Here is a 56,077-nt window from a genome sequence, read left to right as displayed (position 1 = left end):
GCGATCCATCGAGGTCGTTTCGTTCAAGGAGTGTTTCATGCAAGTCGTCAATCTCAAATCCCCCGGTGGCCTGGATCAACTCAAGCTTCACGAGGTCGAAGGCCCCGGCGAGCCGGGGCCGGGAGAGATCCGGGTCCGTCTCCATGCCAGCTCGCTCAACTTTCATGACTATATCGTCGTCAGCGGCAAATCTCCGACCGAAGAAGGGCGAATTCCCATGGCCGATGGCGCGGGTGTCGTCGAGGCCGTGGGCAAGGGTGTCACGGAGTTCGCGGCCGGCGATCGTGTCGTCTCCACCTTTTTCCCGCACTGGCTCGAAGGGCCGGCGCGGGTGGCCGACTTCAAGACGGTGCCGGGCGACGGCGTCGACGGCTACGCCCGCGAGCAAGTGGTGCGGCCCGCCCAGTGGTTCACTCACGCCCCCGAAGGCTACTCCCATGCCGAAGCCGCCACGCTGACCACGGCGGGACTGACGGCCTGGCGTGCGCTGGTCGTCGACGGCGGGCTCAAGGCGGGGGACACCGTGCTAACGCTGGGGACCGGCGGCGTCTCGATCTTTGCGCTGCAGCTTGCCAAGGCGATGGGCGCGACCGTCATCTCCACCTCGTCTTCCGAAGACAAGATCGCCCGCCTGAAGGCACTGGGCGCCGATCATACGATCAACTACCGCGAAGAGCCGGAGTGGGGCAAGAAGGTCCAGCAATTGACTGACGGGCGCGGTGCCGATCACGTCATCGAAGTCGGCGGCCCGGGCACGTTGCCGCAGTCCATCGATGCCGTGGCCATTGCCGGGCATATCTCGCTGATCGGCGTGCTGACTGGTCGCGGCGGGGATATTCCCACCTCCAGGCTGATGGCGAAGCAGGCGCGGCTGCAGGGCCTGATCGTCGGCAGCCACCGCCACCAGATCGAGATGATCCGCGCGCTCGAGGTCACCGGCCTCAAGCCGGTCATCGACTGCTCGTTCTCGCTGGACCGGATTGCCGACGCCTTCCGTCATCAGGAATCCGGCAAGCACTTCGGCAAGATCTGTCTGGAGTTTTAAGCGCTTGGCAGGAAGAGATACGAAGCGCCAGAACGACAGCGCCGCCGGGCTATCCCGGCGGCGCTTTTTATCGTCTCGGTATCAGGTATCCGACTTGCGAGAGGCGGGGCGCAGATCGTAATCGAAGTACTGGTGCATCAGGTCTTCGAACGTGCCGTCGGCATAGACGCTGTCCAGCGCCTGATTGAAGACTTCGGCCAGTTCCTTGTCGCGGGGGCGAACCGCAATCGCGTTGCCTTTGCCGAAGATCGACTCCGGACGGTCGATCCGCGGGCCGACCTGAACGAACTGGCTGTCGGCGTTGCCGATCTCCAGCGAGTCCAGCGCGACCGGATAGTTGAGAAACGCCAGGTCCAGGCGCTGCGATTCCAGATCCAGCGCGACATCCGCCGCCGTGGCGTAGCGCTGGATATCCAGGGTGTCGGCGTACTGCTGCGTGATGTAGCTGTCCTGCGTGGTGCCTCGCTGCACGCCCACCGAAAGCCCCTTCAGCGAGGCCGGATCGTCGAGAGAGATATCGCTGCCGCGCCGCGCCACCCAGACCTTCGGCGACATGGCGTATGGCCTGGTGAACAGCACCTGGCGTTCGCGCGCCGGCGTGATGCGCATCGATGACATGATGGCGTCGTACTTACGCGAGAGTAGCCCGGGGATGATGCCGTCCCAGCCCTGAACGACCCACTCGCAGTCGAGTTTGGCACGCTCGCAGAGGATGTTGCCCAGATCGATCTCGAAGCCCGCCAGCTCGCCATCGGCGTTGCGATACTCGAACGGCGGGTAGGGCACGTCGACAGCGATGCGAACGTGCTGCGGCGTGGCGGCATGCGCACCGCCAGCGAGACCCAGGCCGAGGGCCAGTACCGCGAAGGGACGGGCAAGGCGAAGATTGAATCGTTGTGTCACGCAATGATCCTCATATTGTTGTGGTGATGGGATTCCACCATCCGATCATCGCGCAGGGCAGTGATGAAGACCAGAGGGAGAACACGAGGGCTGGCAGTCGAGGGCGATGAAGAACTTTCACTTCAGACGCTTTATGATCCGACGATCGGTTATCAGTTCGAAGGGAGCAACCTCTATGAGCTGCATCTTTTGCGACATCGTCGCCGGTCGTGCGCCGGCCCACCGTATCTGGGAAGACGAATCACACTTGGCTTTTCTCTCCATCTTCCCCAATACCGAGGGCTTTTCGGTGGTGATCCCCAAGGCGCACCACCCCAGCTACGCCTTCTACTGCGATGACGAGGTTCTGCGCCAGCTGATCGTGGCGACCAAAAAGGTGGCCCGGCGCCTGGATCGGGCGCTTTCGGGCGTGGCCCGTTGCGGCATGTTCTTCGAGGGCTACGGTGTCGACCACCTGCACGCCAAGCTGTTCCCCATGCATGGCACGGGGGAGGACGCCGCGTTCAAACCGATCGAGTCCAGGGTCGACAAGTACTTCGATGTCTACGAAGGCTATCTCTCCTCCCATGACTACCGGCGTGCTGACGATGCCGGGCTGGCAGCGCTTGCCGCCCGGATCCGGGCCACCGGCGACGCGGAGTGAGCACCGGGGAATCACCTTCCCATGGCGCCGGCCAACCTGTAACTTGGCGTCATCGTCGTCTTGCCATCTTCGAACCCGCGTGACGCGTTCGAGCTATCGAGACGACACGCCATGATTTCTCATCAGGAACCCTTCATGCAGACACCCGTGACCGCTCTCTCCTTCGCCGCCCGTCAACCCTGGCGATGGATGTTGCTGCTGGTACTGATGCTGTCGCTGTCAGGCTGCGGCATCAACAACATCCCGACGCTGGACGAGAAGGTGAAATCGTCCTGGTCTCAGGTCGAGAACCAGTATCAACGCCGCGCGGATCTCGTGCCCAATCTGGTGCAGACGGTAAAAGGGTTTGCCAGCCAGGAGCGGGAGACGCTGACGGCCGTTACCGAGGCGCGGTCCAAGGCGACCTCGATCCAGGTCGATGCCGACAGTCTGAACGATCCTCAGAAGCTCAAGCAGTTCCAGCAGGCCCAGAGCCAGCTGACCGGCGCGCTGAGCCGGCTGATGGCGGTTTCCGAGCGCTACCCGGATTTGAAGTCGAACCAGAACTTCCTGGCGCTGCAGTCGCAGCTGGAAGGGACCGAGAATCGCATCGCCGTAGCGCGTCGCGATTTCATTCAGGCGGTCGAGGCGTACAACACCGAGATCCGCACCTTCCCCGGCAAGATCTGGCATAGCGTGCTCTACAGCGACATGCCGATTCGCGAGAACTTCGAAGCCACCACGGAGAATGCCGATCAGGCGCCCAAGGTGGAGTTCTGATGCGCTGGCCGGTTCGACAATCGTACAAGTGCGCTGCATCGCTGATGCTTGGCCTATGGCTACTGGCCTTCGCGCTGGTCGCCCAGGCGGCGCCGGATTTCCCCGAGCTTACCGGCCGGGTCGTCGACAATGCCGAGCTGCTCGACCCCGCTACCCAGTCGCAACTGACCGATATGCTGGCGGCCCACGAAGAGGCGACCTCCGAGCAAGTGGTGGTAGTCACGCTGCCGGATCTGCAGGGTGAAGCCATCGAGGATTACGGCTACCAGCTCGGGCGACACTGGGGTATCGGCCAGGAGAGCGAGGACAACGGCGCGCTGCTGATCGTGGCGGTGGACGAGCGCGCCGTTCGCATCGAGGTCGGCTACGGCCTCGAAGGCCGGCTGACCGACGCCCAGTCTTCGATGATCATCAACCAGATCATCACGCCCGCATTCCGCGAGGGCGACTTCGCCGGCGGCATTACCCGCGGGGCCGAAGCGATGGTCAAGGTGCTGGGTGGCGATCCCATGGCGGAAGCGGCGCCGCAGCAACAGCCCGATCGGCAAGCGTCACGCCATATCGGCGGCGCAGGTTTCTGGTTCTTTGCGCTGTTCATGATCGTCATGCTGATCGTTCGTAGTGGCGGCGGCGGTGGTGGTCGTGGCGGCAAACATCGCCGGCGCCGTGGCGGTTTGGGCGGTTTCCTGCTCGGCGGTGCGTTGGGTAGTGGAATGGGTGGCGGTTTCGGAGGTTCCGGCGGCTTCGGCGGTGGGGGCTTCGGTGGCGGTGGCGGCGGTTTCGGCGGCGGCGGTGCCTCCGGTGGCTGGTAGACGACAGGATAACGACAGCATGTCTTTACTGAGTGAAAGCGAACAACGGCAGGTCGGCGACGCGATCACGCGGATCGAGCGCGACACCGATGCCGAAGTCGTTACTGTCCTGGCACGCCAGGCCGATGATTACACCTACATCCCGCTACTGTGGGCCGGGCTGACGGCGCTCATCGTGCCGGGTGCGCTGAGCGTCATCGCCAACTGGCTGGGTTGGCTGGACGGCGTCAGCGCCTGGTATCTGCTGCTGGTGCAGTGGCTGGTCTTCATCATGCTGGCGGTGGTGTTTCGGTTGCCGTCGATACTCACGCGGCTGATTCCGCGCCATGTGCGCTTCTGGCGCGCTTCCAACCTGGCCAGGCGCCAGTTCCTGGAGCAGAACCTGCACCATACCGACGCCGGTACCGGCATGCTGATCTTCGTCTCGGAAGCCGAGCGCTACGTGGAGATCATCGTCGATCGCGGGATCTCGGCCCAGTTGAGCGACGACAGCTGGCAGTCGATCGTCGAAGCGTTCACTGCCCGTGTCAAAGCCGGCGAGACGCTGCAAGGCTTTCTCGACTGTATCGAGAGCTGTGGCGACCTGCTGAAGACCCATGTGCCGGCGACCCACGAGTGTAACGAGCTGCCCAATCGGCTGGTCGTGCTCGACTAGGCTTCCCGCGCCGGCACGGGGCCGGCACCCGGATACGACAACGCCACCGTCGATGACGGTGGCGTTGATGCCGAGTCGGACGTTGCGGGTCAGACGTTGCCGTTGGGCGTGCCGCCGCCACTGCGGCGTTGGCCACCCTGCGAACGCCGCCGACGACGTGCAGGCGCGTCGCCATTGCGGTTGCCGCTGTCGCCCCGGTTGCCTTCACTGCGATTGCCACTGGCGCCGCTGCGCTGGCCCGAGGATGAGCCACGACCACCGCCGTTGCCGCGTCCGCCCGCGTTGTTGCCGCGACCGCCACCATTACCGCGACGCTGGCCACCGCGTGGCTGACGGCCCTCGTTGTCGTCGACCTTGGGGCCGCCGCCGGGTGTCGGTTCGAACCCTTCCACCGCTTCGCTGTTCAGGCGCTGGCTGATCAGACGCTCGATGCCGGCCAGTTCCTTCTTCTCGTCCAGGCTCACCAGCGAGACAGCCTGACCGCTGGCGCCGGCGCGGCCGGTACGGCCGATACGGTGGACGTAGTCTTCCGCCACGTTGGGCAGCTCGAAGTTGACCACCTGCGGCAGTTGGTCGATGTCCAGTCCGCGGGCCGCAATATCGGTCGCGATCAGGGCGCGGACGCTGCCGCTCTTGAAGTCGGCCAGCGCCTTGGTGCGCGCGTTCTGGCTCTTGTTGCCGTGAATCGCCGCCGCCTCGATACCCTGGCCTTCCAGATACTTGGTCAGACGGTTGGCACCATGCTTGGTGCGGGTGAAGACCAGCACCTGCTGCCACTGATGCGTCTGGATCAGGTGCGACAGCAGCGCCGGCTTGCGGCTCTTGTCCACCGGATGGACCCACTGCTTCACTGTCGCCGCCGCGGCATTGCGTGGCGTGACCGACAGTTCGACCGGATCGTTGACCAGGCCCTTGGCGAGATTGCGGATATCGTTGGAGAAGGTCGCCGAGAACAGCAGATTCTGACGCTGCTTGGGCAGCACGGCCAGAATCTTGCGGATGTCGTGGATGAAGCCCATGTCGAGCATGCGATCCGCTTCATCGAGCACGAGGACTTCGAGCTTATCGAAGCGAACCACTTTCTGCTGATGGAGATCGAGCAGGCGGCCCGGCGTGGCGACGAGGATGTCGACGCCCTGGCGCAGGGTGGCGATCTGCGGGTTGATCTTGACCCCGCCGAAGACTACGGCGCTCTTGAGCGGCAGGTGCTTGCCGTAGGTCGCCACGCTTTCTCCCACCTGAGCGGCGAGTTCACGGGTCGGGGTCAGGATCAGGGCGCGTACCGGGATCTGTGAGCCGCCCTGGGGGCGCTCACCTTGGGACAGGCGGTGAAGAATCGGCAGGGTGAACCCCGCCGTCTTGCCGGTGCCGGTCTGTGCGGCTGCCATGACGTCTCTTCCCTCGAGGACGGCGGGAATCGCCTGTGACTGAATCGGGGAAGGGGTGTCGTAGCCCTGTTCGGCAACGGCTTTCAGCAACGGGGCACTAAGGCCCAGTGAGGCAAAACTCATTCGGTATTCTCTAGGTCGCGGCGAATGGCGAAGCGAAGCGGCTACGCTCTACCGGGGAATGCCAGTGCTGGCTGATGCGCCTGGAGGCGGCAAATAGGAGGGTCGTCAACTCTTTCAGCTTCGCGTGACGACGGTCAGACAGGTAACGGCAATGGGAACGCAGCTTAACGCATGTCTGCCCCCGCCGCCATCCCGGAGCCGCGACTATCGAGAATTGATCCGGCGACTCGTCTGGCCCGGAAGGGGAAATGGCTCGGCACCAATGACAAGGGCTCCAGGCGAAGTAAGGACTGACTGGGGCGATGGCGGGATGTCACTGCGCCCGGCGCTGGCTATGCTGGTGCCACGATCGTGCTGGCGTGGGGTCGGGTTAGCGTCGGCGTCGAATCCGGTTGGAAGGCTCGATAACGAACGAAGGAGATAGCGATGACCACTGCGACACGTCACTGGCTACTGGCCTGTGGTGTCAGCCTGATGCTGCCGATCGGCGTGGTCCAGGCCGCCGATACCGCCGGCGACGGCGAACCGCAAGGCTCGACACTGTGCACCAAGATTCCGATTCCCTGCGATGCGGTGATCGCCCACCGCGGCGCCTCCTACCAGGCACCGGAGTCGACCCGACCGGCCTACCTGCTGGCACGGGATCTGGGCGTCGACTATCTGGAGCTGGATCTGCAGCGCACCCAGGATGGCGTGCTGGTGGCCGTTCACGACAACTCGCTGGGTCGCAACACCAACGTCGCCGAGGTGTTCCCTGACCGGGCCGATGCGCCGGTGTCGAGTTTCACGCTGGACGAACTCAAGCGGCTCGACGCCGGCAGCTGGTTCAATGCCGCCTATCCGGATCGTGCCCGTGACAGTTATTCGGGTCTCGAGATCCTGACGCTGGACGAGGTGATCGACATCGCCGAAGGCGGTCGGAATCATCCCGGGCTCTATATCGAGACCAAGGTGCCCGAGCAGTTCCCGGGGATCGAACAGGACCTGCGTGACAAGCTCGAGGCGCGGGGCTGGCTCGGCAAGGCAGCGAAATCTCGACCTGCCGCCGAACAGGGCGCCGTCAGGGTTGGCGATACGCCGGGCCGCGTGGTGATGCAGACCTTCTCGAAGGCCAGCCTGCAGGCGCTGGGAGAGGCCATGCCGCAGGTGCCGCGCGTGCTGCTGCTGTGGCTGGGCGAGGGCGGCATCGAGGCCGCACCGGGCAGGCCGCAGGGCGACGGCGAGAGCACCGCCGACTATTATGCGCGCCAGCAGGTCGCGTCACCCGAGGCATATCGATCCTGGCTCGATTTCGCCAAGGATCATGGTGCCATCGGTATCGGACCTTCGGCGGTGCAATCCGAGCATGACGGCGCGTTCAGCAGCCAGTTCAGCTACATGGACCTGGCCGAGCCGTGGATGATCGGCATGGCCCATGACGATGGCATGCTGGTGCATCTCTACACGGTGGACGAGCCGGCAGACTTCGAGCGTTATCGGCAGCGCGGCGTCGACGGCTTCTTCACCAACCGGCCGGAGCAGCTGCTGGAATTCTACGGCCAGCCGTCTCAGGATCAGGACGCCATTCTGAAGCGTTACGGCTACTGAGCCAGTTTTTGCAGCGTGTGCCGGTGTAGCGTCGGCGCCGAACACCTCTATTTATCGATTGAAGGATTGGAATCATGAACTCCTCGCGGCCACAGGCCAAGTCTACCGTACAGGTCGACAATGACCGAGTCACCGTCACCGAGTGGCGTTTCCCTCCGGGTGCCGAAACCGGCTGGCATGCGCATGAGCACGACTATGTCGTGGTGCCCCAGAGCACCGGCAAGCTCGAGCTCGAGACGCTGGATGGCCACACGTTTTCGGTGCTGGAAGCAGGAGTTTCCTACTATCGGGACAAGGGCGCCGAACATAACGTGGTCAACGCCAACGATAGCGAATTCGTGTTCGTCGAGATCGAGCTCAAGTAGCGCACGCGGGCTGCAAGACGATGGCGCCACCGCGATCCGTGGAGGATAATCGCGCCCCGGTTATCCTCCCTTCGTTACGGTATCGCCAGATGACTCAATCACACGTTCACGGCCCGGACTGTCAGCACGATCACAGCCACGACCATAGCCACGACCACGGCGCCCCCGGCCACGTTCATGGCCCGCACTGCCAGCATCACCACCACGAACCGCAAGCCCCGGTGCGCAACGCCTTCAAGGACGTGGGCCGCAACGACCCTTGCCCATGCGGCAGCGGCAAGAAGTTCAAGAAGTGCCACGCCGGTTGAAGGTCATCACGGCTTGCCGGTTTCCATCATCTCCTTGAGATGTTCGAGAAATGCCTCGGTCGCTGCCGGCAGGGTACGGTTGGCCAGTGTCTGCAACTCCACGTGGCGGGCATCCATGCCAGCATCGCGAATCGGCACCGCCACCAATCGGTCATGCAGAAGCCGATGCCGAATCGAGATTTCGCCGGCCAGTGCAATGCCGCCACCCAGCATGGCGAAATTCACCAGCGCCTCGGTGTAGTTGCTGGTGAAGGTCGATTCGAAGATCAGGTTCTGCTGGCTACAGCAGATATCGAACAGCTGGCGTAACGTCGTTTCCGGCGGCGGCAGGGCGACTGGATGCGGCTGCAGTTGCGCCAGTGTCACCTGTCGTCGACCGGCCAGCGGATGGTCGTGGGCCATCAGTGCCTGAATGCGCGAACGCTGGCGTGACGCCACTTGGATGTCGCGCTCCGGCGCCAGACTGAAGGTCAAACCGATATCCGCTTCTCCCTCGCGCACCTTGCGCGTCACTTCGGCCGGCGAACTTACGCTGAGTCGAAACTGGATGCCCTGATAGCGGCGTCGAAACTCGATGATTGTCAGCGGGATGAAATCGACTGCGAACCCTTCCGAACAGGCCAGGCGCACTGTGCCGCGTTCGAGCCCCTGCAGGGCCTGAATTTCGCTGGACACACGCTCGGTTTCCAGTTGCATTCGCCTGGCATGTGCGGCCAGCAGCTCCCCGGCGGCGCTCGGCACCATGCCTCTGGCGCGCCGTTCGAACAGCTGGGTACCGAGCTCGTGTTCGAGACGTGCGATCTGCCGGCTGATCGCCGAGGCGGCGACATTGAGTCGAACCGAGGCCTCGCTGATCGAACCGCTTTTGACCACCGTCAGGAAATAGCGCAGTGCGGTTTCCTGCAGCGCGCGGCTATTCATCTCCACGAATACCGGACATGAAATGCTCCCCATTGTTTTTATTAAAGTTTGCCGAAATGGCAATGGTTGTTTCTAAACATTGTACTTGTGGCATGGGTAGGCGTTCGATAGCTTCAAGTGAAAAGGCGTCGACCCGAAGGCGGTTCAACAACACAACGACAGGGCCGCTGGAAAAGACGCTGCCGGTGATACGCCGGGCTCTCGTCCGATAACAGACTCTCGTCCAACAACACAAGAACGAGGTTGATATGCGCTCTAACTTGACGCTTCGCCATATCGTAGCCGGCACGGCGCTGTGCTGCCTGTCGCTGCCTGCGCTGGCCAACAAGGCCAACGACACGCTGGTCTACGCTTCCGACAGCGAACCCGAGAACATCAGTCCGTATCACAACAATCTGCGGGAAGGGGTCATCATCTCGCACCTGGCGTGGGATACGCTGGTCTACCGCAACCCCGAGACCAACGACTACGAGCCGATGCTCGCTACCGATTGGCAGTGGGTCGATGACACCACGCTGGAGATGACGCTGCGCCAAGGGGTCAAGTTCCAGAACGGCGAGCCGTTCAATGCCGATGATGTCGTTTTCACCTTCAACTATGTGGTGTCGCCCGACTCGAAGGTGGTCACGCGGCAGAACACCGACTGGATCAAGAGTGTCGAGAAGATCGACGACACCCATGTTCGCTTCCATCTCAACGGACCCTTCCCGGCGGCGCTGGAGTATCTTTCGGGGCCGCTTCCCGTCTTCCCGGATGAATACTTTCAGAAGGTCGGCCTGGAAGGTTTCAGCAAGAAGCCGATTGGCACCGGCCCCTATCGGATCACTGAAGTGACGCCCGGCGAGGGCGTCAAGCTCACCCGCAACGAGGACTACTTTGCCGACAGCCCTATCGGCAAGCCGCACATCGGCAAGCTCGAGTTCAAGGTGATTCCCGATCAGGACTCCCGCGTGGCGCAGTTGATGACCGGTCAGGTCGACTGGATCTGGCGCGTGCCGGCGGATCAGGCCGAGCAGATGCAGGGCATGCCAAACTTGACCGTGGATAGCGGCGAGACCATGCGTGTCGGATACATCTCCTTTGATGCCGCCAGACGCGAGAACTCGCCGCTGAGTCACCTCGAAGTGCGCCAGGCGATCAATCATGCGATCAATCGCCAGGGCATGGCCGACAATCTCGTGCGGGGTGGCAGCCGCCCGCTCTATGCGCCCTGTTTTCCTGCCCAGTTCGGCTGCGAGACCCAGGATGTGGTCGAGTACGCCTATGACCCCGACAAGGCGCGCCAACTGCTGGCGGACGCCGGCTACGGTGATGGCTTCGAGTTGAACCTATACGCTTATCGCGAGCGGGACTACGCCGAGGCGATGATCGGCGACCTGCGTGACATCGGCATCGACGTCAATCTGCGCTTCATGACCTCGCCGGCTCTGCTCGAGCAGCAGCGCAGCGGAAAGACCGACATGTCGTTCAAGACCTGGGGCTCCTACTCGGTCAACGACGTTTCGGCTTTCGCCAGCGTCTACTTTGGCGGCGGTGCCGACGACCACTGGCAGGACGAGCAGGTCCAGCAGTGGCTGCACACCGGCGATACGTCCGTCGACCCCGAGGTGCGCAAGGAGAATTATCGCAAGGCGCTCCAGCGGATCTCGGAGCAGGCCTACTGGGCGCCGCTATTCTCCTACTCCACCTACTACGCCTATACCGCCGATCTGAATTTCACGCCCTATCCGGATGAGCTGCCGCGCTTTGCCGAGGCCAGTTGGAAGTAACGCTTTCCGATATCCGCAAATCAACCTGTGCGGCCCTGTACTTCATGAGACGAGGCCGTGCGGCGTGAGGAGGTTTCATGGGCACTTTCATCGTCCGCCGGTTTCTGATCGCGATGAGCGTGGCGCTGACCATTTCGATCGTCAGTTTCATGCTGCTGCATCTATCCGGCGACCTGGCGACATCGATCGCCGGACCCGAGGCAACCGCCGAACAGGTCGAACAGATCCGCACGGATTACGGGCTCGATCGGCCCATCGTCAACCAGTACCTGGATTGGTTGGGTGGTGCGTTGACCTTCGACTTCGGCCGCTCCTACTACTACCAGAGCACGGTGGTCGATCTGATTGTGGATCGCATGCCGATCACGTTGACACTGGGTGGGCTGGCGCTGGCGCTGGCGATAAGCATCTCGATTCCGCTGGGTGTGCTGGCGGCGCTCAAACGTGATACCTGGATCGATCGGCTGGCGCTGCTATTCGCGGTGGTCGGGCAGGCGATGCCGAGCTTCTGGTTCGGCCTGACACTGATCGTGGTTTTCGCGGTGACGTTACAGTGGCTACCGGCGGCGGGCAGCGACGGCTGGCAGCATTTCGTTCTTCCGGCGATCGCGCTGGGCTACTACGCCACGCCAGCGATGATGCGACTGACGCGTACCGGCATGCTCGAGGTACTCGAGTCCGACTATATCCGTACGGCAAGAGCCAAGGGGCTGCGCACCGGATCGGTGATCTTCAAGCACGCGCTGCGCAACGCGATCATCCCGGTGGTTGCGCTGGCCGCCGTCGAGCTCGGCTTCATGCTCGGTGGTTCGGTGGTCATCGAATCGGTCTTCTCGCTCAACGGCCTGGGGCAACTGGCCTGGGACGCCATCTCGCGCAACGACTATCCCGTAGTGCAGGCCGTCGTGCTGATCATCGCGCTGTTCTACATCGTGCTGACGCTGCTGGCGGACGTCGCCAATGCGGCGCTCGACCCCCGCATTCGCACCCGCTGAGGAGAACGACATGACGACTTCGAGCGTTTCGCCAACCGCTTCTTCAGCCTCGACGCCTGGCACCGGCCTCGGCGAAATTCCGCTGCAGCCACCGGCCTGGTCCCGAGTGACCCGTCGGCTGTTCGGCCATCGTGGGCTGGCGATCGGCCTGATCGTGGTCGGGCTGGCGATCCTGATCGCCATCTTCGCACCGTTGCTGGCGCCGCATGATCCGTATCACCAGGACATCGCCAATCGCATGGTGCCGCCGGTCTGGCATGACAAGGGATCTTGGGAGCATGTACTGGGCACCGACAAACTGGGCCGCGACACCTTGAGCCGGCTGCTCTTCGGCACCCGCATTTCGCTGACCATCGGGCTGGTGGTCGCGCTGATCTCTGGCGTCATCGGCACCACGCTGGGCGTGCTGGCCGGCTATTTCGGTGGCCGCGTGGATGCGGTCATCAGTTACGTCATTACCACGCGACTGGCAATGCCGGTGGTGCTGGTGGCGCTGGCGCTGGCCTCGCTAACCGGCGGCTCGCTGACCACTGTGATCGTGCTGCTGGGGCTGTTGCTGTGGGATCGCTTTGCGGTCGTCTCGCGCTCGGTCACTCAACAGATGCGCGATGCCGAATATGTCTACGCGGCACGTACGCTGGGCTGTTCGCTGCCCTATATCCTGCTGCGCGAAGTGCTGCCCAACATCGCCGGCTCCCTGATCGTGGTGATGACCCTAGAAATGGCTCACGCGATCCTGCTCGAGGCGACGCTGTCGTTTCTCGGCATGGGCGTCCAGCCGCCGCTGCCGTCCTGGGGGCTTATGGTCGCCGAGGGCAAGGCCTACATGTTCTTCCAACCTTGGGTCATCGCGATTCCCGGTATTGCGCTGTTCGTGCTGGTATTGGCGATCAATTTGCTCGGCGATGGGCTGCGGGATCTCAATGCACCGGGAGGGCGCAACTGATGCCATTACTCGAAGTGAACAACCTGCGCGTCGACCTGCCGGTGGAGGCGGGTACGCTGCACGCCGTGCGCGGGATCGATTTTCATGTCGAGCGTGGCGAGATGCTCTGTCTGGTGGGGGAGTCCGGCTGCGGCAAGTCGATGACTTCGCTGGCCCTGATGGGGTTGCTGCCTTGCAAGGCCAGGCTCAAGGCCGATCGCCTCCAGTTCGACGGCATCGACCTGACCACGCTTTCCGAGCGTCGCCGCAGTGATCTGCGCGGGGCGCGAATGTCGATGATCTTCCAGGAGCCGATGACCGCGCTCAACCCTGCCTACACCCTGGGCAACCAGCTCTGCGAAGGGCTGATTCGTCATCGCGGCGTCAGCCGGCAGGAGGCGCGCGAGCGGGCGATCTATCTGCTGGAGCGCGTCGGCATCAGTGCCGCCAGGGATCGTTTGGACCAGTATCCGCATCAGCTCTCCGGCGGGCTGCGTCAGCGCGTGATGATTGCCATGGCGCTGATGTGCGAGCCCGACCTGATCATCGCCGACGAGCCGACCACCGCGCTCGACGTGACGATACAGGCACAGATCCTGCGGCTTTTGCGAGAGTTACAGCAGGAGTTTGGCACTGCGGTGATCTTCATTACCCACGACCTGGGTGTCGTGGCACGCATTGCCGATCGGGTCGCGGTGATGTATGCCGGCGAGGTGATCGAATCCGCGCCGACGCCGACACTCTATGCCAACCCCGGCCATCCCTACACGCGTGGACTGTTGAGCTGCATTCCCGCGCCGGGCAAGACACCACCTGGGAGCCGGTTACAGGCGATCCCGGGTGTCGTACCCAGTCTGGTGGGGCATGTCGAGGGATGCGCCTTTCGCAATCGTTGCCCGCAGGCGCAGCCGATCTGTGAGCGGACCCCACCGTTGATGTCCTTGTCCGGAGATCATCGCGCCCGCTGTCACTATGCCGACCGGCCGGTATCGGCACCGCCTCAACCGGAGACGATTTCATGAACGCACAACCCATCATCGAGGTCGCCGAACCACGCCAGTCGCCGTCGACGTCGGACTCCGCTTCAGCATCCCGCGCCGCTACCCCCGCGCTGGAAATTTGCGGACTTTCGAAAACCTTCACGCTGGGTGGTGGCCTGTTCAAGCGCGGACGCACGCTCGGTGCGGTCAGCGATGTTTCGCTGCGGATCCCGCGAGGCCAAGTCATGGGGCTCGTAGGCGAGTCGGGTTGCGGCAAGAGCACACTGGCCAAGATGCTGCTGGGGCTGACGACGCCGAGCGACGGCGACGTGCTGGTCGATGGCAGGCCGGTACGGGATGCCGATCAGAAGGCACTGGCCCGTCACATCCAGCCGATCTTCCAGGATCCGTACTCTTCGCTCAATCCGCGTAAGCGAATCGCCCAGATAGTCGGGTTGCCGCTGCGGGTGCACGGCATTGGCACGCCCCGCGAGCAGAGGGCGCGTATCGCCGAAACCTTGGATGTGGTGGGTCTGCCCCGGCGCGCCGCCGAGCAGTTCCCCGGGCAGCTTTCCGGCGGTCAACGCCAGCGTGTGGCCATCGCCCGTGCACTGATCATGCGTCCGGACATCGTGATCTGCGACGAGCCGACCTCCGCGCTGGACGTCTCGGTCCAGGCGCAGATCCTCAATCTGCTGCTCGATCTCAAGGCTGAATTCGGGCTGACCTATCTATTCATCAGCCACGATCTAGCCGTGGTCGAGCATCTGGTCGACCGGGTCGCGGTGATGTATCTGGGCCGCATTGTCGAGGAGGGCACGCGGGAGCAGATCTTCGGCTCGCCACGTCACCCTTATACCCGGGCGCTGCTGGATTCCGCACTGACCCCAGAGCCGGGGCTGGGCGTGCCGGATATCGGGCTAGGCGACGCCACGCCGGACCCGAGCGATCCGCCCGCCGGTTGCGCCTTCCATCCGCGTTGCCCCAAGGCGCAGGCGGCCTGCCGGCAGCAACGGCCACGGCTGGAAGATATCCGGAGCGATAACGCCCGGGTGGCCTGCCATCTGGCTTGAACCGCTCCCACGGCTATCGCCAGTTCAATGATTGTTCCTAGTCAACGAGGAGAAATTCATGGCGCGTTCACAAGCGCTGCAACACGCCTGGCAAGCCTTCGACAGCGGCGACTTCCTGCGCCAGCTCGAGGCCCGCGTCGCGGTACGCAGCGAAAGCCAGGAAGCCGGGCGCGACGACGAGCTGCGGCGCTATCTGACCGATTTCGTGATTCCCGATATCGAGAAGCTGGGCTTTACTTGGGAGATCGTCGACAACCCGGTCGACGGATTCGGGCCGTTCCTGCTGGCCGAGCGCATCGAGGCCGAGGCGGCGCTGACGCTGCTGACCTACGGCCACGGCGATGTGGTGCGGGGTTACGACGGGCAGTGGCGGGAAGGGCTGTCGCCGTGGCGGATCGTGGTCGAAGGCGAGCGCTGGTATGGTCGCGGCACCGCCGACAACAAGGGCCAGCACACCCTCAATTTCGCGGCGCTGGAGAGCGTCATCGCCGCGCGCGGCGGCACGCTGGGCTACAACGTCAAGTTGGTTCTGGAGATGGGGGAGGAGACCGGCTCGCCAGGCTTGAAGGCCGTCTGCGAAGCTCATCGTGATCGCTTGGCGGCGGATCTGTTCATCGCTTCCGACGGCCCGCGCCTGTCGGCGGATTCACCGACGCTCTTCCTCGGCTCCCGCGGCTCGTTCAATTTCGACCTGCGCCTGCGTGCCCGCGACGGTGCTCACCACTCCGGCAACTGGGGCGGGGTGCTCTCCAATCCGGCGACGCGGCTCGCCAACGCCTGGTCGACGCTGGTCGACGCCCACGGCAGAATCCTGATCGACGGTCTGCGGCCGCCGGCCATTCCTGCTGCCGTGAAGGAGGCCGTTGCTTCCCTGGAAGTCGGCGCGACGCCGGGCGACCCCCCGATCGACCCGAACTGGGGCGAGCCGGGCCTGTTGCCGCCGGAACGGCTGTTCGCCTGGAACACCCTGGAGCTGCTGGCGATCAAGGCCGGCAACCCGGAGGCGCCTGTCAACGCCATTCCCGGCGAGGCCTACGCACACTGCCAGCTGCGCTTCGTCGTCGGCAGCGACCGTGAACGCTTCCTCGATCACCTGCGCCAGCACCTCGACGCCCACGGCTTCGAGGATATCGAAGTCAGCAGCGCGCGCATGTCGCAGATGAACGCGACGCGGCTCGATCCGACGGATCCTTGGGTCAATTGGGCACTGGCATCGATGCGTGAATCCAGCGGTAAGACGCCGACGCTGCTGCCCAACCTGGGCGGTTCGCTCCCCAATGATATCTTCGCCGAGACGCTCGGTCTGCCGACGCTGTGGGTGCCGCACTCCTATCCTGCCTGTTCCCAGCACGCCCCCGACGAGCACGCGCTGGCGAGCATCGTGCGGGAAGGCCTGGGTATCATGGCCGGGTTATGGTGGGATCTGGCCGAACAGGGCCGAGACATAGTGAAGGAGCGTGAGCAATGGCATCGCTGACCGACGCGGAGACGATGATGATCACGGCCTGCGACTGGCTCGCCAGCCAGCAGGCGGAGATGATCGAGTGCCTGAAGACACTGGTCGATATCGATTCCAACAGCTATGACAAGGCCGGCACCGATGCGGTGGCGGACGTCATCGTCGAGTGGCTGGAGGCCGATGGTATCGACGTTACGCGCACGCCGCGTCCGGAATCCGGCGATATTCTCGAGGCGCGGCTGGAAGGCGATGGCAGCGACGCCAGCGCCGGCCATGTGCTGATGATGGGGCATCGCGATACGGTGTTCCCGACGGGGACGGTCGCCGAGCGGGGCTTCACCCGCGAGGGCGATACCGCGTTCGGCCCCGGCGTCGCCGACATGAAAGCCGGGCTGGTGATGAATGTCTTCGTGCTGCGGGCACTCAAGCGGCTGGCGCCATTGCCGTTCCCGGTGCGTGCGCTGTTCACCGCGGACGAGGAGATCGGCTCCCGCGACGGCACGGCGTTCATTCGCGAAGCGGCCAGCGGGGCGCGGGCCGTGCTCAATGCCGAACCCGGTAGAATTAGCGGCAACGTGGTCACCGGCCGCAAGGGCGGCGCCGCCTTCCAGATCGAGGTGACCGGTGTGGCTGCGCACTCCGGCGTCAGCCACGCCGACGGCGCCAGTGCCATCGAGACGCTGGCGCGCAAGATCATCAAGCTGCACGCGCTGACCGACTACGACAGCGGCGTGACCACCAATGTCGGCTTGATCGAGGGCGGCGTCTCGCGCAATACCGTGGCTCCCTCGGCGACGGCGCAACTGGATACGCGCTTCGTCACCAACCAGCAGCGTGTCGAGCTGCTGGCGGCGATCGAGGCGATCATCGCCGAGGAAGAAGTCCCCGGAACGCAGGCGACGATTCGTCAGACCTCCGGCTTCCTGCCGATGGAGCCGGCCATGAGCGAGGCACTGTTCGCGCGCTATCGGGCGCAGGCCGAGAAGCTCGGATTCAGCGTCGAGGGCGAGTTCACCGGCGGCTGTTCGGACGCCGGCACCACGGCGAGCCTGGGCATTCCCACGCTCTGCGGCACCGGCCCGGTCGGCGCCAAGATGCATACCGACGACGAGTGTTGCCGTCTGGATACCTTCGTGCCGCGGGCGCAGGCGGTGGCCGCGACGATTCTGGATCTCGCCGCCGACGCATCACGCTGAGACGCGCCGGGACAGCCTACGGAAACCGGCGGATGGCGGCTCAGCGGCGATCGGCGAAGCGGTCGGTCGCCCGTACCAGCGCGGCCAGAGTTTCGGGTTCGCTGAACGCGTGGCCGGCGGCCTCGATGATCTCGAGCGTCGCGTCGGGCCAGACCTTCGACAGATCCCAGGCGTTCTGAAGCGGGCAGACCATGTCGTAGCGGCCGTGAACGATCACCCCGGGAATGCCGGCGAGACGATCGGCTTGGCGTAACAGCTGGTCGTCGAATTCGAAGAAGCCCTTGTTGATGAAGTAGTGGTTTTCGATCCGCGCAAAGGCCAGGGCGAAATGATCGACGGCATGCGAGGCGGTGGCGTCGACGGGAATCAGCTTCGAAGTCTCGCCTTCCCAGACGCTCCAGCGGCGAGCCGCCTCGAGCTGGCGCTCGATATCATCCCCTTTGAGCAGTTCGTGAAAGGCGGGAATGATATCGTCGCGCTGTTCCTCGGGGAGGATTTCCACCAGCCGCTCCCATTTTTCGGGGAACATGTTGCGCGCGCCGTGCTTGTAGAACCAGTCGAGCTCCTGCTGGCGCATGGTGAAGATGCCGCGCAACACGAGTTCGCTGACACGCTCGGGGTGTCGCTCGGCGTAAGCGAGGGCCAGCGTCGAGCCCCAGGACCCGCCGAAGACCTGCCACCGTTCGGCACCGATCATCTCGCGCAGGCGTTCCATATCCTCGATCAGATGCCAGGTGGTGTTGTCGTCGAGACTGGCGTGCGGCGTCGAGCGGCCGCAGCCGCGCTGATCGAACAGCAGGATGTCGTAGCGGGCTGGGTCGAACAGCTGACGATGGATCGGTTTGCAGCCGCCGCCGGGGCCGCCGTGGAGAAAGACCACCGGCTTGCCGTCCGGGTTGCCGCAGCGCTCCCAGTAGACCTGATGGCCGTCGCCGGTATCCAGATGACCGTGGGCGTGAGGTTCGATAGGCGGATAGAGCGGATTGGATTCAGACATGGTTGACCTTGTTGGAAACGGGACGCTGTCATTGCACTGACAAAAAGCGTCGCGCTGACAAAAACGTTGCATTGACGAGAAACCAGCATAAAGGCCGCGTGGGGCAGGGGCCAGGCATGGCGCCGACTCGATGCGAGGCCGGTGATGTCGTCATGCGGCTCTGCTACTATCGTCGCCATTCAATTGGCTTCGGCGCGCCGAGATCGGTGCCGAGCTATCGTTTCGTTGCCGAGGGGGCGATCGCCAGCGCGGTCGAATCAGAGAGTCCATGAAATCACGTTCCGGCGATACCGGTTTTCGCCACCTGTTTCACTCCACGGGCTACTCGTTGAAGGGGCTGGTTGCCGCCTTTCGCAACGAGGCCGCCTTTCGCCAGGAGGTAGCGCTCTGCGTCATTCTGGTGCCGTTGGCTTGGTGGATCGGCGAGAATCCCGTCGAATGGCTGGTACTGGTCGGCAGCTGCGTCTTCGTGTTGATCGTCGAGCTGCTCAACAGTGCGGTGGAGACGGTCGTCGATCGAATCGGCCCGGAGCATCATGAGCTTTCCGGGCGCGCCAAGGATATCGGGTCCGCGGCGGTGATGCTGGCGCTGGGCATGGCGGCGGTGACCTGGGGGTTGTTGGCCTGGGACAAGTTCGTCGGCTGAATTCCCAGGCCCACCGTCCGCCCCGCGAGTTCGATACCAATCGACACCTTCTGGCTCGACTCAAACCGGCGCTTCCAGATCCCGTGGGCTATCGATGTCCCGCCAGATGCCGTCATCGTCGACGTCGATGGCGTGAACGGCTTGGCGATTCGCCTGCATGACGCCCCTGGCGCCTTCCCCTTCCTTCAGTTCGGCCAGCGCTGGCCACAGATCACGCCCGAACAGCACCGGATGGCCACGTTTCCCTTGATGGCGTGGCATGACAATGCGTCCCGGGCCGGCGTGCCGGTTGAGTCGTGCACAGGTGGCGGCGTTCAGCCACGGCATGTCGGCCAGAACCACGGCGGCGGCGACAGCGCTGTCTTGCTGTGAGATCAACTCCCGAAACGCGTCGCCGAGACTGCCTCCCAGCCCGTGGCCGGCATGCGGGGCCGCCATGCGGTGGAGATCCTCGTAGCCCGCCAAGGCTTCGCCCAAGTCATCCTCCGGACGGGTGATCAGCCAGCATCGCGGATAGACCTGCGAGACGGTTGCCAGCGTCGTTTCCAGCAGGGTTCGCCCGTCATCCAGCCTGGCCCGGCGCTTGTCGCTGCCGAACCGGCGGGAGACGCCAGCGGCCATGACCAGCGCGACGATATCGGGCGTCTGCTCCTTGCCCCGAAATTCAGAGCTCATGGCGTGACTTGCCGCGACGCACGCGCAGAATGTCGGCGACCACGGCGAGGGCGATCTCGGCGGGGGTCTTGCTGTCGAGATTGAGCCCGATCGGCATGTGAATCCGCGAGATGGCTTCGTCATCCAGGCCGCCGGAGCGCTTCAGGCGCTCGGCACGCTTCTCGGAGGTGCGCTTCGACCCCATCACGCCGATGTAGAACGCTGGCGTGCGCACGGCTTCGATCATCGCCAGGTCATCGATGCGGGGATCGTGGGTCAGGGCGACGATGGCGGTGGCGGCGTGAGTGGCGCCGGAGCCGATGAACAGCGACGGCAGCACCGCCTGCACCTCGACGCCTTCGACCCCAAAATCGCGGCGGACCTCTTCTCTCGGGTCGCAGACGATCACTTCGAACCCCAGCGCGCGGGCGAATTCGGCACAGAAGTGCGATACCGGCGAGATGCCGGCGATGATCAGGCGCAGGGCCGGGCCGACGCGAAGCTGGACGATCTGGCCGTCGCGCTCGACCCGCGGGCCGTTTTCGCCGGCCTCGACGAAGCGTTTGCGACCGCTTTCCAGGTCGATCCGGCGTACCAGCGAACGTTGGCCCAGCAGCGTGGCGTGCAGCACTTCCAGATGCGTCAGTGTGGCGGCATCCGGCGTCAGGCGCTCCACCAGCACGTCCAGAATGCCGCCGCAGGGTAGCGAAACCTGGGGAGATTCGTCGGCCCCTTCACCGTAGCGAACCACCGACAGCGCATCGCCGAAATGCCCCTCGGCAATCCTGCCGAGAAAGTCCTCCTCGATGCATCCCCCGGAGAGCGAGCCGACATGGCTGCCGTCCGCTTTCGCGACCAGCATCGAGCCCGGCTCGCGCGGCGACGAGCCGAAGGTCGCCAGCACGCTGCAGAGCCAGATCGTCTCGCCGTCGTTGGCCCATTCGAGGGCGGTATCGAGAACCTGTAGATCGAGATGTTGCATGTTGCATCCGTTGTTATGCGGGAATGCCGCGTCGTCTATAACGGGCCGGGGTCGTCGTGGTCTCTAGGGTCTGTTGACGTTTCATGCACGGCCGCGCCGGAGCCAGTTTTTGTGCGGGGCAAGGCGTGAGGAGCGTAGTTTGGTCATTCCAAATGAACGACGAATAACGCAGCACCGTGCAAAAACTGGCCCGGCCCTTCGGGTTGCGCGGCAAATGGCGCCATGCGGCGTTGCGGGATTGGAAAAGGGAACCACCCTTCTCTGCATCCCGCGCCTGGCCTGGCGCCATTTGGCGCAGCAACGCGGTTCGCGCTGAAACGTCAACAGACCCTAGGATAAGCGATCGTCGACCGGGCATGACAGCCGATGGTGTCAGTGCCGGGCCAGCTGCTTGCAGAAGTCCTCGAAGCGCCCGCTGTAGTAGTGCTCGCGCGGCCAGCCGGTGCGCGGAAGGTAGAAGAACATCTCTTCGAGACGTGACTTGATGGTGACGTGGTTCTTGGTGTCGATGACGAACACGTGCTTGCCCTTGGCGTCGTTGGGGCTTTCGGCCAACTGGCGCAGAATGAAGCGCACCAGCGAGTCCTCCTGCGGCATGCTGTAGCCGACGATCACCAGCACGTCGGTTTCCCGCAGCAGGCGAACCGCCTTGGGAAACACCTGATGGAAGTAGGGCTCGTCGTAATCCTGAACCTGAGAGGGCAGGATCAGCAGAGGCGGCTCCTGACGAATCTCCGCATCGCTGCGGCGTCGGTATTCGAAGTCGAACCCCTGTGCCGTGGGCAGGATCTCGAACCCGCCGTTGATCTTGATCACGTTGCGGTCGACGGTTCGCGGCAGGTGCTCCCAGATCGAGCCGCCGCAGATGCGCTGCGGGGTGATGCCGCGATAGAGCCTTCCGAATACCGGTGCCTGCTGGCGATAGACATGCTCGAGAATGGTCTCGATGGTGAAGTCGTAGTTGGTGGTCAGGAAGTGGTAGAGCGGCCAGTTCTCGTCGAGGCCGGCCCGGCCGGCGCGGTCCTCCAGCGAGGCGAAGAACTGCATGATCGCGCGTTGGCCTTCGCTGTCGTAGGGCGAGGTGAAGCGTAGCGTGTCGTCGTCGACGTTGTGGATATCGCAGGCGGCGCTGAAGCGGCGCATGACCAGCGTGCGCAGTTCATGGATGCTCAGCCGCAGGTTCTGATCGTCGAAGTAGCGATTGCGGATATCGGGATAGCGCACCTGCATGTCGAGGACGTAGCGCAGGTTCTTGAAGCGCTCGAAGTCCAGGTGGCGGTAGTCCTCCCAGCCGATGACGTGCATCACGTGCTGGAGGTTGGGGAAGTCACGGATGTCGTCGAGATCGATGGCGAACAGCTCGCCGTCCGTGGGCGAGCGCGGGTCCCACGCCTTGGAGAATCCCGCCCCGCACCAGAAGGTGACCACGGGTGGCTTGCGCAGGTCGAAGTCTTGATCCAGCAGCCCGGTCATCAGTGTTTCGAACGCCTCGACCGTGGCGGCATTGTTGATGTCGGTGGAGGACATCGAGTCAACTCGCCTGCATAGACGGGGCATCCACGTCATCGAGACCGATGTCGACTGCCGGTGCCGACTGGGTGATACGACCGACCGAGATGAAATCGACGCCGGTTTCGGCGATATCGCGAATCGTCTCCAGGCGCACGCCGCCGGAGGCTTCCAGCGGCACGCGGCCGTCCACCAGCTCGACCGCCCGGCGCATCGTCTCGACCGGCATGTTGTCGAGCATGATCACGTCCGCGCCGGCCGCCAGAGCTTCTTCCACCTGATCCAGCCGGTCGCACTCCACCTCGATGCGCGTCAGCACCGGCACCCGGGATCTGGCCCGTGCCACGGCTTCGGCAATGCCACCGCAGACCGCGATGTGGTTGTCTTTCAGCATCACGCCGCTGTCCAGGCCGAGACGGTGGTTGCGGCCGCCGCCGCAGGCCACGGCGTGTTTTTCCAGCGCGCGCAGGCCGGGGGTGGTCTTGCGGGTATCGACCAGTTGCGCGCCGGTCCCGGCAATCCGCTCGACGTACCGGGCGGTGAGCGTGGCGATGCCGGACAGATGCTGGATCAGGTTCAGCGCCGTACGCTCCACGGTCAGCAGGCTGCGGGCCGGGCCCTGCAGTCGCATCAGCACGGCACCCTCAGGCACCGTCTGGCCGTCTGCCGACAGGCGTTCGATATCGATACCGGCGTCGTAGAGCGAGAAGACGCGTGCCGCGACAGCGAGCCCGGCGATGGTCATCGGCTCTCTCGCGCGCATCTCGAACCGGCCTGTCATGGCTTCGTCGACCATCAGGGTGGCGGTCAGGTCCACATGGCCGATGTCCTCCTGCAGGAAGTCGCGCAGGCGCGCGTCGAGCGCCATGGGATCCATCTGCCAGACGATTGAGGTGTTTGATACGTTCGCGGCGTTAGAGACGGTCGAAACGGGCGAGGCGTTCGAAGAAAGATGCGTTGCGGTCATCGAAAATTCCATTGCGGTTTCATCGTCCCCGAGACTATCGCGTTATCATGGGCGCTGCAGCGCGCGCGTGCGCCGCCAAGAGCAAAACGTCCGGGAATTCGCAGAAACGTTCCGGGAAGTCGCTTTCAGGAAGTCGTTTTCCAGAAACATGTCATCTAAAAACATAGCAGGGGAATCGCCAATGAGCGCTCGGCGCTGGATATGGGGCGTCTGGATACTGGTCCTTTCATGTTACGTCGTGCCGTATGGCCTGCTCGGCCAGGTCCAGGCCTGGTACGGCAGCTTTCTGTTCTGGTGTGTCGTCGGTGTGCTGGTCATCGTCGCCAATGTCATGATCACGCGCTCCTTCCGGGATGAGGCGCCTCGCGACACGGCGCCTCGCGACACGGCGTCTCGGGCAGACGAGCTTTCCGCTGGCGGGGAGAAGCGACCATGACGACCGGACTGATCTGGAGTGCGGTCATCGTCTACCTGATCGCGGGCCTGGCCGTTGCCTTTCTCTCGCGCGGCAAAACGACCAACGGGGCCGGCGTCGACATGTCCGGCTACTTCCTCGGCAACCGGCAGATGAACGGCTTCGTTTCCGCGCTGAGCTACAGCGCGACGACCTACAGCGCCTTCATGATGGTGGGGCTGGCGGGGCTGACCTACGCCGGCGGCGTCGGGGCGTTCGGCTTCGAGATCGTCTATTTCGCCGGCGTGTCGCTGGTGGCGATCTTCGGGCCCAAGTTCTGGGCGGTGGGCAAGCGCTTCGGTTACGTCACCCCCAGCGAAATGCTGGGCCACCGCTACGGTGACAAGAAGGTCGCGGTGGCGACCGCGGCGGCGAGTTGCCTGTTCCTGATTCCCTACGCGGCGGTGCAGCTGGCCGGCGTCGGCTATCTGCTGGCGGGGATGAGCGGCGGGTCGATCTCGTTCACTACCGGCGTGGTGGTGGCGACGATCCTGGCGATCCTGTTCTCCTATATTGCCGGGATTCGTTCCGTGATGTGGACGGACTCGCTGCAGGCGCTGTTCATGATCGTGGCCTCGACGCTGGTCGCGCTGCTGGTGGTGCACTCGCTTGGCGGCTTCTCGGTGCTGTTCGACACGCTCGCCACGGAGCATCCAGCCTCTCTCACCGTACCCGGGCCGGGGCTGTTCAGCTTCACGACGTTTCTGGGGCTGACGATTCCGTGGTTCTTCTTCAGCCTTTCCAACCCTCAGGTGAGCCAGCGGCTGTTCATGCCGGCGTCGCTCCGGTCGATGCGTCAGATGCTGATCGGCTTTCTGATCTTCGGCTTCATCTACACCGTGGTATCGGTGCTGTGGGGCTTCTCGGCGCTGGTGGCGTTCCCCGATCTGGCCAAGTCGGATCTGGCGACGCCGACGCTGCTGGCCTCCGAGCACGTGCCGCCGGTGCTGGGCGTGATCGTGATGGTGGGCATTCTCGCCGCGGCGGTCTCGACCATCGATTCGATCATGCTGACGCTCTCCTCGATGCTGTCGCGGGATGTCTACGCCAATATGGCGACCGGCGCCAGCGAGGCGAAGCAGCTCAAGGTGGGCAAATGGGTACTGCCGATCGTTGCCATTCTCGCCTTCCTGTTCGCTGAGCTGCAGCTCAGCCTGATCGCGGTGCTTTCGGTCGCGGCTTCCACCGGCCTGGTCGTCATCGTGCCGGCGATCATCGGTGCCTTCTACTGGAAGCGTGGCACGGCGGCCGGTGCCTTGGCGAGCATCGTCATCGGTGGCCTGGCCGTCATTGCGCTTTACGCGAGTGGCGCCAAACCGCTGGGACTGCCGCCGGGCATCTGGGCGCTGCCGGTGTCGGTGCTGCTGTTCGTCGGGACGAGCCTGTTGACCCGGCCGAAACGCGAGCTGGCCGAAGCGTTCATGCGCGCCGCCGGCACCGCTCCCTCGGTTCGGGCTGCCGATCCTGCGGCACGTCCCGCCGACGTTTCCTGAACCCTCGCCGTTTTCTCACTCGGCATCCAGCCCAGCGGTTCGCTGGGCTTTTTCGTTATCCGCTTTTGACAGCGCCAGCAGGACGACCCACATCGCCGCGACCAGCGGGATCAATGTCATGTTGAGCGTCTGCCAGCCAAGCCAGGCATTCAGTGGGCCGGCCAGCAGCGCGGAGAGCGTCGTCAGCGAAAAGACGGCGCAGTCGTTGATGGCCTGGACGCGGGGCGCCTCGCCGGGCTGGTAGGTGGTGGTCAGCCAGGCGCTGGCGGGCAGGAAGGTGAAGTTCCAGCCCAGCCCAAGCAGGAAGAGGCCGAGGGCGAAAGTCCAGAATGACGCGGGCAACAGCGTGCAAAGCAGGCTGGCGAGCAGACTCAGCGAACCCAGAGCGATCATGCGCTGATGCCCGAAGCGCCGGGTCAGATCACCGGTGACGAACGAGGGCGCGAACATCGCCAGGATATGCCACTGAATGACGTTGGTGACGTCGCCGAAGTCGTGTCCGGCGTGGGACATGGCCAGTGGTGTCGCGGTCATCGCCAGGTTCATGGTGGCGTAGCTCAAGGTGGCGATGGCGATAGCTGCCAGCAGCCGTGGCTGACGTAGCAGAACGCCGGGCCGGCGAGGCGTGGCCGGGTCGGCGGCGGTGTCGGTGGCGTGAGGGGAGGGCAGTTCGAGCCGTGTCAGCAACAGCAGTGCCGATACGTAGAGCACGGCCAGGCCGACGAAGCAGCCCAGAAAAGGTGTCTCGAAGCCGTGCTGTGAAGTCCGCGCCAGCCAGGGGCCGAGGAAGGCCGCGATGACGCCGCCGGCCATTACCAGGCTGAGCGCGCGATCGCGCTGGGCGGGGCCGGCCGCATCGATGGCAGCAAAGCGGTACAGCATGCCGGCGCCGATGCTCATGCCGATGGCGAAGGTGCCGAGATTGAACAGCGGGAACGCGGAAAGCCTCAGCGCCAGCATGCAGATAGCGATACCGACGAGCCCGACGCCGTTGGCAATGACGAAGGTTCGCTTGCGCCCCAGTCTGGCGGTCAGCCAGCCGGACGGCAGGGTCGCTGCCGTCAGACCGAGCAACTGGGCGGCAACGGGCAGCGTACTCCAGTCGGCGCTGCCGGCGAGTCGATCACCGATTAGCGGCGAAACGGCGATGAGCAGGATGTTGCCGCTGACCAGCAGGGCCTGACATAGCGCCAGGCCCCAGACGGCGAGCGGCAGGCGCCGGGAAACGGTCTTCGTCATGAGGCATCTCGCGTTTCGACGTTGGATGGGGCGCGGCCGAACCGGGCGCGATAGGCGCTGGGTGCCAGGCCATAGCGGCGTTGGAACTGGCGGCGTAGCTGCTCGGCCCCGCCGACACGGCAGTGCTCGGCAATTTGCGTCAGCGAGGCGTCGCTCTCTGCCAGCAGGCAACGGGCCGATTCGAGTCGCAGACGGGTCAGGAACTCGATCGGCGTCATCTGCAACTGCTGGCGAAACAGCCGCTGGAAATGTCGCGGAGTGACGGCGATCGCTTCGGCCAGACGTTCGCTGTTCCAGTCCGCCAGCGGGTCGTTCAGCACCCGGTCGATCAGCCTCCTCAGCCTGCCGTGACTGGCGAGCTGGCAACGCAGCCCTTCGCTGAACTGCGCCTGATCGCCGGGCCGATGCAGAAACATCACCAGTTCGCGGGCGACTTCTCCGGCGAGACGGTGGTCATGGTCCTGGGCGACGAGTGCCAGCGCCAGGTCCATGCCCGCGGTGACGCCGGCACTGGTATAGATCCCGCCGCTTTCCCGGTAGAGCGCGTCGGCGGCGACATCGACCTCGGGAAACTCCCGCGCCAGCCGTTCGGCCTGGCGCCAGTGCGTCGTGACGCAGCGGCCATCGAGCAGCCCGGCGCGGGCCAGCGCAAAGGCGCCGGTACAGATCGAGCCGACACGCGGCGTGGCGGCCGCCCGCCGGGCCAGTGTCTGGATGACCTCGTCGTCGAGATCGTGTACGCCGTGGCCGCCGGCCACGAGCAGCGTGTCGCCGGGTGGTGTGTCGGCCGACCGACCGCCGAGCGGGTGAGTGGCCACCAGCGTCATGCCGCCATTGGTGCGGATCTCGCCGGGCGCGATGGCGTTCAGGCGCAGTTCGTAGTGCGGCCGCCCCAGCAACGTGTTGGCGCTGGCGAAGACCTGCCAGGGCCCGCTGGTATCCAGCAGTTGGCAGTTCGGATAGATGAAGAGATCGACGGTATGCGACATGGGATCGTCCTCGGAGTCTGGAGGCTAGTCTGCGAGAGTGGCGTCATGTCGGCAAGGACGCGGACCCCACCGAAACCGTCATCATGCGTCGGCATTCGAAGGATGCGGAGCCGGCGGCGAGCCGGGGCGAGGGAGCCGAAGCGGCAAGCTGGAAGGCAGGGGAAAGGAACGGAGCGGAAGGGTCGCGGCATTGGGGGGGGAAGGGCGCCAACGAAAACGCCGCCGGAGTGGCCTCCGGCGGCGTATGGCTGGCTGGATACGTGGCGATCAGGCGAGATCGAAACGATCCAGGTTCATCACCTTGGTCCAGGCTGCCACGAAGTCCTCGACGAACTTCTGTCTGGCGTCGTCGCTGGCGTAGACCTCGGCCAGGGCGCGCAGGACAGAGTGCGAGCCGAAGATCAGATCGTTGCGCGTTGCGGTGTACTTGACCGCGTCGCTGTCGCGCGAACGTCCCTCGAACCGCTCGGACTCTGCATCCGCCGGCGTCCATACCGTGTTCATGTCCAGCAGGTTGACGAAGAAGTCATTGCTGAGCACGCCGACGTTGTCGGTCAGCACGCCGACATCGGAGCCGTCATAGTTGGCGCCGAGAACGCGAAGGCCGCCGACCAGTACGGTCATCTCCGGGGCGGTCAGGGTCAGCTGCTGCGCCTTGTCGACCAGCAGCGACTCGGTGGGCGCGCCCTGCCGGCCACGCTTGTAGTTGCGGAAGCCGTCTGCCCGCGGCTCCATCACCGCGAAGGAGGCGACATCGGTCTGCTCCTGGGTGGCGTCGACACGGCCCGGCGCGAACGGCACCTCGATCTCCACGCCTGCCGCCCTGGCGGCCTGTTCGATGCCGACGCTGCCCGCCAGCACGATCACGTCCGCCAGTGACGCCTTGCCGGATGTCTCCTGGATGCGCTGGAGCGTCGGCAGTGTCTGGCTGGCGATCCGGTTGACCTCCCAGTCCTTCTGCGGTGCCAGCGCCAGCCGGGCGCCGTTGGCGCCACCGCGCTTGTCGCCGCCGCGGAAGGTCGAAGCCGAAGCCCAGGCGGTCGCCACCAGTTGCGAGACCGAGAGACCCGAGTCGGCGATCTGCGCCTTGATCTCGGCGATGTCATTGGCGCTTGGCTGGTGCGTCGGCGCGGGCAGCGGATCCTGCCAGACCAGGTCTTCCTTCGGCACTTCCGGGCCGAGGTAACGGGCCTTCGGCCCCATGTCGCGATGGGTCAGCTTGAACCAGGCGCGGGCGAAGGCGTCGTCGAAGGCCTGCGGGTCCTCGAGGAAGCGCCGGGAAATCTTCTCGAACTCCGGATCGAAGCGCAGCGTCAGATCCGTGGTGAGCATCGTCGGCTTGCGCATCTTCGACGGATCGAACGGGTCGGGGATCGACGCCTCGGCGTCCTTGGCTTGCCACTGGATGGCGCCGGCCGGGCTGCGCACCTGTTCCCACTCGTATTTGAACAGGTTCTCGAAGAAGTGGATGCTCCAGCGCGTCGGCGTCTGGGTCCAGATGACTTCAAGGCCGGAGACGGTGGCATCGGCACCCACGCCGCTGCCGTGGGCGTTGGCCCAGCCGAGCCCCTGCGACTCGATCGACGCGGCTTCCGGATCGACACCGATCGCTTCGGCGGGGCCGGCACCGTGGGTCTTGCCCAGGGTATGGCCGCCGGCGATCAGCGCGACGATCTCTTCGTCGTCCATGGCCATGTTGCCGAAGGTTGCGCGAATGGCCGGGGCGGCGGAGAGCGGGTCGCCGCTGGCGTTGGGGCCTTCCGGGTTGACGTAGATCAGGCCCATCTCGGTGGCGCCGAGCGGCTGGTCGGCCAGCGTGGTCGGGTCGCGGTGTTCGAGCCAGGTCTTCTCGTCGCCCCAGTTGACGTCCATGTCGGGTTCCCAGACGTCTTCACGCCCACCGGCGAAGCCGAAGGTGCGGAAGCCCGAAGACTCCAGCGCCACGTTGCCGGCGAGGACGATCAGGTCGGCCCAGGAGATGTTCTGGCCATACTTGCGCTTGACCGGCCACAGCAGACGGCGCGCCTTGTCCAGGCTGACGTTGTCCGGCCAGCTGTTGAGCGGGGCGAAACGCTGCTGGCCGCGACCGGCGCCACCGCGACCGTCGGCGAGACGGTAGGTGCCCGCACTGTGCCAGGCCATACGAATGAACAGGCCGATATAGGTACCCCAGTCGGCCGGCCACCAGGCCTGCGACTCGGTCAGCGTCTTCTCCAGATCGGCTTTCAGCGCCGCGTAGTCGAGCTGCTGGAAGGCTTCGCGGTAGTCGAAATCGCTATCCAGCGGGTTGGAGCGCTCGGAATGCTGGTTCAGCAGGTCCACGCGAAGCTGATTGGGCCACCAGTCGGCATTGACGGTGCCACCACCGGCGACCTGCGTCTTGGCGCCCTCGGATACGGTCGTTCCGGAGTGGCCGAAGGGGCATCTGGATTCGGTTTCGTGCGACATTCTCTTATCTCACCTGTTCGTCTCGTCAATCCGGGCGTTCCCTGGCGTCGCGGTCTGCGAGTCTTCGTTCAAGGCCAGTCGGCCGACTCGATGGCGCCAGGGCTGAAACAGAGACTACTGGGCAAGCTTTTATTATAGAAATTAAATGATAAGAAAAAATCGATAGTAAATTGCTATTTCTAGCAGGCCTTCATCGTCGTAAGGCTGGCGGTTTCCTGGCTCATTCTTTAGTCGTTTCTGTCCGTCTTCAGGGCTTATCGGCTATCGATGCGTGAGGATTAGGATTATCATTCTCTGCGCATTAATAACGTGCTAATTATATTTTTTTGGAGGCCAGGCCATGGCAGATGCCACATCACGGGTTATCAGAATCGGCGGCGCGTCGGCGATTCTCTTGGGCAGTCTTGGGGTGATGGGTTCCGCGCAGGCGTATTCGGCTTTTTCTCCGGATTCCCCCTACATGCTGGGAGATTGGGGCGGCGAGCGCACCGCGCTGGAAGAGGCCGGCGTATCCTTCGACTTCGACTACGTGGGCGAAGCGGCGACGATTCTCGATGGCGGCTACCGCGACAGCCACGTCAGCAAATACGCGGACCAGTTCGCGGTCGGTGCCAACTTCGATCTGGATCGCCTGCTGAGCATTCCGGATGCGGAATTTCAGGTCACCGTCACCAACCGTAACGGGCATAGCGTCAACGACCGGATGAGCGATCCGGACGCGACGGTCGGCGGCTCCTCGGTGCAGGAAGTGCAAGGGCGCGGGCCGGTGACGCGGCTGACGCAGTTCTGGTATCGCCAGCGCTTCTTCGACAATGCCCTGGCGGTCAAGCTGGGCCGAATCCCGTTCGGCGATGACTTCGCTACCATCGACAGCAATTTCCAGAACCTGGCCTTCGGTGGCGCGCAACCGGGCAACTGGGGCAACAACATCTACAACTGGCCGATCGCCCAGTGGGCAGCGGTGATCCGCGCCAATATCACGCCTGAGTGGTACGCCCAGGTCGGCGCGTTCAACATCAACGACAGCAACCTGGAAAACGATAACGGCTTCGACCTGCGCACCAGCGGCACCGAGGGGACGCTGTTCCCGGTGGAACTGGGTTATACCCCGACGCTGAACGGCATGGCCGGCGCCTACAAGCTCGGGTTCTATACCCAGAACGTCGACAACCGCGCCTATGGCGATGGCCCGGCGGATCGCACCAGCGATACCAACACCGGGCTCTACTACGTGGTCCAGCAGCAGGTGACGACACGCGATGGCAGCCCGGATCGCGGGCTGACGCTGTTCAGCATGGGCAACACCAACCATGGCGATACGGCGGGTATCGATCGTTACGTCTCGATCGGCGCGACCTACGAAGGGCCGTTCGATGCGCGTCCGCAGGACGATGCCGGCATCGGTCTTGCGTATCTGCACGTCAACGACGATGTCAACGACTTCGTCGATTATCACAACGCCACGCCGAGCGGTTCGCTCTCGCCGCTGCCGCGCCAGGGCCACGAGTACGACGCCGAGGTCTACTACAGCTTCAATCTGACCGGCTACCTGACACTGCGGCCCAACCTGCAGTACGTGGTCAATCCGTCGGCAGTGGATTCGGTGGACAATGCCTGGGTGGCGGGTACGACGATCAAGGCGAGCTTCTGATCAAGGCGAGCTTCCAGCCTGCCGGCGCAACGAAAAACGGCTGCCCGAGGGCAGCCGTTTTCATGGGTGACGCTTCGCTGAGATCAGTTCGAATCGTCGCCTTCGGGCAGCGCATAGGCGACGACATAGTCGCCTTGTTTGGTGCCCAGCGAGCCGTGACCACCGGCCATGACCAGCACGTATTGGCGGCCGTCCTTGCCTTCGTAGGTCATCGGCGTGGTCTGGCCGCCTGCCGGTAGCCGGCCTTTCCACAGCTCCTCGCCGTTGGTGACGTCATAGGCGCGCAGGTACTGGTCCAGCGTGCCGCTGAGGAAGGCCACGCCGCCACCGGTCATGATCGGTCCGCCCAGGGCGGGCACGCCCATCGGCAGCGGCATCGGCACCGGAGCGCTATCGCGGACCGTACCGTTCTTGTGCTGCCAGACGGTCTGATGATTGCTCAGGTCGACACCCGCCACGTAACCCCAGGGCGGTGCCTGGCAAGGCAGCCCGAGCCTGGAAAGAAACGCGCCCATGATCACGCCGTAGGGCGCGCCTGCATTGGGCTGAACGCCTTCGGTTTCGCTGATCCGCTCGCCGCCATCGGCCTGTTCGCGCGGCACCAGCTGGGAGGTGAACGCCATGTAGGCCGGGCTGGCAAAGGCGATCTGGCGCTCGGGGTCGACCGCGATGCCGCCCCAGTCGAACACGCCGAAGTTGCCCGGATAGACCAGCGAACCCTGCAGCGAGGGCGGCGTGAACATGCCTTCATAGCGCAATGACTGGAACTGGATGCGGCACAGCATCTGGTCCAGCGGCGTCACGCCCCACATGTCCTTGCCGTGGAGCGTGTCCGGCGAGAAGCTCAGCTCGGAGTGCGGCTGGGTGGCTGCCGTGTGGTCGCCTTCCACGGCGCCCTGCGGCGCGTCGATCTCGTGGATCGGGACGATAGCCTCGCCGGTGCGGCGGTCGAGCACGTAGATGCTGCCCTGCTTGGTGGAGGCCATCAGCGCGGGCTTGACGCCTTCGTCGGTCTGGATGTCGACCAGCGACGGCTGGCCGCCGACGTCCATGTCCCACAGGTCATGATGGGTGAACTGATAGGTCCAGCGGACCTGGCCGGTATCGATATCCAGCGCGGTGACGCCGGCGCTGTACTTCTCGGCTTCCGGCGTGCGGTTGCCGCCCCACTGGTCCGGCATCTGGTTGCCCATCGGCAGGTAGATCATGCCGAGGTCGCTGTCGACGCTCATCACCGACCACATGTTGGGCGAGTTGCGGGTATAGGTCTCGTCGGGGCCGATCGGCGTGGTGTCGTCCGGGTTGCCGCTATCCCAGTTCCAGACCAGGTGGCCATCCTTGGCATCGTAGGCGCGAATCACGCCGGAAGGCTCGTTGGTGGACTCGTTGTCGGTCACGTGGCCGCCGATGATCACCAGACCATGGGCCACGGAGGGCGGAGAGGTGGAATAGTAGCCGCCAGCGGTGAAGCTGCCGATGTTCCGGGTCAGGTCGATGGAGCCGTTATCGCCGAAGCCGGGGCACATTTCGCCAGTGTCGGCATTCAGCGCGATCAGGCGCGTGTCGGCGGTGGGCAGGAACAGGCGGCGCGGGCAGGCATCGGCCAGGTCGGCGGCGACGCCGGACGCGGGAGCCTGATCGGCGGCTTGCTGCTTGCCTTCCTCGGTGACGGGCGCGGCGTCGCCATTCGCGGCGCCATCGCTGGCGGGCGGGGCGAGGCCGGTGCCGATCTCGGCGCTGGCATAGGCCGGTTCGGCAGCCGCGCCGTCATCTTCGTAGTAGGCGACGCCACGACAGGTCATGTGCGCCCAGCCCTTGAAGCTGTCGGCATTCTGGGTACTCAGCTTGGGATCGAAACGCCACAGCTCCTTGCCGCTGTCCGGATCGAGGGCGATCACCTGGCTGTGCGGCGTACATACGTACAGCTTGCCGTTGACCTTGAGCGGGGTGTTCTCGGCGGTGGTTTCCGACGGATCGTTTGGGCCAGGGATGTCGCCGGTGCGATAGCGCCAGACTTCTTCCAGCTTGCCGACGTTTTCTGGGGTGATCTGGTCGAGGGGCGAGTAGCGCTGACCACGTTCGGTGCCGCCGTAGGAGGGCCAGTCGCCGTTCATGGCATTGGCCACGGCATCGTTCGGGCCGGACGCGTCACGGACGATCGTTCCTTCGATGTCATGCGGGTTGGTGAACTGGCTGGCGATGGCGGTCAGGCCGGCGAGGATGACGGCAATCGAGAGTGCTGCGGCGCTGGCACTTTTCATGCGCGTGACGCCCAGCGGACGGCGAACCCAGGGCAGCAACAGCACGATGCCGACCACGAACCATAGCGCCAGACGGGGGACCAGCTGCCACCAGTCCAGGCCGACTTCCTGGAGCGACCAGATCGTGGAGGCCAGCAGGAAGATGGCGAAAAGCCAGATCGCGGCGCGTCTGGCGGCGATCAGCAGCAACCCGCTGAGACCGACGCCGACACCGGCGATCAGGTAGTACCAGGAGCCGCCAAGCTGGCTCAGTTTGATGCCGCCAATCAGCATCGCAAGACCCAGCAGGACCAGGATCAGGCCGACCAGGCTGGGCAACAGGCGTGTCTTGCTCAACGCCCCGCGCGTTTTCATGAATGTCTCCCTTGAAGGATCGAGTAGGCAAGGCCGAACTCGGAGATCGAATGCGGCTAAAGTCTAATACTGCAATGTAGCGGGATGTAAAAATACACCATGTAATTAACAGGCTAAAGTTATTCCTGCCTGCCCGAGAGCTGCCGGTCGGTGAGAATCAAGGCTGTTGGCGGCAACGAAGCATCCGGAATGAGGGTCGCCGCTAGCCGGCGAAGCTGGAAAAGTGGTTTTTTTACGACTTTTATACGGCCCTGGATGGTCGTGAGCCTCGATGAAAACGAGCGGAGGCGCGCATGCCAAAGCGCCGCCATCGTGATGAGCGATGGCGGCGCTATGCCGGTTGGCGCGAGCCTGTCAGAGGAGCCGGCAAGAGGAGCCGGTTCGATGGGAAGGTCGACGTTACGCCGGTCGCGTCCCCAGTCCGCGGTCCTTGGGCTTGCGGATCACCATGAAGTAGAAGAACACCACCGTCAGGGCGATGAAGAACAGGCTATCCGGGCTGGTGAAGAAGATCGACGGGTTGCCGTCATTGATGGAGAGCGCGCGACGGCAATACTCCTCCAGGCTCGGGCCGAGCACGAAGCCCAGCAGCAGGCAGACGGTGGGATACTTCTGCTTGCGCAGGAAATAGGCCAGCACGCCGAACACCAGCGCCAGCGCCATCTGGAACGTGGAGTAGGTCGCCACGTAGCTGCCCACCAGCGCGACGATGGCGATGCTCGAGTAGAGCACGTCGCGGCGAATCGACACGATCTTGAGGAAGTAGGGGCCGAGCAGGTAGAGCGTCAGCGGAATCAGAATCAGCGCACTGACGAACAGCGAGGCGAACATCGGCGCGATCAGATCGAGCTGCTGGGTCATGAACTGCGGGCCGGGCTGCAGACCGTTGATGACCAGCACGCCGAGCACGATCGCGGTGGTTGGATCGCCGGGAATGCCGAACGTCAGCATCGGCACGAAGGCGCCGCCGCACATCGAGTTGTTGGCGCATTCCGCCGCCGCGATGCCTTCCGGATTGCCCTTGCCGTAACGCTCGGGGTGCTTCGAGGAGCGCATCGACTCCGCATAGGAGACGAAAGCCGCCATGGAGCCGCCGGCGCCGGGCAGGATACCCACCGCGTAGCCGATGACCGCGCTCTTCAGGTAGCGCATCACGCCGATTTCCCGAACTTCCGACAGCGGCGGAATGAAATCGCGACGGCGCACCTTGGCCGCCTGGATCATGCTGGGATCGACGGTTCGGCTGCTGCGGCTATCGGCCTGGATCAGCAGTTCGCTGATGGCGAAGGTGCCGATGATCAACGGCATCATGTCGATGCCCTGGACCAGCACGCTGGTGCCGAAGGTGAAGCGGGCCAGCGGCTGCACCACGTCGATGCCGATGGTGGCGATCATGACGCCGAACAGCGTGGCGATCATGCCCTTGGTGATCGACCCACGCTGGGAAATGATGATCACGATCAGTGCAAAGGCGATCAGCGAGAACTTGCCCGGCGTGCGGATCAGCAGGGCGACGTCGGCCGCCAGCGGCGCCATGACCATCAGCAGCAGCGCGCCCAGCGAACCGCCGATCATCGAGCCCAGTGCGGCGTGACCGAGCGCCTTGGCGCCTTCGCCGCGCTGCTGCATCGGGTAGCCTTCCAGCGCGGTCATCATCGACGACGGCGCACCGGGAATGTTGATGGTCGTGGCGGTGATGCTGCCGCTGCACATGCCTGCCATGAAGATGCTGGCGCAGGCGACCAGCGCCGTGGTCACGTCGAGGCTGTAGGTGAGCGGCAGCAGCAGGGCGATGGCCAGCACCGAGGTCAGGCCCGGCACCGCGCCGAAGAAGGTGCCGATCAGAAAACCGCCGATCATGTAGAGCAGGGTTTCAGGATTGGCGAGGGCGGCGAAACCGCCCAGCAGACCGGAAATCGAATCCATGATCATTGACTCCAGAGCGTGGGCAGGCGGACCTGGAAGACGACCTCGAACAGCAGGTAGCCGGCGACGGTAATGACGATGGCGGCGATCAGCTTGGTCAGCCATTTCTCCCGGAAGCCGCCACTGAACAGGCCGGTCAGCAGCAGCACGTAGACGAAAGTGGCGACGAAATAGCCGATCAGGTCGAACGCCAGCAGGTATCCCGCCGTCAGCACGACGACGCCGATCGCGCCGAGGGAGAGGCCGACGTACTGCCTGCGGCGCGGGGCATCGTCGCTGCTCTCGGCGTTGGCGGCGGCCTCTTCCTCGGGCGCCTTGGCCTTGCCGCGTAGCGCATGAACCATGGCGCAGGCCAGCGCGATCAGCATGAGGATGGCGGTGGCGATGGGAAAGAAGGACGCGGTCATGTTGCCGCCCTTCATTGGCGGGCCGAGCTGGATCGCCGAGATCAGGTAGACGAGGGTGATGAGCGCCAGCGCCGCCGGCACGAAAAACTCACCGCCCAGACTCGAGCGCTGGGTCGACTGTCGAGATGAGGGTTTAGATGTCATGAAGGCACCTGTGTAGACGACAAGGCGCCATGCGAGGGGCATGGCGCAGCGTGAATGAGAATGATCGGAGACTTATTTCTCCAGCACGCCCTTGTCGACCAGTTCATCCATGGTGTCGAAGAGCTGCTGCTGGGTGTCGTTCGCCCATTCGGTCACGTCGTCGGCACCCAGCCAGGCGGGCGTGACGCCGATCTTCTTCAGCCACTGCTGGAACTCGTCGCTCTCGTAAGCCTTGTGGTAGGTGGCTTCCAGCTTCTCGATCACATCGTCCGGGGTACGCGCCGGTGCCACCATGACGATGAAGCTGCCCATCTGCAGGTCCAGGCCGGTATCGGTCTCGGTGACCGGCGGCACGTTGGGGAAGCCTTCGTTCTGGGTGTCGGAGAACTCGACCAGGCCGCGAGCCTGACCGGATTCGATCAGCGGCGCCAGGTCGCCGAGGCTGGTCACCACGGCGTCGACCTCGCCATTGAGCAGCGCTTCCTTCTGCGACGCCGCGCTGTTGTCGTAGGAGACGATCTTGAACTCGGCGCCGGTGAGATCCTGGAGCTGCAGCAGCGTCAGGTGGGTTCTGGCGCCCATGTTCTGAATACCGATGCGAATGCTGCCAGGTTCTTTCTTGGCGGCGGCGATCAGGTCATCCAGCGTCTGGTAGGGGGAGTTTTCCGGCACGGTGATTGCGTCGGCTTCGCTGGTGATGCGGGCGATCATGCGCATCTTGTCCATGTTGAATCCCGGCAGCATGTTCTTCCACGGGATCGTGATGATGCTGTCGTAGGTGATCGCGGCAACGGTCTGCCCATCCGGACGCGCCTTCATCAACTGGAGCAGGCCGGTTGCCGTCATGCCGCCTTCCACGTTCTCGACATACATCGAGACGGGCAGCGACTCTTCGGCGATATTGGAAACCTTGCGGACGATGGCATCGGTACCGCCGCCGGCGGCTGCCGGCACGATCACGCGGATATCCCGGTTCGGGAAATCGGCCTGGGCGGCGCCGGCGGCCAACGATGCGAGGCAGGCGATGCCGAGGAGTGTCTTCTTGAGCTTCATGGCGTATCCCTTGCTTGATGGTGCAGTTCTAGAGTGAGATCCACGGGCCAGCGTTCTCTCGTTCGAGCTAACGCTTCCTGGACCCGACGAATTGGCTTGTGCCTTTGTAGCTGCTTTATTCGTACGATGTAATACAACCTTGGTGTGACATCATCGATAATCTGCGACTCAGGTTTTGTCTGAAAAGTCGTCGAGCGAAGGTCAGGCAAGGCAAAAATCGGCAAAAAGACGGAGTTTACGCGGTGTAAATGAGTACTTTGAGCCGATTTTTAACGCCGTATGGCCGAGCGCAGACAGTTTTCAGACAAAGCCTAGGCTCGGGCACGATCTGCATCGCTTGGGCCTGACGCGGGGCTTTCGCTATGCTGGCGGGGTCATTCATCCAGTGAAGACCCCGCCAACAGCCGTCTGGAGCACCCGATGCCGTTACCCGAATCCTGGTTCGCCGAGATCGATAGTCCCGCCATGCTTGCGGGGGCTTGGGCCGAGGCCAGACAGCGCCTCGACGAAGGGCTGGATGCCGCCAGTGCCGATCCGGTCGTCACCGACGCCTGGCTCTCCCTGAGCGATGCGCGTCGGCGCGAGCTCGCCCGGCTGGTCCTGCTGTCCGACTTCGCGCTGGACGCGCTGGTGACGCGACCGGCGCTGCTGCCCGGTCTGATCGACAGTGGCGAGCTCGAGGCGGCGCCGAATCGGGCACAGATCGAAGACGCGCTGCACCAGGCGCTGGCAGACGCGGACGACGAGGCGTCGCTCCACAGGGCGCTACGCCGTTTTCGTCAGGCGCGGATGGTCGGCATCGTGTGGCGGGATCTCAACGGCGCCGAGATGTGGCAGACCGCCGCCAAGGTCTCGGAACTTGCCGAGGTCTGCCTCGAAGGCGCGCTTGACTGGCTCGAGACGCATCTCGCCCCCCGCTGGGGCAGCCCTGCGCCGCGCCGTGACGGCTCGCCTCAGCGTCTGATCGTGCTGGGAATGGGCAAGCTCGGCGCCGGCGAGCTCAATCTCTCCTCGGATATCGATCTGATTTTCGCGTTTCCGGAGAAAGGCACGACCCGGGGCGGCGAGCGCGAGTACGATCATCAACAGTACTTCACCAAACTGGGGCAGAAGCTGATCGCCGCGCTGGACGCGATCACCGCCGACGGCTTCGTCTTCCGGGTCGACATGCGCCTGCGACCGTTGGGCGATGGCGGGCCGCTGGTCGGCAGTTTCAACACCTTCACCAGCTACTATCAGGATCAGGGACGCGAGTGGGAGCGTTACGCCATGCTCAAGGCGCGCCCGGTCGCGGGCGATCTCGACGCCGGGCATGAACTGCTCGATGAACTCAGGCCCTTCATCTATCGCAAGTATCTGGATTTCGGCGCGATCGAATCGCTGCGCGAGATGAAGGCGATGATCCACCGCGAGGTCAAGCGGCTGGGGCGGGACGACAATATCAAGCTGGGGCGCGGCGGGATCCGCGAAGTCGAATTCGTGGTCCAGGCGTTCCAACTGATCCGCGGCGGCCGGGATACCGAGCTTCAGGTCACCTCGCTGCGGGAGGCCATGGCGCGTCTGGTCACGCTCGAACTGCTGCCGCAGCCGGTGGTCGACGAGCTGCGCGAGGATTACGTCTTCCTGCGGGATCTGGAGCACGCGCTGCAGGCGCAGCAGGATCGTCAGACACAGCAACTGCCCGACGACACCGAGAACCAGGCGAGGTTGGCGATGGCGATGCGACTGCCGGACTGGGCTGCCTTGAAAGATGCGCTTTCGGCCTGCCGCGAGCGGGTTCGACGCCATTTCGATGCCGTGGTCGCCGATCCGGACGACGAGTCGCCGGCATCCGACGACTCGCCCCGGGATGACACTGCCTGGCGACAGCTGTGGCAGGGCGAGATGGACGATGCCGAAGCCGAGCGGGTAATGGCGGCGGCGGGCTACGAGCTGCCCGAGGCGCTGCGACGACTGAAGACCTTTCGCGACTCCCGCGGCGTGCAGTCGATGCAGCGTATCGGCTACGAGCGCCTCGAGGCCGTCATGCCGATGCTGCTGGAGGCCGCGGCCGAGAGCGAGGCGCCCACGACCGCTCTGGAGCGGGTACTGCCGCTGATCGAAGCGGTATTGCGACGCACTGCCTATCTTTCGCTGCTGCGCGAGAACCCGCAGGTTCTGCCGTCGCTGATCCGGCTGTGCGCGGCCAGCCCCTGGATCGCCGAACAGCTGGCGCGTCACCCCATTCTGCTCGACGAACTGCTGACCCCCGCGACGCTCTATTCACCCGCCGACAAGCAGCGCCTCGCGGACGAGCTGCGCCAGACCCTGGCGCGGATTCCCGAGGACGACGAGGAGAACTGGCTGGAAGCGATGCGGGTCTTCAAGCAGACCCAGGTGTTGCGCGTTGCCGCTTCCGACATTGCCGGCGGGCGCGTGCTGATGAAGGTCAGCGACTATCTGACCGCGATAGCCGAGGTGGTGCTGGATAGCGTGCTGCAGATGGCGTGGCGCTCGCTGACGGCCCGATACGGGCACCCCAGCGCCAGAGACTCGGCCGGTCAGGCGGCCTTTCTGATCGTCGGCTACGGCAAGCTGGGCGGCATCGAGCTGGGGTACGGCTCCGATCTCGATCTGGTATTCCTCTATGATGCCGCGCCTCGGGGCGTGACCGACGGCGCCAAGTCGATCGACAATCTGGTGTTCTTCACCCGGTTGGGGCAGCGCGTCATTCATCTGCTCACCGCGACCACACCCAGCGGCACGCTCTACGAAGTCGACATGCGCCTGCGCCCCTCGGGGAACGCCGGGTTGCTGGTGTCGTCGCTGGACGCCTTTGCCGAGTACCAGCGCAACGAGGCCTGGATCTGGGAGCACCAGGCGCTGGTGCGCGCGCGTGCCGTGGCGGGCGACGACGTATTGAAGGAACGATTCGAGGCCGTTCGCCGGGAAGTGCTGGCGCGGGAGCGCGATGACGATGAACTTCGTCGCGAAGTCGTCAAGATGCGGCTGAAGATGCGCGAGCATCTCGGCAGCGGCGGCGAGGCGCGCGAGGCCGGCCAGTTCCATCTCAAGCAGGATGCCGGCGGTCTGGTGGATATCGAGTTCATGAACCAGTATGCGGTGCTGGCGCTGTCGGCCCGGACGCCGGCACTGCTCGAGGTCACCGACAACATGCGGCTGATGGATGCGCTGGCCGAGAGCGGCAAGCTCCCCGAACAGGATGCGCGGAAACTGCAGGCGGCGTATCTCGCCTATCGCGATGCGAGCCACCGCGCGGCGCTGGCCAAGCGGGGCAGTCTGGTATCTGCCGAGGCATTCGCCGATCACCGCGAGCATATCCTGGCGCTGTGGCGACGCTGGATGGAACCGGCCGCCGAACGCGAGGCGAACGATCAATGAGAACAGCGTTTGATTAAGTTATCATTATAGAGGCATGACGTCTCAATGGCGGCTCGGAGTGGCCCGCAATGTATCGACTTGTTTCTGCCAACGAAATTGCCCACGGCAACGATCGGGCCATCTTCCGGCATCCGGAACGCCCCGGATGCTGTATCAAGGTGCCGCGCTTTCCCGAGCGCGGTAGCCAGCAGAACGAGCGCGAGAAGGTCTACTTCGAGAACCTGTTGCGCCGCGGCATGGTCGATTGGCGCCATGTGCCGGCGTACTACGGGACGGTGGCGACGGACCAGGGCGAGGGTCTGGTCTTCGACTTGATCAGCGATGCCGATGGCCAGGTCTCTTCCACCATTCGGCAATACCGTCAGCGAGACGAGACGGCCTGGCTCGAGACCCAGGCCTTCTCCGACGAGCTGCAGCGGCTTTATCTTTACCTGCGCGACAACTGGATCGTGCCGTCCGACATCAACGACCGCAATATCGTCTGTCAGCGTCTGGCAGACGGCACTCAGCGGTTGTGGCTGATCGATGGCGTTTCCAACCCCGATTTCATGCCGCTGGCCAATATCTGGCCGTGGTTTGCGCGTCAGAAGATCGATCGCCGCATGAAGCGGTTCTTCACCAAGCTGACGGCCTCCGGGCTGCTGCCGGAAGCGGAAAGAGAGGAACTGCTGCGTAGCGTGCAATGAGCCCGCGATGCAGCAGACATCGATAGAAGAGTAGACATCGACAGAAGGGCAGGCGTCGATGGAAGAGCAGGCGTCGATGGAAGGCCTGCGACAAAGCTCATCGACAAACGCCCATCGATAAACGCCAGTCGATAAAAGAAGACGGCCTCTCGATCGCTCCGGGAGGCCGTCGTCGTTTGGCGGAGCCGATCAATGCTCCGTGGTGGTCTCGCGCGGGTTGCGGCCGATCGGATGCGGCTCGTTGCGGGCTCGGGCCAGTTCGATCTGTTTCTGGCGCTCGCGGGCGCTGGCGCGGGTCTTCTCCGGTAGCGAATCCCAGCAGTGGGGGCAACTGATGCCCGGCGAATACTGCTCCGACGCCTGGTCTTCGACCGAGATCGGCATGCGGCAGGCGTGGCACTGCTCGTAGGCGCCCTCGCTCAAGTCATGACGAACGGTGACCCGGTTGTCGAACACGAAGCAGTCACCGCGCCAGCGGGTTTCGGCCTCGGGGACCTTTTCCAGATAGCTCAGGATGCCGCCCTTGAGGTGGAAGACCTCCTCGAACCCTTCGTTGAGCATGAAGCTCGAGGCCTTCTCGCAGCGAATTCCGCCGGTACAGAACATCGCCACCTTCTTGTGCCGGGCGGGATCGTAGTGCTGCTTGACGTAATCGGGGAACTCGCGGAACGACTTGGTCCTGGGGTCGATGGCGCCCTCGAAACTGCCGATCGCCACTTCGTAGTCGTTGCGGGTGTCGATCACCAGCACTTCCGGGTCGTCGATCAACGCGTTCCACTGCTCCGGCTCGACGTAGGTGCCGACGCGCCGGTTGGGGTCGATATCCGGCACGCCCATGGTGACGATCTCGCGCTTGAGCTTGACCTTGGTGCGATAGAACGGATGTTCCTCGCAGTAGGACTCCTTGTGCTCGAGTGCGGCGAAGCGGGTATCGCGCTTGAGCCACCCGAGCAGGGCATCGATGCTTGCGCGCGTGCCGGAAACGGTGCCGTTGATGCCTTCATTGGCGAGCAGCAGAGTGCCCTTGACGTCGAGACGCTTCATTTCGTCGAGCAGAGGCTCGCGCAGGGCTTCGAAATCATCGAGCGTGACGAACTGGTACAACGCCGCGACGACGATCGGTTGATCGCTGATTGACATGCGGGACTCCTGGTTGTCGCCCTCGCAAAGGGCGGACCGGGTGAGGTAAGGGGCTGTCGATGCCCCGATGAACGTCGCGCATTTTACGCCGCTGAGCGCGAGCGTCCAGTGACCGACTGCCGCAGCGCGAACGGCGCCGAGCGTCGTCCTGCGTTACTGAACGGTCTCGGCGATATAGCGCGCGATCATCAGGTCGAGATGCGCGCCGCCGCCATTCTTGAATACCGTGATATCGCTGTCGCGGGTTCGACCCGGTTGTTTTCCGTGACAACCGCTATCGCGAGCGTCGTCATCGCGAGAATCGCCAGCCAGCAGATCGTAGAAATCCGCGATCACGTCGCTTTCGGCAATGGCTCCTGCGGCAATGGGAATCTTCAGCTCGCCGATGTGGTGGATCGTGGTCTCCCGGCTATCGACGAACAGCCGGCCGGTTTGCAGCAGTTCGTCGTCCGCCTCGCGCATGTCCGCCTTGAACGCACCGATGAGGTCGACATGCGTGCCGGGCTGTATCCACTTCCCCAGTATCAACGGCGCACGCGCCATGGTGGCGCTGGAGATGATGTCCGCCGAGCGGGCGGTCGCTTCCAGATCGGTTACGGCGGTGACGTTCAGGCCGCGCCTGACACAGCGCTCGGCCAGCGCCACGGCTTTATCTTGGGTGCGGTTCCAGACGCTGATACGCGCCAGATCGGGGAAGAGCGCGGTGTAGGCATCGATCAGGCTCGCCGCGACCGTTCCTGCGCCGCAGACCAGCAGATGACGACTGTCCGGTCGCGCCAGCAGGAGCGCGCCCAGCAACGAATCGCTGGCCGTCTTGATCTCGGTGACCAGCCGGCTCTCGATGATCGCTTTCAACTGACCGTCATCGGGCGAGAAGTAGAGCATCGCGCCCTGCACGGTATCCAGCCCGCGGGCGGCGTTGCCGTCGAACACGGTGACCGCCTTGGCGCCGTAGCCGAGGCCGGGAATGAAGCACGAACGGTTGAGCAGCGTCCTGTCGGCCGGCCCCAGGAAGGTATCGCCGATTTCCGGCCGGGCGGCGCGGTGACCCTGTTTCAGGGCCTCGACTGCATCGGACCAGGAGAGATGATTGCGTGCTTCGTTATAGGTGATGAGTTGGGTCATTTCAGGTATCTCAGGGGTCGACGATCTCGGTCACGACATCGGTCTTGACCGAATTGGCGATGAAGCAGTCGCGATGGGCCTGGTGGTGCATCGTTTCGAGCTGCTCGCGTGTCGGCCGACGCTCGCCAGAAAACGTCACGGCCGGCCGCAGCGTCACTCGCGTAATTGAGAGTCTTCCTTCAGGATTCTTTTCCATTATGCCGACGGCCTGGTCTTCGTAGCGATCCACGGTAAAGCGTCGTTTGGCGGCAATGCCCAGGAACACCAGCATGTGACAGCTGGCCAGCGAGGCGACGAACGCCTCCTCGGGATCGACATGGGACTCGATGGAGTAGGGCAGCGGAACCACGTGGGGCGATGACGATGCCGGTACGTTGACACCCCCATCGAAGCACCACTCATGGCCGCGGCTGTAACGGTTGTCGGTGAAGGTTTCGTCGGGGTGTCGCTGCCAGTGAACGCAGGCGGAATATTCGGACATGGCTGTTCCTCCTCTAGTCGATTCCGCTCAAGCAGAGCGAGTCTGCGTCATCGTAACCGGACTCGTCGCGCAATCCCTGCTGGATCGACTCGCGCTCTTCCATCGGCTTGTGCTGGCTCGCCTTGCGCTTGCCTTCCAGCCGCTCGATGGTCAGTTCGATGCCAACGATGGCACGGCACATCCCGGCAATGTAGTCATCCGGCGCGTCATCGATCGACCAGGGGGCGGGCCGGTCGCGCTCGAACCGCCGGGTCAGGAGTGCCACGGTTTGTCGCAGCCAGTCCGTGTCGTTGATCAGGCGCAGCCGGCCGTGGGCGTGCACCACCTGATAGTTCCAGGTCGGTACGACCTTGCCGTGCTCGCGTTTGGCCGGATACCAGCTCGGCGTGATATACGCCTGCGGGCCGTGGAAAATGGCCAGGGCTTGACAATCCGCGCGGCTCGAAGCCAATGGATTGGCGCGCGCGATATGCCCGCGCAGCGTACCCGGCGATGGCCCGCCGTCGGCAGCCTCGAACAGCAGCGGCAGATGGTCGGCGGTAAACTCACCTTTCTCGCTCTGCGTGACCAGCGTGGCAAACGGTGCCTGATCGATGGCCTGCTTCAAGGCGTCCGGATCATCGAGACGGAACTGATTTGGCTGGTACATGTTCAATGTCCCGGTTTTGTCAGTTCGGCCGTCATCGTCGAAAGCGATTGGCGTTGGCGGCCGCCAGCATCGAAGTTGTCCGGTGCCAGCCAGCGACGATGGCACTCGCGGATCGCCGGCCACTCGCCATCGAGAATCGAAAACCAGGCCGTGTCGCGGTTGCGGCCATTGACCACCCGATGCTGGCGAAAAATCCCCTCGAAGCGAAAGCCCAGGCGCTCGGCGGCGCGCCGCGAGGGTGCGTTCAGCGCATCGCATTTCCACTCCACCCGGCGGTAGCCGAGTTCGAAGACATGACGGATCAGCAGCATCAGCGCCTCGCTGGAGATTGGCGTGCGCGCCATGCGCGGCGAGAAATTCAGATGCCCGATCTCGATGCTGCCGTCGACCGGCACGATGCGTAGATAGGTCGCCATGCCGACGGCCTGGTCGTCTGCCGGATCGATGATGGCGTAACAATGCGGATCGTCGCTTGCGGTCATCGTCTTGAGCCAGCGTCGACAACCCGCTTCGTCGTCGAATCCGCGTCCGCCTAGATAGGTCCAGCGTGCCTTGCCGTCATGATCGTCGGCGATATCGGGATCCGACGGCTGCCAGGCTCGCCAGAGCGTGGGTGCGTGAGCCGAGACGTCCAGCGGCTCGAGGCGGCAGAAACGGCCCTCCAGGATTTCGGCCCGAGGTGTCGGCGGCGGCTGCCAGCCATCGATAACCGGGCCGACGGGCTGGCCATATTCGTTGATGAACGGGCTCATGGCATCACACGCTCAATAGATAGGTATAAAACGCTTCGTCGCGTTGCCAGCCAAGCGCCTGGTAGCAGGACTGGGCGGTCACGTTGTCGGTCTGGGTGCGCAGCATCAGCTGTGGCACGTCGTGGTCGACTGCCCGTGCCCGGGCGGCTTGCAATAGCGCGCTGCCGATACCCTGACGACGGGCTTGGGGGGAGACGAAGAGATCGTTGAGGATCCAGCGTGTCCCGAGCGAGGTGGTGGAGGGCACGGGAAACAGCTGCACGAAGCCGATCGCCGCGTCGCTCTCATCCAGCGCGATCAGCAGATGCGCATCGTCCCGTTCGAAGCGTCGGGCCAGGAAATGCCGAGCGCCTTCCAGGTCGCTGGGTTGTCGATAGAACTGGCGGTAGCCATCGATCAGTACAACGAGGCTGTCGATGTCCTTGGGGGTGGCGGCACGAATGGTAGGCATCGCGGGCTCCCTGGCGAGCGAACGGGGTGACAAGCGTGACGTGAAGCCAGTTTGGCCTCATGCTGGTTCTTCGATAAGGGCCAGTTGAGGCAATAGTGAGGGAACCAGTGCCGCCATCTCAGGACCACCGGCTGTGGATCGTCGAAGCGCTGACCATGCAACTCGCGTTGCCATCAGCGGCGACCTTGACCCAGCGACTCTATCAGTCGCTACGAGACTGGATTCAGGAGGGCAAGCTTGGTGCCGGCACGGCGCTACCTTCCTCACGTCAGCTGGCTCACGAGCTCGGGCTGGGCCGCAATACCGTGCTGGGCGCCATCGACCGGCTCGCGGCCGAAGGATTCGTGGAGACTCGCCGAGGCGCGGGTGTCTTCGTCGCCGAGTGGCGACCGGAAGCCCTGACGGCGGCGGTATCGGCATCCGGTATTGCGGCGCCGTCGCTTTCCGCTCGGGGCCGGCGCATTCTCGATTTCAGCGGTGTGCTGAGCGATCGCTATACGGCCTTCGCGCCGGGCGTGCCCGCACTGGACCGGTTCCCCCGTGAACGCTGGCAGCGGTTGTTGCGCCGCCATCGCCAGCGGGCGCCGCTCGAATGGCACGACTACCAGCATCAGGGCGGTGTCCCGGCATTGCGAGAAGCGCTTTGCGACTATCTGCAGTTATCGCGTTCGGTGCGTTGCCGGCCCGGGCAGATCCTGATCACCCAGGGCGCCCAGCAGGGCTTCGAGCTGATCGCCCGATTGCTGGCCGATGCCGGTGAGGCCGCGTGGGTGGAAGAGCCGGGCTACGGCGGGGCGCAGTCCTGCTTCGTGGCGGCCGGTCTGGATACCGTGCCGCTGGCCGTCGACGAGGAAGGGGCGAACGTGGAGCGCGTGCCGCGGGCGACGCCACCGCCGCGGCTGATCTATGTCACGCCCTCGCACCAATATCCCAGTGGCGTGACGATGACCTTGCCGCGCCGGATGGCGCTGCTGGATGCGGCTCGGCGTCATGGTGCCTGGATCATCGAGGACGATTACGACAGCGAGTTTCGCTACGCCAGCGCGCCGATCGCGTCGCTGCAGGGGCTCGTCGACAATGCCCCGGTCATCTACGTCGGCACCTTCAGCAAGGTGCTCTATCCGGGGCTGCGGCTCGGCTATCTGGTGCTGCCGGAAGCGCTGGTCGATGCCTTCAAGCGAGCCAATGCCCGGCTTCACCGGGAAGGGCAGTACGTGGCGCAGGCCGCGGTGGCAACGTTCATTGCCGAGGGGCATTTCGTGAGGCACGTCGCGAAAATGCGTGGGCTCTATCGCCAGCGTCAGGCGCAGTTGCGACGAGCACTGGCCCCGGCGGTCGCGCGCGGGCTGGTGCTCTCGGCGGGGCAGGCGGGGATGCATCTGGTTGCCGAGCTGGACAGTTTCGAGCTGGAGACCGAGCTGGTCTCGCGGGGGCAGGAGGCCGGGATTCTGCTGTCGCCGCTATCGCGCTATTTCCTGCAGCCGCCCGGCCGGCCAGGTCTGGTGCTGGGCTACGCCGGCGCCACCGAAACCGAGATCGCGTCGGCAGGACGCTGGCTGAGCGATAGCTGGTGCCAGTTGCGCATCCGCCACGGGCCCTGAGCGCGGGCGGCCGATTCAGGCGTCGCCGTCGTCGTCCTGCGGGTCTTCCGTCTGACGGGGGCCCGGATTCGAATGGCGGCGTTGGTCATCGGACGAACGGCGCTCGGTCCGCGACGAGGCAGTGTCGCGGTCGCTGCGTGACGTGGCGTCTCGTTCCTCGTCATCAGGGCGGTCGCGTTCTGGCTCCTGGTGGCGAATGCCCTCGGGGAAATAGACTCGGGATGCCGGAATGGCCAGCTCCGCGCCGTGGGAGTCGATGATGTCACGGATCTTCAACAGGATGTCCTGCTTGATCTCGTGGAAACGCTGCCAATCCGTCTCGTGGGTGAAGGCGTAGACGATGATATCCAGCGAGTACTGGCCGTAGGTGGAGAAGTTGACCGTGATCAGTTCGTCCTGATTGATCTCCTCGTGCTCCAGCAGCAGGTTGCGAATATCCCGGGCGACGTTCTCGACGGCGCCGATGTCCTGGTAGCGGAGGCTGATGGTTTCCCACAGGCGACGGCTGACCATCCGGGTAGGTGTCTCCACGGAAATCTGGCTGAACCAGGCGTTGGGCACGTAGAGCGGCGGCCCGGCGAAGGTTCGGACGGTGGTGAGGCGCCAGCCGATATCCTCGACGATGCCTTCGATCTGGCGTTCGGGCGAGCGGATCCAGTCGCCGACCACGAAGGGCTTGTCCAGATGGACCACCATGCCACCGAAAAAATTGGCAATGACATCCCGCGCGGCGAAGCCGATGACCAGGCCACCGAAGCCGCCCATGGCCAGAATGCTCGACATCGATACGCCCAGGATCTGTAGTCCGATCAATATCAGCGTGACGATCAGGATGGCGCCGACGATCTTGGTCAGGGCTGATGCCGAGGTGGGATCGACCGGCTTGGCATGGCAGTTGCCCGGCGGAAAGACCAGGCGCTGCTCCAGCCGTCGGAAAAGCCGGATGCCGCCCCAGGCGACCAGAAACAGCGTAATCAATGCCCCGACCCGGGACAGTACGATGTTCAGCCGCTCGATCTCGAAATGGTTGCCGATCACGCCGAGACCGACCATCAGCGCGGTGACCCAGACCCACCAGCGCAAGGGAAGACGCAGTCCGTGAAGGATGGGGTCGTCCCAGCGCCGCGGCGAATTGCGCAGGCGTCGCTCCATCCGGTTGAGAACGAAGTGCAGGGCGATGTCGACGATGACCGCGATCAGCAGTATCAGCGCAGGCAGCACGATCCAACCCGGGATATGGAGCCACTGGCCGAGTTCGGTCTGGAAGCGGGAGATAAGATTCGTGGCGCTATTGGAAATATTCATGCACCTGCTTTTTCATGTCCGGAAATCGAAGCGTTTCGACGCTGCAACAGAGATCGAGCTTAGTGTGTCGATGAGTATCCGGCGCGTCGATTCGCTAAAAGCGTAGCGGGACGAAGGGGCATATTCCACAAGGTGACTCGATTCGGCGTGCTTGCGATCGGTTCAGCGCAGGCAGCAGCGCTTGGCCTTCTTGCCGCTGCCGCAGGGGCAGGGCGCGTTACGCGAGGCGGCGGCGGGAGGCGGGTCGATGATGCCGTCGATGTAACGCCACAAGCCCTGGCGTCGGCGAAAGCGCGAACGCTCGTGAAGCACTTGCGGCGTTACCGCTGGCCCTGCACCGAACGGGCGGCAGTGTGCCTTGAACTCGACCGTTGCCTTGGCGCCGTTCTCGTGGGCATCGAGAATCTCGAGCCGCAGCCATTGTTGTTCCTGGCGGTCCAGTTGCTCCGCCGTCAGGGCCGGGTCGATGGTGTCGGCGTCCCAGGTCCTGACGAGATAGTCGCCGAGCCCGCCCAGCGCAAAGGCGGTGTAGCGTGAGCGCATGAGCGCTTCCGCCGTTGGCGCGGGCGCTTCCCCGCGATGGTAGATCCCGCAGCAGCGGCGGTAGGGCAGGCCGTTTCCGCAGGGGCACGGTCGAGTCTCGATGTCTTCGGAGGCTGTGGTTGGAACATTCATTTGGGTAAACTACGCTATCGTTTGTCTCTAAATGTTAATGGTGCGCTGCGATTTGCCCTAACATGTGGTAAAAGTGCGGCGCCTGGAATCCCAACGCCAAGTCATTCGATACGTGGGTCGACCACTTATGTTTCTCGACGAGTTCCATTCTACCGACGCGGACCGTATCTGTATCACCGCAGATCAGGCCAGTCAGTTTGCGCGTCAGATCGCGGGAGATTACAACCCGATCCATGATCCCTGTGCGCGGCGTTTCTGCGTGCCGGGCGACCTGCTGTTCGCGCTGGTGCTGTCCCGTTACGGGCTGTCTCAGCAGATGACGTTCCACTTCTGTGGAATGGTGGGGGACAGCGTCTCGTTGAGCTTCGTCGAAGAGGAAGAGACCGGCACCATCAGCGTCGTCGACCAGAGCGGCAAACAGTATCTGAACGTCAAGCGCAGCGGCTGGACGATCCATGACCCGGGCACTGTCGAGACGTTTACCCGTCGCTATGTGGCCTTCTCGGGCCGCAACTTTCCGCATTACCTCAAGCCCCTGCTCGAAGAGAAGGGCGTCATGTTCAATCCCCAGCGCCCGCTGGTGATCTACGACAGCATGGGATTCACGCTCGAGGATCACGACCCCTGTGATCTGGATCTGGACTTTGCGGGCGCCAATCTGGACGTCAAGGGCAAGCGTGGAGAGGCTCATCTCGAATTCCGCATGAGCTGCCATGGTCGTGACGTGGGCATCGGCTCCAAGAAACTGGTCATCAGTGGTCTCCAGGACTACGACGCGGAAAAGATGGATACGTTCGTGACCAATTTCACCCAGCTGAAACTGGCTAATCCCTGTTCGGCCTGATCGCACGCGACTCGTGTGCGCTGCTGCCTCGGGGGCGTGTATTACTCGGCGGGCGTTGAGCGGGCGATTCGCGTCGCATCGGCCCATTTGCGGATAATGCCGTTCATCCTGTCGCGGCCAAAGGGCTGGCGGGATCGGGGCGTACAGGTGAGCGGGACTTGCCATGAAGGAACATGTCACCCCTTTTCAGTTTTTTATCCTGGCGCTCTCGTTCTACGTGCTGGGAGCCATGCTGGCCGAGCTTTTCCTCGATCTGCCTACCGATATCCTCCAGTTATTCGGCTATCTGGACTACATCGTCTGCTTTTTCTTCTTCATCGATTTCTGCCAGCGGTTCTACCGCGCGCCCAATAAATGGCACTACATGCGCTGGGGGTGGCTGGATCTGTTGGCGTGCATTCCTGCCGGATGGTTCCAGGCTGCGCGCCTGGCCCGTGTCGTTCAGGTCATTCGCGTGATCCGGGCGCTGCGGTCGCTGGAGTTGATCTGGCAACTGCTGTTTCGCAACCGGGCCGAAGGCGTGTTGGCGTCGGCGGCGACAGCGACCGTGCTGCTGGTGTTTTTCGGTGCGATGACGGTATTGATGGTGGAAACGCCCAACCCGGACAGCCCTATCAATACGGCGGAAGAAGCATTGTGGTGGGCGATCGTGACCGTCACCACGGTCGGTTACGGGGATTACTATCCGATCACGACGCTGGGGCGCATCGTCGCCGTGTTGCTGATGGTCTGCGGGGTCGGGCTGTTCGGTAGTTTCGCGGCTTACGTGAGCTCGCTTTTCGTCGAAGATCAGGAAGAGTCGGAATCCCGCCAGCACAAGGCGAACCGGCGCATGATGCGCCATATGATCGAGCAGGTGAGCGAGCTTCAGGTCGAGATCGAATCGCTGCGCCAGGAGCTGCGCGATCATCGTCGGGAGTTGGCCGAACGCCAGACGCGCGAGCACGAGGATCGTGACCGAGAGGACGATAAAGCGAAACGATGAGCGCGATGACGATATTGCATTGCCAGGGAAATATAAGGGTGCTAATATAATTTCCATCGAATGTAGATACTTCGATTAGCAGTCGTTCGAGTCGCGTCTCCTAGTAACACCCCGCCTCGCCCGCGCATCCCCCCTCTTGCGCGGGCTTTTTTTGTCCTGATTTCGCGCATTGTTTTCCAGTTACGTCATCACGAATCCGCCCCCACGGGGATGTGAAGCACCACGTCGTCGCCGTCCCACCCGACGGACCAGGTACGCAAGCGCCGCGTGGCATCCTCGAGACACTGGCCATCCGTCAGCCGAAAATGCTGTTTGTAGATAGGCGAGGCGACCACCAGCTCGCCCTTGAGATCGCCGACGATGCCGCGGCCGATCACGTTGGCGCCGGAAAACGGGTCGTGGTTGTCTACCGCGTAAAGCTCACCGGCGGCTTCGGGCCGGTTGAACGACTCACCGGCGGCTTTGGGCCGGTTGAACGACTCACCGGCGGCTTTGGGCCGGTTGAACGACTCACCGGCGGCTCCGGGCCGACCAGGTAGCCCGTCAGCGGCTCCGGGCTGACAAGGTAAATAGAAAAGCGCTATCTGATGCCCTTCATGCCAGGCGACGATGCCGGAGCCGGCAACCAGGTCCGCCCGGCTGCACAGGCGAACGGGGCGTGAAGAAGAGGCAGACCGTGCTGCCTCGGTTTCCAGGATGAGCTCGCTCATGACGTTACCTCCACTGCCAGTGCGGCAATCTCTTCGGGGCGCGCAGGTCTCGGCTGGTCGCGCTCGCTGGCGGCGATGATGTCGGGATCGCTGCGCTTGTCATTGACGAAAGTGCGGAAGCGCTTGAGCTTTTCCGGATCCTTCAGCGCCCCGGCCCATTCGCACTCGTACTGATCGACCACGTGCTGCATCTGGGCTTCGAGCTCGTCACCCAGCCCCAGGCTATCCTCGAGAATCACCGCCTTGAGATAGTCGAGTCCGCCTTCCAGGTTCTCGCGCCATACCGAGGTGCGCTGAAGTCGATCGGCGGTGCGGATATAGAACATCAGCAGCCGGTCGATGATGCGCAGCAGCTCGGTGTCGTCGAGATCGGTGACGAACAGCTCCGCATGGCGCGGGCGCATGCCGCCATTGCCGCAGACGTAGAGATTCCAGCCGTGCTCGGTGGCGATCACGCCGACGTCCTTGCTCTGGGCTTCGGCACATTCCCGCGTGCAACCGGAGACGGCGAACTTCAGCTTGTGCGGCGAACGCAGGCCCTTGTAGCGATTCTCGATGGTCAGTGCCATGGCGACGCTGTCCTGAACGCCGTAGCGGCACCAGGTGTTGCCGACGCAGGACTTCACCGTGCGGGTGGATTTGCCGTAGGCGTGGCCGGTCTCGAAGCCGGCGGCGATCAGCTCGCTCCAGATGTCCGGCAGTTCATGCAACTGGGCGCCGAACAGGTCGATACGCTGGCCGCCGGTGATCTTGGTGTAGAGATCGTACTTCTTGGCCACTGCGCCGATGGCGATCAGCTTGTCCGGGGTGATCTCGCCGCCGGGAATGCGGGGAACCACCGAATAGGTACCGTTCTTCTGCATGTTGGCCATGAAGGTGTCGTTGGTGTCCTGCAGCGGCACCAGCGATGGGTTCGTGATCGGCGCGTTCCAGCACGAGGCGAGGATCGAGGCGACGGCCGGCTTGCAGATGTCGCAGCCCATCCGGCCTTTACCGTGACGCGCGTGGAGCGCCTCGAAGCTTTGAATGCCTTCGACCCGGATGAGGCCGTAGAGCTCCTGGCGGGTGTAGGCGAAGTGCTCGCACAGGCTGCGGTCGACTTCGACGCCACGGCTTTCCAGCTCGTGTTCGAACACTTGCTTGAGTAGTGCCGTACAACCGCCGCAACCGGTGCTGGCCTTGGTGTCGGCCTTGAGCGTGCCGAGATCCGTGCAGCCGGCCTCGACCGCCTGACAGACCGCCCCTTTGGAGACGTTGTGACACGAGCAGATGGTCGCTGTCTCGGGCAGGGCATCGGCACCCAGCGTCGGCGCGCCTTCGGTGCTGGGGAGGATCAGCGCGGCCGGATCCTTGGGCAGTTCCAGGCCGTTGCTGTAGTACTGCAACAGGGTATCGTAGTAGCTGTTGTCGCCTACCAGCATGGCACCGACCAGCTTCTTGCCATCGCTGGAGACCACCAGCTTGCGGTATTCCTGCTTGATCTGATCCAGATAGCGGTACATGCGAGCCCCGGGGGTGCGGTCGCCATGCGCATCGCCGATCGAGCCGACATCGACGCCGAGCAGCTTCAGCTTGGTGCTCATGTCGGCGCCCTGGAAGGTGAGTTCGCCCTCGACCAGGGTGTCGACGGCGGCCTTGGCCATCTGGTAGCCGGGGCCCACCAGGCCGAAGATGCTGTCCTGCCATAGCGCCACTTCGCCGATGGCCAGAATGTTCGGATCGCTGGTGCGGCAGTTGTCGTCCACCACCACGCCGCCGCGCTCGCCGACCTCCAGCCCGCAATCCCGAGCCAGCCGATCCTGGGGGCGGATGCCGGCGGAGAACACGATCAGGTCGGTTTCCCACACTTTCTCATCCTGGAAAACCATGCGGTGCTGGTGGTCCTGGCCGTCCTCGATACGCTGAGTGGCCCGGCCCGTCAGTACCTGAACCCCCAACTGCTCGATCTTTTCGCGCAGCAGATCGCCGCCTTCGGTGTCGACCTGCATCGGCATCAGGCGCGGCGCGAACTCCACCACGGCGGTGTCGAGATTCAGGCCGCGCAGGGCGTTGGCGGCCTCCAGCCCCAGCAGGCCGCCACCGACGACCACGCCACTGGAAGCCGTTTCGGCCGCGGCGCGGATCGCATCGAGATCGTCCAGAGTACGGTAGACGAAGCAGTTGGGGCGGTCGTTACCCGGAATCGGCGGCACGAAGGGGTAGGAGCCGGTCGCCAGAATCAACTGATCGTAAGCGTGGCTGTCACGTTCGGTGACGACGAGGCGGGCTTCACGGTCGATGGCGCTGACGGTTTCTCCCAGGCGAAGGTCGATGCCATGTCTGGCGCAGAAGTCCGCTTCGCCCAGGGCCAGGGCATCGGCATCGCTACCGGTGAAATAGTCGGACAGGTGCACGCGATCGTAGGCGCGGTGGCGTTCCTCGCCGAAGACGGTGATGGTGTAGTGCTGATGCGCCTGGCGTTCGACCAGCTGCTCCAGGCAGTAGTGGCCGACCATGCCATTGCCGATCATGATCAGGCGAGGCTTGCGGGACGGGGTCGGGGTGTCGGCTTCGAAGGTCATGCCGCTTCCTCCAGTGAGTGTTGAGTGTCTTCGGTCAGGCGTTGCGCGACATCGCTCGCGCCGAACAGCAGCAGATCGCGATGGTGGCCGAGATCCGCACCGGCTCTGGACAGTTGAAACAGCGTCGGACCATCGCCGGTATCGCCATAGAGCACGGCGCCGATCAGCCGGTCGTTGCGAAGCAGCAGGCGGCGATAGTCGCCGCCTTCCGGGTCGGCGTAGGTCAGGGTGTCGTCGTCGGGTTCCGCCTCGACGGGGCCGAACGCGTAGAGAGAGATGCCGGCGACTTTCAGCCGCGTGGCGCAGGCGCTGCCGATATAGGGTGCCGGCGTCTGGCCGCCGAGGAGATCCGCCAGGGTCTCGACCTGCTGCCAGATCGGCTCGACCAGGCCCACCGTGGTGCCATCGAATTCGCAGCATTCACCGATGGCATGAATGCGAGGGTCGCGGGTGGTCAAGGTGGCATCGACGCAGATGCCGGCGCCGACATCGAGACGGGCCAGGCGGCCGAGCTCGGCGTTGGGCGTGATGCCGGCGGCAATCACCACACAGTCGGTGGCCAGTCGGCGGCCGTCGGTCAGCCGCACGGCCTGGACGTTGCCCTGGGCGTCGGCGTCACAGCCGGCCAGGCTCGCATGGGTCTCTATCGTC

The 56,077-nt window shown here is 64.0% G+C and carries 50 protein-coding genes (1 of these 50 running past the window's edge); 24 read left to right on the top strand and 26 right to left on the bottom strand.

The genetic code is table 11. The annotated features are described in order from the left end of the window. Positions 1-37: 37 nt before the first annotated feature. Positions 38-1,045 (top strand): zinc-dependent alcohol dehydrogenase family protein, encoded by a 1,008-nt coding sequence (locus R5R73_RS14655; protein ID WP_276232134.1) that lies wholly within the window; start codon positions 38-40, stop codon positions 1,043-1,045. An 81-nt stretch (positions 1,046-1,126) separates the two neighbouring features. On the opposite strand, the gene R5R73_RS14650 is transcribed toward R5R73_RS14655, so the two are convergent. Further along, positions 1,127-1,948 (bottom strand): transporter substrate-binding domain-containing protein, encoded by an 822-nt coding sequence (locus tag R5R73_RS14650; RefSeq protein ID WP_322527913.1) that lies wholly within the window; start codon positions 1,946-1,948, stop codon positions 1,127-1,129. Between the two features lie 175 nt (positions 1,949-2,123). Between R5R73_RS14650 and R5R73_RS14645 the strand changes: the two genes are divergently transcribed. From R5R73_RS14645 to R5R73_RS14630, 4 genes are all read left to right on the top strand, one after another. Next, a complete protein-coding gene (locus R5R73_RS14645) occupies positions 2,124-2,591 on the top strand; it encodes an HIT family protein (protein WP_322527912.1) in 468 nt (155 codons plus the stop codon). 189 nt (positions 2,592-2,780) lie between these two features. Beyond that, a complete protein-coding gene (locus R5R73_RS14640; protein ID WP_416221243.1) occupies positions 2,781-3,350 on the top strand; it encodes a LemA family protein in 570 nt (189 codons plus the stop codon). Continuing rightward, the gene (locus tag R5R73_RS14635) at positions 3,350-4,162 is read left to right on the top strand and encodes a TPM domain-containing protein (protein ID WP_322527910.1); all 813 of its coding nucleotides are present in this window, start codon (positions 3,350-3,352) and stop codon (positions 4,160-4,162) included. Before R5R73_RS14640 ends, R5R73_RS14635 begins: the two co-directional genes overlap by 1 nt. Positions 4,163-4,181: 19 nt before the next feature. Then, positions 4,182-4,817: a TPM domain-containing protein gene (locus tag R5R73_RS14630; protein ID WP_322527909.1), complete on the top strand. Its 636-nt coding sequence runs from the start codon at positions 4,182-4,184 to the stop codon at positions 4,815-4,817. Positions 4,818-4,906: 89 nt separating this feature from the next. Here the strand turns inward: R5R73_RS14630 and R5R73_RS14625 are convergent, their stop codons facing one another. Further along, positions 4,907-6,328: a DEAD/DEAH box helicase gene (locus tag R5R73_RS14625; RefSeq protein ID WP_071229835.1), complete on the bottom strand. Its 1,422-nt coding sequence runs from the start codon at positions 6,326-6,328 to the stop codon at positions 4,907-4,909. 426 nt (positions 6,329-6,754) lie between these two features. Between R5R73_RS14625 and R5R73_RS14620 the strand changes: the two genes are divergently transcribed. The 3 genes from R5R73_RS14620 (at position 6,755) to R5R73_RS14610 (ending at position 8,588) form a co-directional block, all read left to right on the top strand. Further along, on the top strand, positions 6,755-7,915 hold the full coding sequence (locus R5R73_RS14620; protein WP_322527908.1) for a glycerophosphodiester phosphodiesterase: 1,161 nt from the start codon (positions 6,755-6,757) through the stop codon (positions 7,913-7,915). Positions 7,916-7,989: 74 nt separating this feature from the next. Further along, positions 7,990-8,280, top strand: a complete 291-nt coding sequence (locus R5R73_RS14615) for a cupin domain-containing protein (RefSeq protein WP_110630209.1) — start codon at positions 7,990-7,992, stop codon at positions 8,278-8,280. 89 nt (positions 8,281-8,369) lie between these two features. After that, positions 8,370-8,588, top strand: a complete 219-nt coding sequence (locus tag R5R73_RS14610) for an SEC-C metal-binding domain-containing protein (protein WP_322527907.1) — start codon at positions 8,370-8,372, stop codon at positions 8,586-8,588. 6 nt (positions 8,589-8,594) lie between these two features. Here the strand turns inward: R5R73_RS14610 and R5R73_RS14605 are convergent, their stop codons facing one another. Next, positions 8,595-9,509 carry a LysR family transcriptional regulator gene (locus R5R73_RS14605; RefSeq protein ID WP_110630207.1) on the bottom strand — a complete coding sequence of 305 codons (915 nt, stop codon included), beginning with the start codon at positions 9,507-9,509 and terminating at the stop codon, positions 8,595-8,597. A gap of 248 nt (positions 9,510-9,757) precedes the next feature. Here R5R73_RS14605 and R5R73_RS14600 point away from each other — a divergent pair, with 248 nt between their 5' ends. The 7 genes from R5R73_RS14600 (at position 9,758) to R5R73_RS14570 (ending at position 17,906) form a co-directional block, all read left to right on the top strand. Beyond that, complete coding sequence (locus R5R73_RS14600; RefSeq protein ID WP_322527906.1) at positions 9,758-11,278, top strand: ABC transporter substrate-binding protein; 1,521 nt, start codon at positions 9,758-9,760, stop codon at positions 11,276-11,278. Positions 11,279-11,355: 77 nt separating this feature from the next. Beyond that, positions 11,356-12,273, top strand: a complete 918-nt coding sequence (locus tag R5R73_RS14595) for an ABC transporter permease (RefSeq protein ID WP_322527905.1) — start codon at positions 11,356-11,358, stop codon at positions 12,271-12,273. 10 nt (positions 12,274-12,283) lie between these two features. Next, on the top strand, positions 12,284-13,219 hold the full coding sequence (locus R5R73_RS14590) for an ABC transporter permease (protein WP_110630202.1): 936 nt from the start codon (positions 12,284-12,286) through the stop codon (positions 13,217-13,219). Further along, positions 13,219-14,220: an ABC transporter ATP-binding protein gene (locus R5R73_RS14585; RefSeq protein ID WP_322527904.1), complete on the top strand. Its 1,002-nt coding sequence runs from the start codon at positions 13,219-13,221 to the stop codon at positions 14,218-14,220. The genes R5R73_RS14590 and R5R73_RS14585 overlap by 1 nt, the downstream gene beginning before the upstream one ends. Then, a complete protein-coding gene (locus R5R73_RS14580; protein WP_322527903.1) occupies positions 14,217-15,251 on the top strand; it encodes an oligopeptide/dipeptide ABC transporter ATP-binding protein in 1,035 nt (344 codons plus the stop codon). The genes R5R73_RS14585 and R5R73_RS14580 overlap by 4 nt, the downstream gene beginning before the upstream one ends. Before the next feature lie 58 nt (positions 15,252-15,309). Further along, the gene (locus tag R5R73_RS14575) at positions 15,310-16,728 is read left to right on the top strand and encodes a M20 family metallopeptidase (RefSeq protein ID WP_322527902.1); all 1,419 of its coding nucleotides are present in this window, start codon (positions 15,310-15,312) and stop codon (positions 16,726-16,728) included. Continuing rightward, positions 16,716-17,906: a M20 family metallopeptidase gene (locus R5R73_RS14570; RefSeq protein ID WP_322527901.1), complete on the top strand. Its 1,191-nt coding sequence runs from the start codon at positions 16,716-16,718 to the stop codon at positions 17,904-17,906. The genes R5R73_RS14575 and R5R73_RS14570 overlap by 13 nt, the downstream gene beginning before the upstream one ends. A gap of 40 nt (positions 17,907-17,946) precedes the next feature. On the opposite strand, the gene pip is transcribed toward R5R73_RS14570, so the two are convergent. Further along, positions 17,947-18,903, bottom strand: a complete 957-nt coding sequence (pip, locus tag R5R73_RS14565; RefSeq protein ID WP_322527900.1) for a prolyl aminopeptidase — start codon at positions 18,901-18,903, stop codon at positions 17,947-17,949. A 268-nt stretch (positions 18,904-19,171) separates the two neighbouring features. On the opposite strand from pip, the gene R5R73_RS14560 reads away from it, so the two are divergent. Continuing rightward, positions 19,172-19,549 (top strand): diacylglycerol kinase, encoded by a 378-nt coding sequence (locus tag R5R73_RS14560; RefSeq protein ID WP_087718399.1) that lies wholly within the window; start codon positions 19,172-19,174, stop codon positions 19,547-19,549. Between the two features lie 60 nt (positions 19,550-19,609). Here the strand turns inward: R5R73_RS14560 and R5R73_RS14555 are convergent, their stop codons facing one another. From R5R73_RS14555 to nadC, 4 genes are all read right to left on the bottom strand, one after another. Next, complete coding sequence (locus R5R73_RS14555) at positions 19,610-20,224, bottom strand: nucleotidyltransferase family protein (RefSeq protein WP_322527899.1); 615 nt, start codon at positions 20,222-20,224, stop codon at positions 19,610-19,612. Further along, positions 20,214-21,185, bottom strand: coding sequence for an XdhC family protein (locus R5R73_RS14550; RefSeq protein WP_322527898.1), 972 nt, complete (start codon positions 21,183-21,185; stop codon positions 20,214-20,216). Before R5R73_RS14550 ends, R5R73_RS14555 begins: the two co-directional genes overlap by 11 nt. 372 nt (positions 21,186-21,557) lie before the next feature. Beyond that, complete coding sequence (locus R5R73_RS14545) at positions 21,558-22,712, bottom strand: SIR2 family protein (RefSeq protein WP_303854090.1); 1,155 nt, start codon at positions 22,710-22,712, stop codon at positions 21,558-21,560. A 4-nt stretch (positions 22,713-22,716) separates the two neighbouring features. Then, positions 22,717-23,562, bottom strand: a complete 846-nt coding sequence (nadC, locus tag R5R73_RS14540) for a carboxylating nicotinate-nucleotide diphosphorylase (protein WP_322527897.1) — start codon at positions 23,560-23,562, stop codon at positions 22,717-22,719. A 280-nt stretch (positions 23,563-23,842) separates the two neighbouring features. On the opposite strand from nadC, the gene R5R73_RS14535 reads away from it, so the two are divergent. Further along, positions 23,843-24,097 carry a hypothetical protein gene (locus R5R73_RS14535; protein ID WP_322527896.1) on the top strand — a complete coding sequence of 85 codons (255 nt, stop codon included), beginning with the start codon at positions 23,843-23,845 and terminating at the stop codon, positions 24,095-24,097. Further along, positions 24,094-25,608, top strand: coding sequence for a sodium:solute symporter family protein (locus R5R73_RS14530; protein WP_322527895.1), 1,515 nt, complete (start codon positions 24,094-24,096; stop codon positions 25,606-25,608). Before R5R73_RS14535 ends, R5R73_RS14530 begins: the two co-directional genes overlap by 4 nt. 15 nt (positions 25,609-25,623) lie before the next feature. On the opposite strand, the gene R5R73_RS14525 is transcribed toward R5R73_RS14530, so the two are convergent. From R5R73_RS14525 to katG, 3 genes are all read right to left on the bottom strand, one after another. Then, positions 25,624-26,847: an MFS transporter gene (locus R5R73_RS14525; RefSeq protein WP_322527894.1), complete on the bottom strand. Its 1,224-nt coding sequence runs from the start codon at positions 26,845-26,847 to the stop codon at positions 25,624-25,626. After that, positions 26,844-27,836 (bottom strand): GlxA family transcriptional regulator, encoded by a 993-nt coding sequence (locus R5R73_RS14520; RefSeq protein WP_322527893.1) that lies wholly within the window; start codon positions 27,834-27,836, stop codon positions 26,844-26,846. Before R5R73_RS14520 ends, R5R73_RS14525 begins: the two co-directional genes overlap by 4 nt. A 267-nt stretch (positions 27,837-28,103) precedes the next feature. Continuing rightward, positions 28,104-30,284 (bottom strand): catalase/peroxidase HPI, encoded by a 2,181-nt coding sequence (gene katG, locus R5R73_RS14515; RefSeq protein ID WP_322527892.1) that lies wholly within the window; start codon positions 30,282-30,284, stop codon positions 28,104-28,106. A gap of 340 nt (positions 30,285-30,624) precedes the next feature. Here katG and R5R73_RS14510 point away from each other — a divergent pair, with 340 nt between their 5' ends. After that, entirely contained in the window at positions 30,625-31,935 is a 1,311-nt protein-coding gene (locus R5R73_RS14510; RefSeq protein ID WP_322527891.1) for a carbohydrate porin, read from the top strand. Between the two features lie 83 nt (positions 31,936-32,018). On the opposite strand, the gene R5R73_RS14505 is transcribed toward R5R73_RS14510, so the two are convergent. From R5R73_RS14505 to R5R73_RS14490, 4 genes are all read right to left on the bottom strand, one after another. Then, complete coding sequence (locus R5R73_RS14505) at positions 32,019-34,550, bottom strand: glucose/quinate/shikimate family membrane-bound PQQ-dependent dehydrogenase (RefSeq protein WP_322527890.1); 2,532 nt, start codon at positions 34,548-34,550, stop codon at positions 32,019-32,021. Positions 34,551-34,949: 399 nt separating this feature from the next. After that, positions 34,950-36,476 (bottom strand): tripartite tricarboxylate transporter permease, encoded by a 1,527-nt coding sequence (locus R5R73_RS14500; RefSeq protein WP_110630176.1) that lies wholly within the window; start codon positions 36,474-36,476, stop codon positions 34,950-34,952. Between the two features lie 2 nt (positions 36,477-36,478). Continuing rightward, positions 36,479-37,027 carry a tripartite tricarboxylate transporter TctB family protein gene (locus R5R73_RS14495; RefSeq protein WP_157956986.1) on the bottom strand — a complete coding sequence of 183 codons (549 nt, stop codon included), beginning with the start codon at positions 37,025-37,027 and terminating at the stop codon, positions 36,479-36,481. Positions 37,028-37,099: 72 nt separating this feature from the next. Next, positions 37,100-38,080, bottom strand: a complete 981-nt coding sequence (locus tag R5R73_RS14490) for a Bug family tripartite tricarboxylate transporter substrate binding protein (RefSeq protein ID WP_110630174.1) — start codon at positions 38,078-38,080, stop codon at positions 37,100-37,102. A 420-nt stretch (positions 38,081-38,500) separates the two neighbouring features. Between R5R73_RS14490 and glnE the strand changes: the two genes are divergently transcribed. Together glnE and R5R73_RS14480 are read left to right on the top strand one after the other, a co-directional pair. Beyond that, on the top strand, positions 38,501-41,461 hold the full coding sequence (glnE, locus tag R5R73_RS14485) for a bifunctional [glutamate--ammonia ligase]-adenylyl-L-tyrosine phosphorylase/[glutamate--ammonia-ligase] adenylyltransferase (RefSeq protein WP_322527889.1): 2,961 nt from the start codon (positions 38,501-38,503) through the stop codon (positions 41,459-41,461). A gap of 68 nt (positions 41,462-41,529) precedes the next feature. Further along, entirely contained in the window at positions 41,530-42,147 is a 618-nt protein-coding gene (locus tag R5R73_RS14480) for a YrbL family protein (RefSeq protein WP_071229814.1), read from the top strand. 189 nt (positions 42,148-42,336) lie between these two features. On the opposite strand, the gene R5R73_RS14475 is transcribed toward R5R73_RS14480, so the two are convergent. The 6 genes from R5R73_RS14475 to R5R73_RS14450 all read right to left on the bottom strand — a co-directional run bounded on the left by R5R73_RS14475 (position 42,337) and on the right by R5R73_RS14450 (position 46,745). Next, the gene (locus R5R73_RS14475; RefSeq protein WP_276232156.1) at positions 42,337-43,287 is read right to left on the bottom strand and encodes a rhodanese-related sulfurtransferase; all 951 of its coding nucleotides are present in this window, start codon (positions 43,285-43,287) and stop codon (positions 42,337-42,339) included. A gap of 153 nt (positions 43,288-43,440) precedes the next feature. Then, complete coding sequence (locus R5R73_RS14470; RefSeq protein ID WP_071229812.1) at positions 43,441-44,412, bottom strand: ornithine cyclodeaminase family protein; 972 nt, start codon at positions 44,410-44,412, stop codon at positions 43,441-43,443. Positions 44,413-44,422: 10 nt separating this feature from the next. Next, entirely contained in the window at positions 44,423-44,893 is a 471-nt protein-coding gene (locus tag R5R73_RS14465; RefSeq protein ID WP_276232158.1) for an OsmC family protein, read from the bottom strand. Positions 44,894-44,906: 13 nt separating this feature from the next. Next, complete coding sequence (locus R5R73_RS14460) at positions 44,907-45,542, bottom strand: FMN-binding negative transcriptional regulator (protein WP_322527888.1); 636 nt, start codon at positions 45,540-45,542, stop codon at positions 44,907-44,909. A 2-nt stretch (positions 45,543-45,544) separates the two neighbouring features. Next, positions 45,545-46,294 carry a GNAT family protein gene (locus R5R73_RS14455; protein WP_322527887.1) on the bottom strand — a complete coding sequence of 250 codons (750 nt, stop codon included), beginning with the start codon at positions 46,292-46,294 and terminating at the stop codon, positions 45,545-45,547. A gap of 4 nt (positions 46,295-46,298) precedes the next feature. Further along, entirely contained in the window at positions 46,299-46,745 is a 447-nt protein-coding gene (locus tag R5R73_RS14450; RefSeq protein ID WP_322527886.1) for a GNAT family N-acetyltransferase, read from the bottom strand. 155 nt (positions 46,746-46,900) lie between these two features. Here R5R73_RS14450 and R5R73_RS14445 point away from each other — a divergent pair, with 155 nt between their 5' ends. Continuing rightward, positions 46,901-48,346 (top strand): PLP-dependent aminotransferase family protein, encoded by a 1,446-nt coding sequence (locus tag R5R73_RS14445; RefSeq protein WP_322529611.1) that lies wholly within the window; start codon positions 46,901-46,903, stop codon positions 48,344-48,346. Positions 48,347-48,361: 15 nt separating this feature from the next. On the opposite strand, the gene R5R73_RS14440 is transcribed toward R5R73_RS14445, so the two are convergent. Both R5R73_RS14440 and R5R73_RS14435 read right to left on the bottom strand, forming a co-directional pair. Further along, on the bottom strand, positions 48,362-49,651 hold the full coding sequence (locus R5R73_RS14440; RefSeq protein ID WP_322527885.1) for a mechanosensitive ion channel family protein: 1,290 nt from the start codon (positions 49,649-49,651) through the stop codon (positions 48,362-48,364). 162 nt (positions 49,652-49,813) lie between these two features. Further along, complete coding sequence (locus R5R73_RS14435; RefSeq protein WP_416221197.1) at positions 49,814-50,326, bottom strand: YchJ family protein; 513 nt, start codon at positions 50,324-50,326, stop codon at positions 49,814-49,816. A gap of 127 nt (positions 50,327-50,453) precedes the next feature. Between R5R73_RS14435 and R5R73_RS14430 the strand changes: the two genes are divergently transcribed. Both R5R73_RS14430 and R5R73_RS14425 read left to right on the top strand, forming a co-directional pair. After that, complete coding sequence (locus tag R5R73_RS14430) at positions 50,454-51,170, top strand: DUF3581 family protein (RefSeq protein WP_322529609.1); 717 nt, start codon at positions 50,454-50,456, stop codon at positions 51,168-51,170. Between the two features lie 163 nt (positions 51,171-51,333). After that, entirely contained in the window at positions 51,334-52,155 is an 822-nt protein-coding gene (locus tag R5R73_RS14425) for an ion transporter (RefSeq protein WP_071229803.1), read from the top strand. Positions 52,156-52,343: 188 nt separating this feature from the next. Here the strand turns inward: R5R73_RS14425 and R5R73_RS14420 are convergent, their stop codons facing one another. The 3 genes in view from R5R73_RS14420 to R5R73_RS14410 are tightly spaced (each overlapping or abutting the next) and all read right to left on the bottom strand, a layout consistent with a single transcriptional unit that may run on beyond the window. Next, on the bottom strand, positions 52,344-52,865 hold the full coding sequence (locus R5R73_RS14420; protein ID WP_322527884.1) for a nitrite reductase (NAD(P)H) small subunit: 522 nt from the start codon (positions 52,863-52,865) through the stop codon (positions 52,344-52,346). Beyond that, the gene (nirB, locus tag R5R73_RS14415; protein WP_322527883.1) at positions 52,862-55,426 is read right to left on the bottom strand and encodes a nitrite reductase large subunit NirB; all 2,565 of its coding nucleotides are present in this window, start codon (positions 55,424-55,426) and stop codon (positions 52,862-52,864) included. Before nirB ends, R5R73_RS14420 begins: the two co-directional genes overlap by 4 nt. Then, positions 55,423-56,077, bottom strand: partial view of an NAD(P)/FAD-dependent oxidoreductase gene (locus R5R73_RS14410; RefSeq protein ID WP_247643179.1) — the 3' portion only. 581 nt of this gene lie beyond the right edge of the window; the window shows 655 of its 1,236 coding nt (coding positions 582-1,236); the start codon falls outside the window, past its right edge — the gene reads right to left on this strand; it ends in the stop codon at positions 55,423-55,425. Before R5R73_RS14410 ends, nirB begins: the two co-directional genes overlap by 4 nt.

Origin of the sequence: Salinicola sp. LHM, from assembly GCF_034479735.1 — a bacterium.
GTDB classification, from domain to species: domain Bacteria; phylum Pseudomonadota; class Gammaproteobacteria; order Pseudomonadales; family Halomonadaceae; genus Salinicola; species Salinicola salarius.
This window is presented reverse-complemented; position numbering and strand designations above follow the sequence as displayed.

What these genes read in the sequence shown, in the direction of transcription:
- R5R73_RS14655 (WP_276232134.1), top strand. Translation starts at nt 38, where the DNA reads ATGCAAGTCGTCAATCTCAAATCCCCCGGTGGCCTGGATCAACTCAAG.
- R5R73_RS14645 (WP_322527912.1), top strand. Translation starts at nt 2,124, where the DNA reads ATGAGCTGCATCTTTTGCGACATCGTCGCCGGTCGTGCGCCGGCCCAC.
- R5R73_RS14640 (WP_416221243.1), top strand. Translation starts at nt 2,781, where the DNA reads ATGTTGCTGCTGGTACTGATGCTGTCGCTGTCAGGCTGCGGCATCAAC.
- R5R73_RS14635 (WP_322527910.1), top strand. Translation starts at nt 3,350, where the DNA reads ATGCGCTGGCCGGTTCGACAATCGTACAAGTGCGCTGCATCGCTGATG.
- R5R73_RS14630 (WP_322527909.1), top strand. Translation starts at nt 4,182, where the DNA reads ATGTCTTTACTGAGTGAAAGCGAACAACGGCAGGTCGGCGACGCGATC.
- R5R73_RS14625 (WP_071229835.1), bottom strand. Translation starts at nt 6,328, where the DNA reads ATGAGTTTTGCCTCACTGGGCCTTAGTGCCCCGTTGCTGAAAGCCGTT.
- R5R73_RS14620 (WP_322527908.1), top strand. Translation starts at nt 6,755, where the DNA reads ATGACCACTGCGACACGTCACTGGCTACTGGCCTGTGGTGTCAGCCTG.
- R5R73_RS14615 (WP_110630209.1), top strand. Translation starts at nt 7,990, where the DNA reads ATGAACTCCTCGCGGCCACAGGCCAAGTCTACCGTACAGGTCGACAAT.
- R5R73_RS14610 (WP_322527907.1), top strand. Translation starts at nt 8,370, where the DNA reads ATGACTCAATCACACGTTCACGGCCCGGACTGTCAGCACGATCACAGC.
- R5R73_RS14605 (WP_110630207.1), bottom strand. Translation starts at nt 9,509, where the DNA reads ATGAATAGCCGCGCGCTGCAGGAAACCGCACTGCGCTATTTCCTGACG.
- R5R73_RS14600 (WP_322527906.1), top strand. Translation starts at nt 9,758, where the DNA reads ATGCGCTCTAACTTGACGCTTCGCCATATCGTAGCCGGCACGGCGCTG.
- R5R73_RS14595 (WP_322527905.1), top strand. Translation starts at nt 11,356, where the DNA reads ATGGGCACTTTCATCGTCCGCCGGTTTCTGATCGCGATGAGCGTGGCG.
- R5R73_RS14590 (WP_110630202.1), top strand. Translation starts at nt 12,284, where the DNA reads ATGACGACTTCGAGCGTTTCGCCAACCGCTTCTTCAGCCTCGACGCCT.
- R5R73_RS14585 (WP_322527904.1), top strand. Translation starts at nt 13,219, where the DNA reads ATGCCATTACTCGAAGTGAACAACCTGCGCGTCGACCTGCCGGTGGAG.
- R5R73_RS14580 (WP_322527903.1), top strand. Translation starts at nt 14,217, where the DNA reads ATGAACGCACAACCCATCATCGAGGTCGCCGAACCACGCCAGTCGCCG.
- R5R73_RS14575 (WP_322527902.1), top strand. Translation starts at nt 15,310, where the DNA reads ATGGCGCGTTCACAAGCGCTGCAACACGCCTGGCAAGCCTTCGACAGC.
- R5R73_RS14570 (WP_322527901.1), top strand. Translation starts at nt 16,716, where the DNA reads ATGGCATCGCTGACCGACGCGGAGACGATGATGATCACGGCCTGCGAC.
- pip (WP_322527900.1), bottom strand. Translation starts at nt 18,903, where the DNA reads ATGTCTGAATCCAATCCGCTCTATCCGCCTATCGAACCTCACGCCCAC.
- R5R73_RS14560 (WP_087718399.1), top strand. Translation starts at nt 19,172, where the DNA reads ATGAAATCACGTTCCGGCGATACCGGTTTTCGCCACCTGTTTCACTCC.
- R5R73_RS14555 (WP_322527899.1), bottom strand. Translation starts at nt 20,224, where the DNA reads ATGAGCTCTGAATTTCGGGGCAAGGAGCAGACGCCCGATATCGTCGCG.
- R5R73_RS14550 (WP_322527898.1), bottom strand. Translation starts at nt 21,185, where the DNA reads ATGCAACATCTCGATCTACAGGTTCTCGATACCGCCCTCGAATGGGCC.
- R5R73_RS14545 (WP_303854090.1), bottom strand. Translation starts at nt 22,712, where the DNA reads ATGTCCTCCACCGACATCAACAATGCCGCCACGGTCGAGGCGTTCGAA.
- nadC (WP_322527897.1), bottom strand. Translation starts at nt 23,562, where the DNA reads ATGGCGCTCGACGCGCGCCTGCGCGACTTCCTGCAGGAGGACATCGGC.
- R5R73_RS14535 (WP_322527896.1), top strand. Translation starts at nt 23,843, where the DNA reads ATGAGCGCTCGGCGCTGGATATGGGGCGTCTGGATACTGGTCCTTTCA.
- R5R73_RS14530 (WP_322527895.1), top strand. Translation starts at nt 24,094, where the DNA reads ATGACGACCGGACTGATCTGGAGTGCGGTCATCGTCTACCTGATCGCG.
- R5R73_RS14525 (WP_322527894.1), bottom strand. Translation starts at nt 26,847, where the DNA reads ATGACGAAGACCGTTTCCCGGCGCCTGCCGCTCGCCGTCTGGGGCCTG.
- R5R73_RS14520 (WP_322527893.1), bottom strand. Translation starts at nt 27,836, where the DNA reads ATGTCGCATACCGTCGATCTCTTCATCTATCCGAACTGCCAACTGCTG.
- katG (WP_322527892.1), bottom strand. Translation starts at nt 30,284, where the DNA reads ATGTCGCACGAAACCGAATCCAGATGCCCCTTCGGCCACTCCGGAACG.
- R5R73_RS14510 (WP_322527891.1), top strand. Translation starts at nt 30,625, where the DNA reads ATGGCAGATGCCACATCACGGGTTATCAGAATCGGCGGCGCGTCGGCG.
- R5R73_RS14505 (WP_322527890.1), bottom strand. Translation starts at nt 34,550, where the DNA reads ATGAAAACGCGCGGGGCGTTGAGCAAGACACGCCTGTTGCCCAGCCTG.
- R5R73_RS14500 (WP_110630176.1), bottom strand. Translation starts at nt 36,476, where the DNA reads ATGGATTCGATTTCCGGTCTGCTGGGCGGTTTCGCCGCCCTCGCCAAT.
- R5R73_RS14495 (WP_157956986.1), bottom strand. Translation starts at nt 37,027, where the DNA reads ATGACATCTAAACCCTCATCTCGACAGTCGACCCAGCGCTCGAGTCTG.
- R5R73_RS14490 (WP_110630174.1), bottom strand. Translation starts at nt 38,080, where the DNA reads ATGAAGCTCAAGAAGACACTCCTCGGCATCGCCTGCCTCGCATCGTTG.
- glnE (WP_322527889.1), top strand. Translation starts at nt 38,501, where the DNA reads ATGCCGTTACCCGAATCCTGGTTCGCCGAGATCGATAGTCCCGCCATG.
- R5R73_RS14480 (WP_071229814.1), top strand. Translation starts at nt 41,530, where the DNA reads ATGTATCGACTTGTTTCTGCCAACGAAATTGCCCACGGCAACGATCGG.
- R5R73_RS14475 (WP_276232156.1), bottom strand. Translation starts at nt 43,287, where the DNA reads ATGTCAATCAGCGATCAACCGATCGTCGTCGCGGCGTTGTACCAGTTC.
- R5R73_RS14470 (WP_071229812.1), bottom strand. Translation starts at nt 44,412, where the DNA reads ATGACCCAACTCATCACCTATAACGAAGCACGCAATCATCTCTCCTGG.
- R5R73_RS14465 (WP_276232158.1), bottom strand. Translation starts at nt 44,893, where the DNA reads ATGTCCGAATATTCCGCCTGCGTTCACTGGCAGCGACACCCCGACGAA.
- R5R73_RS14460 (WP_322527888.1), bottom strand. Translation starts at nt 45,542, where the DNA reads ATGTACCAGCCAAATCAGTTCCGTCTCGATGATCCGGACGCCTTGAAG.
- R5R73_RS14455 (WP_322527887.1), bottom strand. Translation starts at nt 46,294, where the DNA reads ATGAGCCCGTTCATCAACGAATATGGCCAGCCCGTCGGCCCGGTTATC.
- R5R73_RS14450 (WP_322527886.1), bottom strand. Translation starts at nt 46,745, where the DNA reads ATGCCTACCATTCGTGCCGCCACCCCCAAGGACATCGACAGCCTCGTT.
- R5R73_RS14445 (WP_322529611.1), top strand. Translation starts at nt 46,901, where the DNA reads ATGCAACTCGCGTTGCCATCAGCGGCGACCTTGACCCAGCGACTCTAT.
- R5R73_RS14440 (WP_322527885.1), bottom strand. Translation starts at nt 49,651, where the DNA reads ATGAATATTTCCAATAGCGCCACGAATCTTATCTCCCGCTTCCAGACC.
- R5R73_RS14435 (WP_416221197.1), bottom strand. Translation starts at nt 50,326, where the DNA reads ATGAATGTTCCAACCACAGCCTCCGAAGACATCGAGACTCGACCGTGC.
- R5R73_RS14430 (WP_322529609.1), top strand. Translation starts at nt 50,454, where the DNA reads ATGTTTCTCGACGAGTTCCATTCTACCGACGCGGACCGTATCTGTATC.
- R5R73_RS14425 (WP_071229803.1), top strand. Translation starts at nt 51,334, where the DNA reads ATGAAGGAACATGTCACCCCTTTTCAGTTTTTTATCCTGGCGCTCTCG.
- R5R73_RS14420 (WP_322527884.1), bottom strand. Translation starts at nt 52,865, where the DNA reads ATGAGCGAGCTCATCCTGGAAACCGAGGCAGCACGGTCTGCCTCTTCT.
- nirB (WP_322527883.1), bottom strand. Translation starts at nt 55,426, where the DNA reads ATGACCTTCGAAGCCGACACCCCGACCCCGTCCCGCAAGCCTCGCCTG.